The organism is Burkholderia sp. b14 (genome assembly GCF_900156195.1).
In the GTDB taxonomy this organism is placed as follows: Bacteria; Pseudomonadota; Gammaproteobacteria; order Burkholderiales; family Burkholderiaceae; genus Mycetohabitans.
In genome coordinates this window covers 230,687-288,357 of the sequence record NZ_FTPJ01000002.1, presented here as the reverse complement: position 1 = coordinate 288,357, position 57,671 = coordinate 230,687, and the positions used below count along the sequence as shown (strand labels likewise).

45 protein-coding genes and 15 pseudogenes (2 of these 60 running past the window's edge) are annotated in these 57,671 nt (G+C 60.7%); 23 read left to right on the top strand and 37 right to left on the bottom strand.

What is annotated here, in order from left to right; genetic code table 11:
• The 5 genes and pseudogenes from B0B13_RS02430 to B0B13_RS02415 all read left to right on the top strand — a co-directional run.
• Positions 1-339, top strand: partial view of an amino acid permease gene (locus B0B13_RS02430; protein ID WP_076794178.1) — the end only. It extends 1,041 nt beyond the left edge of the window; the window shows 339 of its 1,380 coding nt (coding positions 1,042-1,380); its start codon lies beyond the left edge, outside the window; it ends in the stop codon at positions 337-339.
• Positions 340-370: 31 nt separating this feature from the next.
• The gene (locus tag B0B13_RS02425; protein WP_076788004.1) at positions 371-1,567 is read left to right on the top strand and encodes an amino acid aminotransferase; all 1,197 of its coding nucleotides are present in this window, start codon (positions 371-373) and stop codon (positions 1,565-1,567) included.
• Between the two features lie 6 nt (positions 1,568-1,573).
• Positions 1,574-1,869: pseudogene (locus tag B0B13_RS18950) on the top strand (hypothetical protein); the annotation flags it as partial.
• 291 nt (positions 1,870-2,160) lie between these two features.
• Positions 2,161-2,810, top strand: a pseudogene (locus B0B13_RS02420) (response regulator); the annotation flags it as partial.
• 3 nt (positions 2,811-2,813) lie between these two features.
• Complete coding sequence (locus B0B13_RS02415) at positions 2,814-4,115, top strand: ATP-binding protein (protein ID WP_076794175.1); 1,302 nt, start codon at positions 2,814-2,816, stop codon at positions 4,113-4,115.
• Between the two features lie 132 nt (positions 4,116-4,247).
• On the opposite strand, the gene B0B13_RS02410 is transcribed toward B0B13_RS02415, so the two are convergent.
• The 7 genes and pseudogenes from B0B13_RS02410 to B0B13_RS02370 form a co-directional block, all read right to left on the bottom strand.
• Entirely contained in the window at positions 4,248-4,658 is a 411-nt protein-coding gene (locus B0B13_RS02410) for a DUF4399 domain-containing protein (protein WP_076794173.1), read from the bottom strand.
• 153 nt (positions 4,659-4,811) lie between these two features.
• Positions 4,812-5,273 carry a rubredoxin gene (locus tag B0B13_RS18945; protein WP_076787993.1) on the bottom strand — a complete coding sequence of 154 codons (462 nt, stop codon included), beginning with the start codon at positions 5,271-5,273 and terminating at the stop codon, positions 4,812-4,814.
• Positions 5,274-5,373: 100 nt separating this feature from the next.
• Positions 5,374-5,613, bottom strand: a complete 240-nt coding sequence (locus B0B13_RS02400) for a DUF3597 family protein (RefSeq protein ID WP_083703593.1) — start codon at positions 5,611-5,613, stop codon at positions 5,374-5,376.
• A pseudogene (locus B0B13_RS18940) lies at positions 5,600-5,897 on the bottom strand (hypothetical protein). Before B0B13_RS18940 ends, B0B13_RS02400 begins: the two are co-directional and overlap by 14 nt.
• 172 nt (positions 5,898-6,069) lie before the next feature.
• A pseudogene (locus B0B13_RS02390) lies at positions 6,070-6,436 on the bottom strand (transposase); the annotation flags it as partial.
• 70 nt (positions 6,437-6,506) lie between these two features.
• Positions 6,507-13,449, bottom strand: a pseudogene (locus B0B13_RS19930) (amino acid adenylation domain-containing protein).
• An 807-nt stretch (positions 13,450-14,256) separates the two neighbouring features.
• Positions 14,257-14,478, bottom strand: a pseudogene (locus B0B13_RS02370) (transposase); the annotation flags it as partial.
• Positions 14,479-14,593: 115 nt separating this feature from the next.
• On the opposite strand from B0B13_RS02370, the pseudogene B0B13_RS17575 reads away from it, so the two are divergent.
• Positions 14,594-14,716: pseudogene (locus B0B13_RS17575) on the top strand (integrase core domain-containing protein); the annotation flags it as partial.
• Positions 14,717-14,860: 144 nt separating this feature from the next.
• Positions 14,861-16,699: a non-homologous end-joining DNA ligase gene (gene ligD / locus B0B13_RS02365; protein WP_237573987.1), complete on the top strand. Its 1,839-nt coding sequence runs from the start codon at positions 14,861-14,863 to the stop codon at positions 16,697-16,699.
• A 211-nt stretch (positions 16,700-16,910) separates the two neighbouring features.
• Here ligD and B0B13_RS02360 read toward each other — a convergent pair whose 3' ends face one another.
• Both B0B13_RS02360 and B0B13_RS02355 read right to left on the bottom strand, forming a co-directional pair.
• Positions 16,911-19,370 (bottom strand): hybrid sensor histidine kinase/response regulator, encoded by a 2,460-nt coding sequence (locus tag B0B13_RS02360; RefSeq protein ID WP_139337282.1) that lies wholly within the window; start codon positions 19,368-19,370, stop codon positions 16,911-16,913.
• A gap of 527 nt (positions 19,371-19,897) precedes the next feature.
• The gene (locus B0B13_RS02355; protein WP_076794166.1) at positions 19,898-20,170 is read right to left on the bottom strand and encodes a hypothetical protein; all 273 of its coding nucleotides are present in this window, start codon (positions 20,168-20,170) and stop codon (positions 19,898-19,900) included.
• Positions 20,171-20,320: 150 nt separating this feature from the next.
• Here B0B13_RS02355 and B0B13_RS02350 point away from each other — a divergent pair, with 150 nt between their 5' ends.
• The gene (locus tag B0B13_RS02350; RefSeq protein ID WP_076794165.1) at positions 20,321-20,911 is read left to right on the top strand and encodes an IMPACT family protein; all 591 of its coding nucleotides are present in this window, start codon (positions 20,321-20,323) and stop codon (positions 20,909-20,911) included.
• Positions 20,912-21,055: 144 nt separating this feature from the next.
• On the opposite strand, the gene B0B13_RS02340 is transcribed toward B0B13_RS02350, so the two are convergent.
• From B0B13_RS02340 to B0B13_RS02330, 3 genes are read right to left on the bottom strand one after another with little or no spacing between them, the layout of a single operon-like run.
• Positions 21,056-21,745: an amino acid ABC transporter permease gene (locus B0B13_RS02340; RefSeq protein WP_076787989.1), complete on the bottom strand. Its 690-nt coding sequence runs from the start codon at positions 21,743-21,745 to the stop codon at positions 21,056-21,058.
• 2 nt (positions 21,746-21,747) lie between these two features.
• A complete protein-coding gene (locus B0B13_RS02335) occupies positions 21,748-22,476 on the bottom strand; it encodes an amino acid ABC transporter permease (RefSeq protein ID WP_076794162.1) in 729 nt (242 codons plus the stop codon).
• A 3-nt stretch (positions 22,477-22,479) separates the two neighbouring features.
• Positions 22,480-23,292, bottom strand: coding sequence for an ABC transporter substrate-binding protein (locus B0B13_RS02330; protein WP_076794160.1), 813 nt, complete (start codon positions 23,290-23,292; stop codon positions 22,480-22,482).
• A gap of 689 nt (positions 23,293-23,981) precedes the next feature.
• On the opposite strand from B0B13_RS02330, the gene B0B13_RS02320 reads away from it, so the two are divergent.
• Positions 23,982-24,695, top strand: coding sequence for an MgtC/SapB family protein (locus tag B0B13_RS02320; protein WP_076794551.1), 714 nt, complete (start codon positions 23,982-23,984; stop codon positions 24,693-24,695).
• Positions 24,696-25,005: 310 nt separating this feature from the next.
• Here B0B13_RS02320 and corA read toward each other — a convergent pair whose 3' ends face one another.
• On the bottom strand, positions 25,006-25,983 hold the full coding sequence (gene corA / locus B0B13_RS02310) for a magnesium/cobalt transporter CorA (protein ID WP_076794549.1): 978 nt from the start codon (positions 25,981-25,983) through the stop codon (positions 25,006-25,008).
• A 465-nt stretch (positions 25,984-26,448) separates the two neighbouring features.
• Here corA and B0B13_RS02300 point away from each other — a divergent pair, with 465 nt between their 5' ends.
• The 4 genes and pseudogenes from B0B13_RS02300 (at position 26,449) to B0B13_RS02285 (ending at position 28,286) form a co-directional block, all read left to right on the top strand.
• Complete coding sequence (locus B0B13_RS02300; RefSeq protein ID WP_076794155.1) at positions 26,449-26,658, top strand: hypothetical protein; 210 nt, start codon at positions 26,449-26,451, stop codon at positions 26,656-26,658.
• 580 nt (positions 26,659-27,238) lie between these two features.
• Positions 27,239-27,364, top strand: a pseudogene (locus B0B13_RS02295) (peroxidase-related enzyme); the annotation flags it as partial.
• A 248-nt stretch (positions 27,365-27,612) separates the two neighbouring features.
• On the top strand, positions 27,613-27,888 hold the full coding sequence (locus B0B13_RS02290) for an AbrB/MazE/SpoVT family DNA-binding domain-containing protein (RefSeq protein ID WP_235091139.1): 276 nt from the start codon (positions 27,613-27,615) through the stop codon (positions 27,886-27,888).
• Entirely contained in the window at positions 27,885-28,286 is a 402-nt protein-coding gene (locus B0B13_RS02285) for a type II toxin-antitoxin system VapC family toxin (RefSeq protein WP_076794153.1), read from the top strand. The genes B0B13_RS02290 and B0B13_RS02285 overlap by 4 nt, the downstream gene beginning before the upstream one ends.
• A 77-nt stretch (positions 28,287-28,363) precedes the next feature.
• On the opposite strand, the gene B0B13_RS19700 is transcribed toward B0B13_RS02285, so the two are convergent.
• From B0B13_RS19700 to B0B13_RS02250, 8 genes and pseudogenes are all read right to left on the bottom strand, one after another.
• Positions 28,364-28,615, bottom strand: coding sequence for an AMP-binding enzyme (locus B0B13_RS19700; RefSeq protein WP_338910041.1), 252 nt, complete (start codon positions 28,613-28,615; stop codon positions 28,364-28,366).
• A 237-nt stretch (positions 28,616-28,852) separates the two neighbouring features.
• Positions 28,853-30,000 (bottom strand): annotated as a pseudogene (locus tag B0B13_RS02280) (AMP-binding protein); the annotation flags it as partial.
• 132 nt (positions 30,001-30,132) lie between these two features.
• Positions 30,133-30,528, bottom strand: a pseudogene (locus B0B13_RS02275) (RidA family protein); the annotation flags it as partial.
• A 23-nt stretch (positions 30,529-30,551) separates the two neighbouring features.
• Positions 30,552-31,028, bottom strand: a complete 477-nt coding sequence (locus B0B13_RS02270) for an acyl-CoA thioesterase (protein WP_076794151.1) — start codon at positions 31,026-31,028, stop codon at positions 30,552-30,554.
• Positions 31,025-31,473, bottom strand: a pseudogene (locus tag B0B13_RS02265) (acyl-CoA dehydrogenase family protein); the annotation flags it as partial. The gene B0B13_RS02270 and the pseudogene B0B13_RS02265, both read right to left, overlap by 4 nt.
• 94 nt (positions 31,474-31,567) lie before the next feature.
• The gene (locus B0B13_RS02260; protein WP_076794150.1) at positions 31,568-32,425 is read right to left on the bottom strand and encodes an enoyl-CoA hydratase family protein; all 858 of its coding nucleotides are present in this window, start codon (positions 32,423-32,425) and stop codon (positions 31,568-31,570) included.
• Entirely contained in the window at positions 32,418-32,921 is a 504-nt protein-coding gene (locus B0B13_RS02255; protein ID WP_502686585.1) for a MarR family winged helix-turn-helix transcriptional regulator, read from the bottom strand. Before B0B13_RS02255 ends, B0B13_RS02260 begins: the two co-directional genes overlap by 8 nt.
• Positions 32,918-33,384: pseudogene (locus tag B0B13_RS02250) on the bottom strand (SDR family NAD(P)-dependent oxidoreductase); the annotation flags it as partial. The pseudogene B0B13_RS02250 and the gene B0B13_RS02255, both read right to left, overlap by 4 nt.
• A gap of 598 nt (positions 33,385-33,982) precedes the next feature.
• Between B0B13_RS02250 and B0B13_RS02245 the strand changes: the two are divergent.
• Positions 33,983-35,149, top strand: a complete 1,167-nt coding sequence (locus B0B13_RS02245; protein WP_237573988.1) for a glycosyl hydrolase — start codon at positions 33,983-33,985, stop codon at positions 35,147-35,149.
• A gap of 301 nt (positions 35,150-35,450) precedes the next feature.
• On the opposite strand, the gene B0B13_RS02240 is transcribed toward B0B13_RS02245, so the two are convergent.
• The 3 genes from B0B13_RS02240 to B0B13_RS02225 form a co-directional block, all read right to left on the bottom strand.
• Positions 35,451-35,957, bottom strand: coding sequence for a hypothetical protein (locus B0B13_RS02240; RefSeq protein WP_139337281.1), 507 nt, complete (start codon positions 35,955-35,957; stop codon positions 35,451-35,453).
• A 464-nt stretch (positions 35,958-36,421) separates the two neighbouring features.
• The gene (locus B0B13_RS02230) at positions 36,422-37,246 is read right to left on the bottom strand and encodes an arylamine N-acetyltransferase family protein (RefSeq protein WP_076788585.1); all 825 of its coding nucleotides are present in this window, start codon (positions 37,244-37,246) and stop codon (positions 36,422-36,424) included.
• 87 nt (positions 37,247-37,333) lie between these two features.
• The gene (locus B0B13_RS02225; protein WP_076787978.1) at positions 37,334-37,675 is read right to left on the bottom strand and encodes a hypothetical protein; all 342 of its coding nucleotides are present in this window, start codon (positions 37,673-37,675) and stop codon (positions 37,334-37,336) included.
• Between the two features lie 206 nt (positions 37,676-37,881).
• On the opposite strand from B0B13_RS02225, the pseudogene B0B13_RS18930 reads away from it, so the two are divergent.
• Positions 37,882-37,968: pseudogene (locus tag B0B13_RS18930) on the top strand (ABC transporter permease); the annotation flags it as partial.
• On the opposite strand, the gene B0B13_RS02220 reads toward B0B13_RS18930, so the two are convergent.
• The 3 genes from B0B13_RS02220 to B0B13_RS18925 form a co-directional block, all read right to left on the bottom strand.
• Entirely contained in the window at positions 37,949-38,866 is a 918-nt protein-coding gene (locus B0B13_RS02220; protein WP_083703589.1) for an alpha/beta fold hydrolase, read from the bottom strand. The pseudogene B0B13_RS18930 and the gene B0B13_RS02220 sit on opposite strands and share 20 nt — an antisense overlap.
• Positions 38,863-39,105: an H-NS family nucleoid-associated regulatory protein gene (locus tag B0B13_RS02215; RefSeq protein WP_076787977.1), complete on the bottom strand. Its 243-nt coding sequence runs from the start codon at positions 39,103-39,105 to the stop codon at positions 38,863-38,865. Before B0B13_RS02215 ends, B0B13_RS02220 begins: the two co-directional genes overlap by 4 nt.
• 141 nt (positions 39,106-39,246) lie before the next feature.
• A complete protein-coding gene (locus tag B0B13_RS18925; RefSeq protein WP_076794143.1) occupies positions 39,247-39,579 on the bottom strand; it encodes a polysaccharide deacetylase family protein in 333 nt (110 codons plus the stop codon).
• A 508-nt stretch (positions 39,580-40,087) separates the two neighbouring features.
• On the opposite strand from B0B13_RS18925, the gene B0B13_RS18920 reads away from it, so the two are divergent.
• From B0B13_RS18920 to B0B13_RS02190, 4 genes are all read left to right on the top strand, one after another.
• Positions 40,088-40,237 carry a hypothetical protein gene (locus B0B13_RS18920; RefSeq protein WP_235091147.1) on the top strand — a complete coding sequence of 50 codons (150 nt, stop codon included), beginning with the start codon at positions 40,088-40,090 and terminating at the stop codon, positions 40,235-40,237.
• A gap of 4 nt (positions 40,238-40,241) precedes the next feature.
• Entirely contained in the window at positions 40,242-41,024 is a 783-nt protein-coding gene (locus tag B0B13_RS02200; protein WP_286137208.1) for a glycosyltransferase family 4 protein, read from the top strand.
• 315 nt (positions 41,025-41,339) lie between these two features.
• Complete coding sequence (locus B0B13_RS02195) at positions 41,340-41,702, top strand: hypothetical protein (RefSeq protein WP_076794138.1); 363 nt, start codon at positions 41,340-41,342, stop codon at positions 41,700-41,702.
• Positions 41,703-42,777: 1,075 nt separating this feature from the next.
• Entirely contained in the window at positions 42,778-43,656 is an 879-nt protein-coding gene (locus B0B13_RS02190; protein ID WP_076794137.1) for a hypothetical protein, read from the top strand.
• 2,037 nt (positions 43,657-45,693) lie between these two features.
• Here B0B13_RS02190 and B0B13_RS18915 read toward each other — a convergent pair.
• The 4 genes and pseudogenes from B0B13_RS18915 to B0B13_RS18630 form a co-directional block, all read right to left on the bottom strand.
• Positions 45,694-45,768 carry a hypothetical protein gene (locus tag B0B13_RS18915; RefSeq protein WP_286137234.1) on the bottom strand — a complete coding sequence of 25 codons (75 nt, stop codon included), beginning with the start codon at positions 45,766-45,768 and terminating at the stop codon, positions 45,694-45,696.
• A complete protein-coding gene (locus tag B0B13_RS18910) occupies positions 45,765-45,950 on the bottom strand; it encodes a hypothetical protein (RefSeq protein WP_235091151.1) in 186 nt (61 codons plus the stop codon). Before B0B13_RS18910 ends, B0B13_RS18915 begins: the two co-directional genes overlap by 4 nt.
• A 603-nt stretch (positions 45,951-46,553) precedes the next feature.
• Positions 46,554-46,698, bottom strand: a pseudogene (locus tag B0B13_RS17550) (helix-turn-helix domain-containing protein); the annotation flags it as partial.
• Between the two features lie 115 nt (positions 46,699-46,813).
• Entirely contained in the window at positions 46,814-46,978 is a 165-nt protein-coding gene (locus B0B13_RS18630) for a hypothetical protein (RefSeq protein ID WP_212667352.1), read from the bottom strand.
• 283 nt (positions 46,979-47,261) lie between these two features.
• Between B0B13_RS18630 and B0B13_RS02170 the strand changes: the two genes are divergently transcribed.
• On the top strand, positions 47,262-49,535 hold the full coding sequence (locus tag B0B13_RS02170; RefSeq protein WP_502686584.1) for a patatin-like phospholipase family protein: 2,274 nt from the start codon (positions 47,262-47,264) through the stop codon (positions 49,533-49,535).
• Between the two features lie 113 nt (positions 49,536-49,648).
• Here the strand turns inward: B0B13_RS02170 and B0B13_RS02165 are convergent, their stop codons facing one another.
• The 3 genes from B0B13_RS02165 to B0B13_RS18900 all read right to left on the bottom strand — a co-directional run bounded on the left by B0B13_RS02165 (position 49,649) and on the right by B0B13_RS18900 (position 51,837).
• Positions 49,649-50,356 carry a response regulator gene (locus B0B13_RS02165; protein ID WP_076787967.1) on the bottom strand — a complete coding sequence of 236 codons (708 nt, stop codon included), beginning with the start codon at positions 50,354-50,356 and terminating at the stop codon, positions 49,649-49,651.
• A gap of 121 nt (positions 50,357-50,477) precedes the next feature.
• Positions 50,478-50,600 (bottom strand): hypothetical protein, encoded by a 123-nt coding sequence (locus B0B13_RS18905; protein ID WP_255763142.1) that lies wholly within the window; start codon positions 50,598-50,600, stop codon positions 50,478-50,480.
• 403 nt (positions 50,601-51,003) lie between these two features.
• On the bottom strand, positions 51,004-51,837 hold the full coding sequence (locus B0B13_RS18900; protein WP_237574360.1) for a hypothetical protein: 834 nt from the start codon (positions 51,835-51,837) through the stop codon (positions 51,004-51,006).
• Between the two features lie 133 nt (positions 51,838-51,970).
• On the opposite strand from B0B13_RS18900, the gene B0B13_RS18895 reads away from it, so the two are divergent.
• Positions 51,971-52,108 carry a hypothetical protein gene (locus tag B0B13_RS18895; RefSeq protein ID WP_237573992.1) on the top strand — a complete coding sequence of 46 codons (138 nt, stop codon included), beginning with the start codon at positions 51,971-51,973 and terminating at the stop codon, positions 52,106-52,108.
• A gap of 591 nt (positions 52,109-52,699) precedes the next feature.
• Here the strand turns inward: B0B13_RS18895 and B0B13_RS17540 are convergent.
• A pseudogene (locus B0B13_RS17540) lies at positions 52,700-53,053 on the bottom strand (2-aminoethylphosphonate ABC transporter substrate-binding protein); the annotation flags it as partial.
• A gap of 95 nt (positions 53,054-53,148) precedes the next feature.
• On the opposite strand from B0B13_RS17540, the gene B0B13_RS02145 reads away from it, so the two are divergent.
• Positions 53,149-54,087 (top strand): NAD-dependent protein deacetylase, encoded by a 939-nt coding sequence (locus B0B13_RS02145; protein WP_083703587.1) that lies wholly within the window; start codon positions 53,149-53,151, stop codon positions 54,085-54,087.
• A gap of 287 nt (positions 54,088-54,374) precedes the next feature.
• On the opposite strand, the gene B0B13_RS02140 is transcribed toward B0B13_RS02145, so the two are convergent.
• Entirely contained in the window at positions 54,375-54,851 is a 477-nt protein-coding gene (locus B0B13_RS02140; protein WP_076794131.1) for a GNAT family N-acetyltransferase, read from the bottom strand.
• 214 nt (positions 54,852-55,065) lie between these two features.
• Entirely contained in the window at positions 55,066-56,979 is a 1,914-nt protein-coding gene (gene prpR / locus B0B13_RS02135; protein ID WP_076794129.1) for a propionate catabolism operon regulatory protein PrpR, read from the bottom strand.
• A gap of 223 nt (positions 56,980-57,202) precedes the next feature.
• Between prpR and prpB the strand changes: the two genes are divergently transcribed.
• On the top strand, positions 57,203-57,671 hold the 5' portion of the coding sequence (gene prpB, locus B0B13_RS02130) for a methylisocitrate lyase (protein ID WP_076794127.1). Its footprint extends 428 nt past the window's final position; the window shows 469 of its 897 coding nt (coding positions 1-469); its start codon is at positions 57,203-57,205; the stop codon falls past the right edge of the window.

The window sequence follows — 57,671 nt, the reverse complement described above, 5'->3', positions numbered from 1 at the left end:
GTGGTCATCAATTATGTGATGCCGGCCCGGGCGTTTGAACTGTTGATGGGATTGGTGGTATCAGCGCTGCTGATCAACTGGGCCATGATTAGCATCATCCACCTGCGTTTTCGGCAGCACAAGCGCAGGACTGGCCAAACGAGCCACTTCGCCAGCGTCGGCCATCCGTTCACGAACTATCTGTGCCTGACGTTCCTTGCTGCGATCCTGGTCGTGATGTACTGCACGCCGACGTTGCGCCTGTCAGTCTACCTGATTCCTGCCTGGCTGGCGGTGTTGGCGATAAGCTATCGCTTTCGCCGGCCCGGTGCGCCGTTGGCGATATCCGGGGACCTCTAGGCGATAACGTCTTACCTTTTCAGGCTATTCCATGTTCGAACACGTCGAAGCGTTTCCCGGTGATCCAATCCTGTCGCTCAACGAGGATTTCCAAGTCGATCCTCGAGCCGACAAAGTGAATCTGAGCATCGGCATCTATTTCGACGCGCACGGCAAGCTGCCAGTGATGGCTGCTGTGCGCGATGCGGAGCATGCGCTGGCCGGCGAGATCGGACCCCGTCCCTACCTGCCAATGTCGGGACTGCCTGCCTATCGCGACGCAGTACAGCAGCTGGTGTTCGGCAACGCATGCGGCGCGCGCGCCGATCGGCGCATCGCGACGCTGCAGACGCTGGGCGGCTCGGGTGCGTTGAAGGTCGGCGCAGACTTCCTGCAACGCACCTTCCCCGACGCGCAGGTGTGGATCAGCGACCCCAGTTGGGAAAACCACCGCGTGGTATTCGAACGCGCCGGCTTCACGGTGAACACCTACCCGTACTACGATGGCGCCACCGGCGGCTTGCGCTTTGACGCGATGCTCGATGCGTTGCGCGCGATTCCGAAGCGCCATATCGTGCTACTGCACGCGTGCTGCCATAACCCGACCGGAGTCGACCTGGACCGCGACCAATGGCGCGAGGTCATCTCGCTCATCGAGCAAAACGAGCTGTTGCCGTTCGTCGACATGGCGTACCAGGGTTTCGGCACAGATCTGGACGATGACGCCTTCGCGGTGCGAGAGCTGGCCGCGCGCGGCCTATCGTGCCTGGTCGCGAACTCGTTTTCAAAGAACTTCTCGCTGTATGGCGAACGCTGCGGCGGCCTGAGCGTCGTGTGCCAATCCGCTGACGAGGCAACGCGCGTACTCGGGCAGCTGACCGGCGCAGTACGAGCTAACTACAGTAACCCGCCGACCTACGGCGCTAAGGTGGTCCACAAGGTGCTCTGCACGCCAGCGCTACGCGCGTCGTGGCAGTCCGAGCTAGCGTCGATGTGCAAGCGCATTGCCGCGATGCGTCGTGCAATCCACCAGCGGTTGCAGGGCCGTGTCGTCGACGATACATTGTCACGCTATATCCAACAGCGCGGTATGTTCACCTATACCGGGCTGAGCGCCGCGCAGGTGGACCGGCTGCGCACCGAGCACGGCGTATATCTGGTTCGCTCAGGAAGAATGTGCGTCGCGGGCCTGAACGAGCAGAACGTCGGCATGGTCGCCGACGCCATCGCGAGCGTGCTGCGCGCGTGACGGCTGTTCTTCCTGTCGCCGCAATTGGCGCGCTTCAGCGCGCACCACCCCGACATCTCAATCGACCTGCTGCCAGTGCCGCATCTCGTGATGCCTGTCCAAGCGCGAGGCCGATCTGGCGATCATGCCTGTGCTAGCAGATGAAGTATTCGTCACGCGGCGCTTCTGGCTATGCTGCCGCAAGGATTTGCGCAAGCTACGCCGCATCACGTCCCTGTGGAACTTACCTGCGCGCGGTCGCCGACGCCAACCACGCGTTTCTGATAGGCGACAACGCCCAGATGGTGTACGTGCCGGCGTGAAACGGTGAATAGCCTACACCGCCGCCGGCCATGATCGTATAAGTGTTTCGGCATGAGCCGGTAGCACGACAGGCAGCGTGGCCAGCGGTAACGTCAGGGAAAGCAGACGTTTGTACGCGAGTCAGAAAAAAGGTTGTGGTGGAAACAATAATCTAAAACCGCCGACTTCACCTCTATTCTCAAGTTGTGCAGATTTGTGTCCAAGTTTAACTGGTTGTCCTGGGTTGTCTGCGCACTATCCATGGCACCGCTAGGCCGGATAGAATCGGCTAGTGCGACACAAAAAAGACCATGGAAGACGTACTGCTTAAACATAAGGTCCTGCTAAGTGAGGATGACGACCCGCTCGCGCAGTGGGTGCGCGAGATCCTCGACAGCGACAAATTCTTGGTCCATGAGGTCCGGCGCGGGAACGTCGCGCTAGATGCACTGCGCGAGCACCATCTCGCGCTGATGATCCCGGACCTGATGCTGCCGAATCTGAACGACATGGCCGTGTGCCGCCGCATCCGCAAGCTGCTCAGCTTGCCGGCGCTGGTCCTGACCGCACGCGTGGACCTCGACGCTCAGGTCGCCGGCCTGCAGACCGGCGCAAACGACTACAGGGTCAAGCCCATCGAGCTGCGGCTGCTGATCGCGCGGGCGCGAGCACGAGCGCTGCTGTGCCGGATGCATCCGGCGCCGGCGGCAGTTGGCGCCCCGCCGATCGGCGACGCGCTGAAATCCGACAAACTCGTGATCTCGCCGCCGAACCGCAAGGTCACATGGCGCGGCAACATTCTGAAAGCACTGCGCGGTATCGAATTCGGCGCACTGGACCGTTCCGTCAGTTCCAGCATCTCACCACTCAAGCGACGCTTCGCAGACGCTACGTCAGCGCCGTGCAAGCTCAAGACCATCTGGGACGCGGCTACCTATTCAGCCCGTTTGCGTGGGAGGAGTCAATGCTTCGTTCGCTGATCCGTCTGTACTTGGCCATCATCGTCGTCGCGGGCGCTGCCATCACATTGGTCAACGTGTCGTTCGTTCGTATTTTTCACGAGCGCGCCAGCGAGCAGGCGCGCAATTCGCTGACCACTTACGCGTTCGTGCTGACCGACTTTCTCAAGCGGCACGCCGGCGATCAGCGCACCGCGGCGCTACGCGAGTTGAGCAAGCATGGCAACGAGGGCCTCAGCTTCATGACATGGCATGACGTCGAGCGGTTGCTCGAGGCGCGGCAGTCGAGCGAGCTACGTGCCGGCAAGATCGCGCTGAGCATGGGTACCAAGCATGACGACATGCCAATGCCAGACGGCATGGTCGTGCACGCCAGTCCGGAGGAGCCGCCCCATCTGGACCTCCAGATCTACGCATACGGATTTATCGCGTTCGCCACGCTGCTGGCCGTCTGGACATGGATTCATTACCACTGGCGCGATCTACACAAGCTCGAGGCCGCCGTCCGTGCATTCGGCGCAGGCAAACTGTCCACGCGGGCCCAGGTATCCAGCAAATCCAACATCTATGCGCTGTCGCGGCAATTCAACGAGATGGCCGAGCAGATCGAGGCCTCGATCCTGCAACAGCGTGACATGATGTACGGTATTTCGCACGAACTGAAGACGCCGCTGGCCAGGCTCAAGTTTGGGCTGGCACTGCTTGCATCGCCGGACTCGCCTGAGCGCCAGCGCGAGCGCCACGACGCGCTGCACGCCGACGTGCGGGAACTCGATGATTTAATTACCGAATTGCTAACGCTATGCCGTCTTGAGCAGCTGGCGCCGCATAAGACGCCGACGTGCGTGGCGGTCGACGAACTGCTCTACAGCGTCGCCGGCAGCGTCGCGCATGACGTCGGCGACCGAGGGCTGACGCTATCGGTATCGATACAGGGCTCGCCACAACGATACGTATGTGACCCAAAGCTGGTTGCCCGCGCGTTATTGAACCTAGTCCGCAACGGCCTGCGCTATGCAAACAGCAACATCACGCTGAGCGCGACGACTGACGCGCATGGCGCGCTGCAGCTTGTTGTTGAGGACGACGGCCCGGGCATCCCCGTTGAAGATCGGCAACGGGTATTCGAGCCGTTCTACCAGCCGCATTCCAGCCGCGACCTGCAAACCAGCGGCTTCGGCTTGGGACTGGCGATCGTGCGACGCATCGCGCTGCTGCACGGCGGCCGCGTATGGCTCGAACAGGGTGCGCTCGGCGGCGCGCGCTTTGTCATGACGTTGCCTGCGCTGCCGGGTGAGGAACCCTAACGATCGCTATCGGAGCGAGCACCCGCCGCTGCGTGAAGCGGCCTCTAGGTCGCTTCGACGAAAGCACCGCGAATAAGTCAAACTGTCAGCGGCATGGCGTTCACCAATGCATCCAGCAGGTTCACGTCAAGTCTACTTGACGTGAACTTGGATCGTCTGGCTCATTTCTGGTCCATACGAGCGATGCGCGCCGTCAGCGAACTGCATCGTCAGCGTATGATTGCCGGGCGGCAGCGTGACGTCCGTTTCCGTCTGGCCCTTGCCGTAATGAATCGAATGATCATTGGCCGGCACGACTTCACCGCTGGGCAGCGCTTGATCGTCGATCAGCAGGTGATGGTGGCCGGTTCCCGGGGTCATGTTGCCGGCCGGCACGACCTTCATCCCTTCCACCGCGAACTTCAGATGGACGGGATTGCTAACCTGTGCGCCATCCTTCGGCTCGACAAAGCTCACGCCGGCGGCATGCGCCGCGACACAGCCCGCGAACAGCGCTGACGATAGCGTAGTACGGCACAGTAACTTCACCAAGACACGGATCATGACGAATTGCTCCTTGTGGCAAGAAAACAACGCGGGATGCGACCGTGCCGATCGGCCACGACCGGCTTCAGCCGCGCTGTGCAAAGTATGCCATGCAAGCCTGCCGGGCCTCCCCGACGCATGCCGGTGAACCGTGACACCGATTGATATCGGTCAGAACTCGACCATTGCGAAGTCCGCCTTACCGACGTCGCAAAGCGGGCACCGCCAATCGGCCGGCACGTCGTCCCAACGGGTCCCAGGCGGGATCCCGTCGTCCGGCGCGCCGTGCGCCTCGTCATAGACCCAGCCGCAGATCACGCAGACCCATTGCCGAAACGCGACCTCGTCTGACTCCGCCGAAGCCGGCTGGGCTGCTGCGGCGGTATCGAGCCTTACAGCGGGGCCCACCTGACGTGGTGCGTCACGTGCCGAGTCGTGTCTGGCCGCCGGTGCATCCAGCGATACGATAAGCGGTTGAGCCGGCGGCGTTGCATTAGCCAACCTGGCGTGCAATTGCCGATACAGAGTCATCGCCTCGTCTGGGTCCAGGTCGATCCAGTACGGCTCCCCTGCATGGTCGTTGAGCCGGTTAGCGGTGAATTGAATCTCGACAACAGCGCCTTTCTTATACATATGGAAAATCGTGACAAAGAGGAAAGCGCGACGCTCCGACCGCCAGCGCGAAGCCGATATTCTATCGACAACATCCAGTTGGATTGTGTCATTGGCATTGTCAATCGGTTTCGTTATTCGCAACATCGCGCCGCCAATCCAGCGCACGTCCACTTTCACGCACCCGGACATCCAGCACGGCGGCGACATCGACACCACTCAGCGGTGTCGGCACCGGAATCGGCGCGTCGGTCGACGCGGTAGCCGCTGCCGGGTCCGGCGCGGGTTCCGGCGAAACGATGCATGCATCTGGCCTAGCGCTACGCAGCAACTTGCTCACGATATCATCAAAGATCGTCATCGCTTCCTCCGCAGACTTGAAACACCGAGCGGCAACGGCAGTCCCAACGGCGCTCTTCTATGCTACGAGACGCCGTAACAATGGTTCCGCCATTTATATTGGATATTCTCAATGGCCAGTGGCTACGCGATCGCTTCTTCACGTCGAGCGTGTTGGCCCGTAGCGCGCTCTCCATGCCATGCTTGCCGCCCTCGAACCCAGTGCTCGATCTCCGAAAGCGACAGTCCAAAGGCTCCACTGGCTTCGGCCACCGTCGTCTTGCCCTGGACGATGTTCAGCACCAGCGCGCTCTTGCGCTTGGCCGTCTAACGCTTGATTTCCTCTTCCATCCTTGTACTCGTCATCTTCCTTTTCCCGAAGTATGACGTGTGCAGGCTTCCGGTGGGTCAATACACGCGCCAGTTTTACCAGGTGCACCCTCAGCGCTTCATTCTCATGGTCCGGCTTCGCTTCGTCATGCAACACGCTGCGAGACAGCCCGACAAGCCGGCAGGCGCGGCGCTCTGAGATGTTCATCTTCTCCCGAATCGCCGCCACTGCCTGGCGCTTGGCTTGCGGCTCAAGGCTTTGCCTTGACGACAACCTTCAACGCTTGCATATCGAGCATCGCCTCGGCCAGCAGCTTCTTCAGCCACGCGTTCTCGGTTTCCAGCTCCTTGAGCCGGCGTGCTTCCGACACCTCCATGCCGCCAAACTTCGCGCGCCACGTGTAGAACGACGCGTCGCTGAACCTGTACTGACTGCACAACTCTTTGACCAGCATGCCGGCCTCGGCTTTCTTCAGAAACCCGATGATCTGTTCTTCCGTAAAGCGCTTTTTCATGTTCGTCTTCTTCGGAAACGAACTTTACTAGGTGCTGGCTAGCCCTGTTTGCAAAGGGCGGGTCAGTGCCTCAGCTTTCCCACTCATCTAGCTTACAGGCTAAGATGGGACCAATAATCGCCGTGGGTCCTGGGCTAAGCATTTCTCCGTGGCGACAGTGAACGTCACGAACCTCTATCTCCCCGAACACATACGGTTTCCACGCATCAGGCGTGACAAGCGTTTCACGTCCCGCCTCTGCTACCGTGGCTCGAAACAATAGCGCATCACCGCCATACTGAGGTAAAGAATAATCTCTCACGATACGCCCATTATTCTTTGCAATTTCCTCGGTATTTTCCAATAAACGCTCATCCATCGACGAGACTAACTCATTGCCATAGTGGGCGGCAAACACCTCTCTAATCATCGCTTGGTCAAGTTGATTTTCTTTCTCTGCAAAGGCGTTGCTGCTTACAAGAGGGGCACTATCCAGTAACGCCAGCAACGCCACTTTTTCGCCCTGGTGTTCGAGTCGAACAGCCATGCTATGCGCCACATTGCCGCCGAAGCTCCATCCTAATAAGCAGTAAGGCCCTTTGGGCTGAACCCGGCGCATTTGTTCAAGATAGTCTGACACCATCTCGTCAAGGGTCGATGCAAGCGGGCTTATTCCATCTAACCCACGAGCCTGCAGGCCATAAAGGGGCTGGTTCGGGGGAAGGTAACTGGACAGCTCCATATAGCTCCAGCTCAAACCCAATGCGGGATGAATGCAGAAAAGAGCAGGATGACTGCCTGTGGGCCTAAGAGGAAGCAGAACGGAAAACGAGTTTTTCTGGATCCCGTCACGCTTAAGTAAATGGTGTGCTAAGCCTGCGAGGGTGGGTGCCTCAAACAGCGTACGAATAGCAAGGTCAATCCCTAACGCTGTACGTACACGACTGATCAGGCGCATGGCCAGCAGCGAGTGGCCCCCGAGTGCAAAGAAACTGTCGTGCCGACCGACCTGCTTCACACCCAATAGCTCGGCCCAGATCGACGCGAGTGTCGTCTCGAGCTCGCCTTGTGGCGCTTCATACGCTTGGTGCGCCAGCGCCGCGTCATCCGGTGCGGGCAGCGCGCGCCGATCGAGCTTGCCGTTGGGCGGCAGCGGAAACGCGTCCAGCCGCACAAATGCGCTGGGCACCATATACTCGGGCAATGTTGCGGCCACATGCGCACGCAGCGTGCTCGCCAGTGGCTCATCCGCTTCGGACTGCACATACGCCACCAGCCGCTTAGCCGAGCCCTCACCGGTTGCTACCACCACCGCATCACGCACCTGCGGGTGCACCGTTAAGCACGCTTCGATCTCGCCTGGTTCAATCCGAAAGCCGCGGATCTTCACTTGCTCATCGTTGCGCCCCAAATACTCCAAATTGCCGTCCGGTAAATAACGCGTCAGATCTCCGGTCTTATACAGCCGCGCACCCTCTTCATCAGAGAACGGATCCGGCACAAAGCGCTCGGCGGTCAACTCTGGGCGGTTCAGATAGCCCCGTGCGACCCCGGCACCACCAATATAGATCTCGCCGACCGCGCCCAGTGGCACCGGCTGACCATAGCTATCGAGCAAATAAATGCGCGTGTTCGCAGTCGGCCGGCCAATCGAGACCGCACCGTTAAAGTCACGTGCACCACGCCATGCTGTGGCACAAACGGTTGTCTCCGTGGGGCCGTAGGCATTCAAGACCGTGCCTTGATCGGCCAAGTATCGAACCAACATTGCACTGGGTGCTTCACCTGCCAGAATCAGCGTCAAGGACGGACCAAGTCTGGGCAAATCTGCGCCATGTTGAAGCAGGGCAGGCGGTAAAGTCGCGTGCGTAATCGCATGGCTTGCCAAATAGTCCCACAGAGCCTGCCGATCCTGCCGGGCCGCCTCGGGGGGCAGATATAGCGCTGCACCGCTGCCAAGGGCCATAAAGATTTCGGATACACTCGCATCAAAGCTGAACGACGCAAACTGCACAATGCGGCTGGTTGGCTGTACACCAAAACAGGCGATCTGCGCCAGAGCAAGGTTTACCACGCCCCGATGCTCGACCATCACCCCTTTGGGCGTGCCGGTAGAGCCAGACGTATAAATCACATACGCCAGATGCCGGGCCGTCAGCGCGGCTACTGATGGATTCGTGTCCGGCAACGCCGGCAGGATGGTGGGATCGAGCGGCACATACGCGCCCCCAGCCTTCAAAATCGCCAGCAGCCCCACGACTAGCGCGGGACTGCGCTGCATGCAGATCGCCACGCGTGCATCGGGCTTGACGCCTAACTCGATCAACTGGTGCGCGAGACGATTGGCTTGTGCGTTCAGCTGCGCATAGCTCAACGTTTGGTCTTCAAACACCAGCGCCGTCGCCTCGGGCGTGCGCTCGACCTGCGCTTCGAATAGCTGATGCACGCACCAGTGCAACGGATACGCCTGCTGCGTCGCGTTCCATGTGTTAAGCAGCAACTCGCGCTCGGCCTCAGGCAGCACCTGCAACTGCTGCACTGCGTTGTCGGGCGTCGCCTCGAGCGCGTCGGCCAAGCTGTGCAGCGCCTGCTGCATATACGCGCACACCCGATCCGGGTCCAGTGACAGCACGCTCTGCGCGCTCAGTCCCAGCGCTTGACCGAAATCGTCGACCGACAGTGTTAGCGGATAATTGGTGCGCTCCTGAGCGCTCAACAGTTCAACGCCCGGTAGCCCGCTGCGCGCGCTTGAATCCATCGCATTGTGCCGGTAATTGAGCAGCGCACTAAAGAGCGGCGTGTCCGCCGGCACGCCGCTCTTTAGTGCGCTGTGCGAGCGCCAGCGACGCGTGCTCATGTTCCAACAGCGCCGCTAGGCGCGCGTGCGTCGCATGCACGCTATCCTGCACACTGCCATCCAAGTCCACGCGCAGCGGCAGCGTATTGATAAAGAGCCCCATCGCACTGTCAGCGCCTTCACCGGCTTGCATGCGCCCGAATAGCACCGTGCCAAACACTACACGTTGTTGGCCACTCGCGCGGGCGAGCATCTGTGCCCACGCTAGATGACATAGGCTTGCTAAGCTCACGCTTAGGCGCCGCGCATGCGCGCGCAGTTGATCGTTCAACGCCGGCGGCAGCATCCGGCGTGACTCGCTCACTTCACTGCCGTCGTGCTGTACCTGTGCAAGCCCAAACGGCAGGGTCGGCTCTACATCCGCGAGCAGCTCGTTAAAAAAGTATTCGTGTTCGGCTTGGCTCACGCCAAGCCTTGCTTGCGCGACCAGATGGCGGAACGGCTGCGCCGGCGGCAGCGTGTCGCCTCGCCCCTCGATGAATGCGCGCACCTCCGCGTACATCACTTCCATCGTCGAGTGATCAATGATCAGATGGTGCAGCCGCTGCATGAGCAGCCAGCGCCCCTCACTATCCTGGGCGATCGCACCGTGCAGCAGCGGCGCTTGCGTCAGCTCCAAGCGCGTGTGATGCGAATCAAAGCGCCGCGCCAATTGCTCGGCGATCGGCCCGTCAGCGGCGTCTAACGTCAGCTCGGTGACCGGCAGCCGTGCGTGGCGCCATACCACTTGCGCGGGCATGGACAGCCCTTCCCACACGAACGCGGTGTGCAAAATATCGTGACGATCGATCACCTGCTGCAGCGCATGCAGATACTGGTCAAGCCGCGCTCGCGTGTCAAAGGCCAGCTGCGCCATCAGCAGATACGGATCGCCTGCACTGGCCAGCAAATGGTGAAACAGCAGCCCGTCTTGCAACGGTGACAGCGCATAAATGTCCTGGATATTGGCTACGCCACCGGGCACCTGCTCGACAATCTGTTCAATGTCCGCTTGCGTCAGCTCAATGAGCGGCAGCATCGATGGCGTAATTGCAGTCGTGTCAGATGTGATCGCGTTGGGCGGCACCACCACGTCACGGCACTGACCCAACGTCTGCGCCAACGCACTGAGCGTCGGTGCCTCAAATAGCGCCCGCACCGACACACTCAAGCCCTGACGCCGTAGACGCTCAATGAGCTGCACCGCCAGCAGCGAGTGCCCGCCGAGCGCAAAGAAGCTGTCGTGCCGACCGACCTGCTTCACACCCAATAGCTCGGCCCAGATCGCCGCGAGCGTCGCCTCGAGCTCGCCTTGCGGCGCTTCATACGCTTGATGCGCCAGCGCGGCGTCATCCGGTGCCGGCAATGCACGCCGATCAAGCTTGCCGTTGGGCGTCAGCGGCCACGCATCGAGCCGCACAAACGCACTGGGCACCATATACTCGGGCAGCCTCGCCGCCATCTGTGCGCGCAGTGTGCTCGCCAATTGCTCATCCGCTTCGGCTTGCACATACGCCACGAGCCGCTTATCCGAGCCTTCACCGGTTGCCAGCACCACCGCATCACGCACCTGCGGGTGTTGTATGAGGCACGCCGCAATCTCGCCCGGTTCAATCCGAAAGCCGCGGATCTTCACTTGCTCATCGTTGCGCCCCAAATACTCCAGATTGCCGTCCGGTAAATAACGCGCCACATCCCCAGTCTTATACAGCCGCGCACCCGCTTCATCGGAGAACGGATCCGGCACAAAGCGCTCGGCGGTCAACGCCGGGCGGTTCAGATAACCGCGTGCCACCCCAGCACCACCAATATACAACTCACCGATCGCGCCCAGCGGCACCGGCTGGCCGTGCGCGTCGAGCAGATAAACGCACGTATTCGCTATCGGCCGGCCAATCGGGATGCTGGCGTTTGTTTCCGGCACGGACGTGATCTTGTAAGTCGTCGCAAACGTGGTGCTCTCGGTCGGACCATAACCGTTGATCAGTTGCTCAGGAGGTGACTCGCGCATCACTTGCGCAACCCACCTCGCATCCAACACGTCTCCTCCAACAATCAATGCCTTCAGTTGAGAGAAGGCCGTGTCCACCTGCGCGGCCATCTGATTGAACAAGCCAACGGTGAGCCACAAGATGCTGATGCGCTGTTCGCACAAAGTGTGCGCAAACGCAGCGGGCATCAGCACCGTGTCATGATCGATCACCACAACGGTGGCGCCATTTAACAGCGGTGCCCACACTTCAAACGTGCTCGCATCGAAAGCCGGGTTCGCTGCGAACGCCACACGATCATCGGTGCGAATGTCAACAAAGTCATTGTTGATGACCAACCGCACAATCGCATGATGCGGCACCATCACGCCCTTCGGGGTGCCGGTTGAGCCCGACGTATAAATCACATACGCCAGATGCCGGGCCGTCAGTCCCACCACCGATGGATTGGTGTCTGGCAATGCCGGCAATATGGTCGGATCGAGCACCGTGTACTCGGCCAGCGCCGCCTCGCCCAACGCAGTCTGCCCGACCGCATCTGCGAGCACTATGTTCGGTGCCGCATCGGCGAGGATATGCGTCAAGCGCTCATTCGGATAGTGGGGATCGAGCGGCACATACGCGCCACCCGCTTTTAAAATCGCCAGCAGCCCCACAACCAGTGCGGCACTGCGCTGCACGCAGATCGCCACGCGCGCATCGGGCTTGACGCCCCACTCGATCAGCTGGTGCGCGAGGCGATTGGCCCGGGCATTCAGCTGCGCATAACTGAACGTTTGATCTTCATACACCAGCGCCTGCGCTTCGGGCGTGCGCTCAACCTGTGCTTCGAACAACTGGTGGATGCATAAGTGCGATGGATAGTCTTGTTTTGTCGCATTCCACTCAATCAGTAGCCGATGCCGCTCGTCGGCGTCGAGCAGATCGATCTCGCTAATCGGTTGCATGGCATCGGCAGCGAGCACTTGTATGAACCGGATAAACCGGCGCTGATGCGTGTCGAGCATCTCCGCGGTGTAGCAAGCCGGATTGGCATCAAAGTCGATCCGTAATTGACGGCTATTGGGTGTCCAATAGACATTGAGCATCAGATCCTCAACCGGACCCGCGAGCAGATTATGGCTCGTCGATGAATGCCCGCCAAACGACAGCGCGTAGTCAAACGGCATCACGTTGACCTTGATGCCCAATAGTGACTGCCCCGGCGCCAGCCCAAGTTGACGCTGCAGCGCTTCGCTCGGGTAGCGTTGATATTGCAGTGCGCTTTGGATTTCCTTCGCCGCCTGCCGCATCAACGACATTAAGTTGATCTCCGGCTCGAATCTGAACCGCAATGGAACCGTATTGGCGACCATGCCAGGAATGTGCCCGTCTGCCCCCAAGCGGGCGGTCACTGGAAAACCGAACACCACATCCTGCGCGCCAGTCATGCGATGCAGATACGCGGCCAGTGCAGCGCTCAGAAACTGCGCCAGCCGGCCCGCATCCAGCACATAGTCGTCTACCCATTGAATGGCCAGGTCAGTCGTCTGACGCAGCCGCTGCTGGAAAGCAGGGGCTGCGCGGCTTGCCAGCGTCGCCGGCTCAGGCCGATGGGCGCAGTGCTTAAGCCAATACGCTTCGTCCTTTTCCCTCTGGGCGGAGGTCTGATATTGCGCATCGCTTTCCAATAGCTGTCGGATCGAGCCAAAATCACATGCCGCCGGCGCCGTTCCCGCGCACAGCGCGCTATACACGTGCGCAACGCGTTGTGCGATCAGGTACTGACCATATCCATCCGTCATGATATGGTGATAGCGCTGATACCAAAACCACTGCTCGGGCGCGACTTTCAACAATGCATACTGAAAAAGCGACCCCTGCAGTAGATCCACCGACTGTTCATAATCGGTGCGCATCCACGCCTGGGCTGCTGCCTGAGGATCAGCTTCTGACGTGAGGTCCAGCACCGGCATTGACCATGCGGGTGCACCGATCCTCTGCCGCAGCCCGTCATGGCTATCGACAAATTGCAAGCGCAGGGTGTCGGCCTCATCGATGACTTGGCGCAATGCCGCTTCAAAGACGCTCGCATCAATCACGCCATCGATCACCGTGTACTGCGCAATGTTGTAAACAGGGCTGTCTGGATGTAGTTGCTGCGCGAGCCAAACTTCGGTTTGCGCACTGGATAACGGCTGGGTAACGGGCGTGATGCAAGCATCCATAAAAAAGCTCCGATTCAGGCGACTAAGCAGCCTGTTAATTAATAGTTGTACCAATTAATATAACGACGCAATCAAAACCTATCGTTGCTCGTCGGGAACCAATACGGCTTTTATGACACGTCGCGTGCAATCCTTAACCATTCACTGCGGCGACCAGGGCCACTCGTCGGCACGCGTCAGTGCGCCACTCGTGCTACTTAGCCAGCCAGTGAGTACGCCACGATCAATTTATGTCAAACTTTAGCGAAAATACTGGACATAACGCGCGTGACGCTGCGCGTGGATTGGCATTACAGTCGGCCAAGCAAGACAGTTAAAAAGAACAGGACCAGCACCTGCACCGTACAGGCGCAGCGTCTTGGGGTTCAGTACTGAGGTACTTCTTCCTTTTTCCCTTCGGACATCGTTTTTATTGTATTTAACTATACGGCTACGGCAACGCACCCGTTCCCGGCCCCATCAGCTCGACGCTAACTGCTTCACGTCGCGCAAGCACCGTGCCCAACTGTCAGGAGCCGCTACAACGATTCAGGTCATCGCGACGCTTAGCGCCGGGTTGAAAGACTGTAAAGCGCACATCATGATGCACTCAAGTCCACTATCTTTGCTTAAACGACAAGTCTTGAACAAACGAAACGATAAAGCCGAAACTTGCAACCCACAGCAAAAGGCAAGCCATTGCGATTCGCCACTGTGCCAACCTATCAGCGAGGCTTGGCACGTGCTTAGCTGAGACTGCTTGAGCAGTAAAACACATCAGATGCGGATGTCTCAGGAATCTTGTATGCCGAGGTCGGCTAAAAGATTTCAGTTCATGGCGTTCGTGAACCGGTCGCCGAATAGAATGTCGAATTGATTGACCGCCTGCCGCCAAGTGATAGGTAGCATCTTCCAATCCTTTTTGATATTGCGCAAATCCAGATACAGCAGTTTGCTGGCGGCTTCGTCGCTCAGGAAGTGGCCGCGGTTCTTCACGATCTTGCGCAACTGCATGTGTATGCTTTCAATGGCGTTGGTAACTGGCGTGATATGAACCGATGCCCTGCGTGTTCCCGCCGCGAAGTTTTAGGCGTATGGTACGACCATCCGGGACAGGAGCACCGGGAAGCACTTCGGGTGGGCAGGCCGTTCGTCTGCGACGAATCGCGATTACGTTGCGTTTATGCTGAAGCCTGACGCCGCAACCGCCGTGTACAACCTGGCTGTCGCCTTTGAACACTACAACGAAAAGCACCCGCATAGCGCGCTGAAATACCGCTCGTCGCGGGGGTGGACACCTGGGTGCGCGACCGGCCGCAGGCGAGTGACCATGCACCAACCTGGATTGAATTGCGATGGGATAGAGACGCGGACGGCGGGCCGGCACACCCCAAGCGCGGCACACAGGCCCGACACACGAACGGAGACCATGATGCGCAAGGCACTGGATGAATACACACGTAAGCGCGACTTCGACACCACCCCAGAGCCGCCGGGGAAAACGGGCAAGCCGTCGGCACGACGGGAGCGCACCAACCATGCATTGCAGTTCTGCGTGCAGAAGCACGACGCGACGCGGTTGCACTACGACTTTCGCCTCGAGTTGGATGGCACATTGAAAAGCTGGGCGGTCCCAAAGGGGCCAAGCCTGGACCCACATGTCAAGCGCATCGCGATCCATGTGGAGGATCACCCGCTTGAGTACGCGGCATTCGAAGGTCATATCCCGAAAGGTCACTACGGCGCCGGCGACGTGATCGTATGGGACCGAGGCGTCTGGATGCCGGACGGCGATCCCGCCGAGGCCTACCGAAAAGGCCGACTGACCTTCCGCCTTGACGGTGAAAAGCTCGCCGGCCGCTGGCATCTCGTACGCACCCGGCTGAAAGGCAAGCAAGAGCAATGGCTGCTGATCAAATCGGACGACAACGATGCGCGCCCGGAATCCGAGTACGATATCGTGCAAGCGCTACCGGACAGCGTGCTCAGTGACCGTACTCTTCGGCCCGCGACATCGGCCCGACACCCCGCGACGCGTCAGGCGGCGCGCAAGCGCCAACCTGGGACGGCAAGCGACGCGTCGGCGCAAACGCTCCTGCGCAAGCCCGCCTCGCCACAGAACCGGCGTGAGTCCCGCAAGCCCGCGCTGGACGGCGCCCGCGCCGCACCGCTACTCGAATCGCTTAAACCGGCGCTCGCGACGCTGGTGGATGCCGTCCCAGCCGGCCACTGGCGGTATGAAATCAAGTTCGATGGCTATCGAACCCTGGCGCGGATCGACGGCGATGAGGTCAAATTGTTCACCCGTAACGGTAACGACTGGACCTCGAAGATGCCGCGCCAGGCCGAGGCGCTGAGCCGCCTGGGACTAGACTCAGCATGGCTAGACGGCGAAGTAGTAGTTTTCAACGAAGCGGGACTGCCCAACTTCCAGTCATTGCAAAACGCGTTCGATGCGCGGCGCGGCAACGCGATTGTCTATTACTTGTTCGACGTGCCTTACCTGAATGGCCTAGACCTGCGCAATGTGCCGCTGGAGCCGCGCCGCGCCGCGCTGACTGCGCTGCTCGAGCACCACGAAGGCGATGTGCTGCGGCTGTCGCGCGATTTCGATGAGTCACTGGAGTCGATGCTCGACAGCGCGTGCGAGATCCAACTCGAAGGCGTGATCGGCAAGCGGGCTGGCAGCCTGTACGCGTCGCGCCGCACCACCGACTGGATCAAGCTCAAATGCAAGCACCGGCAGGAGTTCGTCGTGGTCGGCTACACCGAGCCGAAAGGTAGCCGGCAGGCATTCGGCGCATTGCTGCTCGGCCTACACGATCCCGATACCGGCGCACTACGATACGCGGGCAAAGTCGGCGCCGGATTCAGCGAAGCCACGCTGCGATCCGTGCGCGGGCAGCTGGACCCGCTGCGCACGAGACGTGCCGCGCTGGACAACCGGCCGAGCGCACGCGAGGCAACGGGCGTGCACTGGACCCGGCCTGAATTGCTTGCCGAAGTGGCCTACGCAGAAATGACGCGTGAGGGCATCATCCGTCATGCCGTCTTTCGCGGATTACGCACCGATAAGCCAGCTAGCGACATCGGGCCAGAACATGCGGTATCGGCCGACTCTGTTGCAGCCGCTGCGCCCGCAAGAGTGCCAATCAATGGACGATCGCCAACCTTCACCACCGTCTCGCCGAACAGGATACCGATCCGTGGCACGGCTATGCCCGCGTACGGCAGACGATCACCGCGCAGATGCGCGAGCGGATCGGCATGAAGCGATCCGCCTGATCCGCGTCGCCGCTTAATGACCGAAATAGACCGAGTTCACTGAGTTCGCTGGCCTCGCTATCTTGTCGCAGCCTGCGCTAGATTGCACGATACCGTTCATCGACGAGCCAACGCTGGTGTGCGCCACACTCTGTTGAGCATTGGCGCGCGCCTGCGCAGCCTGAATGCTGGTATCGTCCGCGCATGGCTCGCGGCGGTCACGGCCGCCTCAGTACGGCGCCTAACTGCTCCGCGGTGTACGGTTTGCGTAACGCTTCCCAGGCGAAACCCAAGTCATAATCGCACGGCACATCGTTGCCAGAGGCAAAGACCACGCGCAGACTGCGCTGTACGTTCACCGAGCGTTGCGCCAATTCGATCCCCGACATGCCAGGCAGCGTGACATCAGTGAGCAATACGTCGAAACGGTCGCGCCGGATCACGTCCAGCGCATCCTCCGCCGTGCCCGCCGCGATCGTCACGTGCCCTTGCATTGACAAGATTTCCCGTACCGCCTCGGTCGCCGCTGCGTCGTCGTCGACCAGCAGGATGCGCAAGCACTGCTCACGCGCGGCCGAATCGTCTGGCGTCGAAGGCTGACACGCACTAGCCGCCCCCTGCGACGGCGGATCGGCGCGTTCCGCAGACTGCAGGGCGCGGCAGGACGCGGCAGCCGCATCGCCCGAAGCCGGCACCGGAGAGCGTGCCCGGCCTGCGGCAACGGACACGTCGTGGCCGCTGAGCACGGCGCGCAAACGTGCCGCCAACTGCTCACGGCTATATGGCTTGCGCAGCAATTCGACACTATCGTCCAGCCGCGCGTTGTCCTCGATCGCATCCTTGGTATAGCCAGACGTAAACACGATCTTCAACCGTGGTCGCAGGCGCAACGCAACGCGCGCAAGCTCGGGACTGCGGATCGAGCCCGGTATCACCACATCCGACAACAGCACGTCGGCATGCACGCCGCTGCGGATCAATGCCAGTGCCTGATCTGCGTCGTCCGCGCACAGCACCCGGTAGCCGAGTCCCATCAACGTCTCGGCCACGGTAGCCTGCACCGCCTGGTCGTCCTCGACCACCAGGATCGTCTCGTTGCCGCCCTGCGGCGCTACACTCGGCGGCGCCAGCACTGTATCGGCCGTCGCCGTGGAGCGCGGCAGGTAGATGCACACGGTCGTGCCCTGTCCCGGCTCGCTACGGATCAGGATATGCCCACCGCTTTGCTTCACGAAGCCGTACGCCATGCTCAAGCCTAGCCCCGTTCCCTGCCCTTCCGGCTTAGTCGTGAAAAATGGATCAAACGCCCGCTCGATCACGCTGGACGGCATGCCGGTGCCGGTATCCGTGACCGCCAACATCACATACTCACCCGGACGCAAATCCGGAATGCCAGCCACCGGTTGCAGGCCGAGCGCCGCATTGGTCAGCGCCAGCATCAGCCGGCCGCCTTCGGGCATCGCATCGCGGGCGTTGATGGCCAGATTCAGGATCACATTCTCGAGCTGGTGGCTATCTACGAGGGTGTTCCAGAGCCCGTCGGCCACCGTCGTCTCGATATGGATCGTCTCTCCGAGCACGCGTCGCAACAAGTCGTCCATGCCGTGCAGCACACCGCTGAGGTTGACGACCCGGGGCTTGAGTGGCTGCTGACGAGCCAGCGCCAGCAATTGCGCGGCCAGCTTGGCTCCGCGGCTCACCGCGTCAATGGCTTTGGCGAGCCGCTCACGGCTCCACGCATCGCCGCCATGGCGATTCTCGAGCAGTTCGAGGTTGCCACGCAGCACCTGCAGCACATTGTTAAAGTCATGCGCGACACCGCCGGTCAATTTGCCGATCGCCTCCATTTTCTGCGACTGGAACAGCGCGGTACGGGTTTCCTCCAGCGCCTGGGCCGCCTCGCGCCGCTCGGTGATGTCGCGCGTGATCTTGGCAAAGCCGATCAACTCGCCGTCATCGTCGCGAATGGCATCGAGCACCACGTGCGCCCAAAAACGTGAGCCGTCGCGCCGAACGCGCCAACCTTCCGACTCCCAGCGCCCGTCGCGCGCCGCCACGTCGAGGCCGCGTTGCGGCACCCCGGCGGCAGCCTCCTGTGGCGTGTAAAAGCGGGAGAAATGCGAGCCGATAATCTCCTCAGCCTGGTAGCCCTTAATGCGTCGCGCACCCTGGTTCCAGTTCGTGACAATGCCCTGTGGCGACAGCATGAAGATCGCATAGTCAGTCACGCCCTGAACGAGCAGCCGGAAACGCCGCTCGCTCTCCATCGCCACATCGTGCACTTTTTTCTTGTCGCTCATGTCGCGCACAATCTTGCCGAAGCCGAGTAGCTGGCCGTGCGCACCATGCAGTGGCGTCATCACGACGCTGCCCCAGAACGTCGTACCGTCGCGGCGCATGCGCCATCCCTCGCTCTCGTAACGGCCCTCGCGCGCCGCCGTGCGCAGCGCGGCCGCGGGCGCGCCGGCCCGGCGGTCCTGGTCCGGATACAGGTCGCCAAGCATGCGCTGCAGGGCTTGCTCTCGGGTGTACCCGTAGATACGCTCGCCGCCGGCATTCCAGCTCAGTATGCGGCCATCCGGTGACAACGCGAATATCGCGTAATCAGCAATTGTTTTAACCCACAACATCGGCCAGACGGACGTCAGGTTGTCGAGGGCAGGTCCGCGGTTCGTCATCGGCACATGGCTCTTTGCAATAGGCTCGATTACAGCGTGACAAATCGTACATCGAAACCGCGCAACATGGCATCGCGCGCACTGCCCTGCGCGCGGCCGGCGCGTGGCCCATCGCGCGACGGCCAGCAGCCGATGTGGCTCATTCTATCCCAGCGTGACGCCCTTGCATCCGCTCGCGGCGCGTTAGCAGGCCAGCACTTTAAAATCCACCGCTTTACTTATTAAAATCCGCCGCATTAATTGCCTTATTGGAAGCGGTAGATATAAATATCAAACAATGCGCCCCTACAGGGATTGAACGTGTCAGGCGTCGAACTTGTACTGCGCGCGTGCATTGGTGCCGACCCGTCCACGCGCGTCATCGCGGTATGCACGACTGATGTGCAGGCGCGCTATGTGACGCCCGAAGTCGCCGCGCTGACCGGCAAGCCGGTTTCGGTGCTCACCGGCCGCACAGCAGCATGGATCGACGCAGGTCTTGCCACCGAGATCGACAAGGTGCGCACCACCCGGCGCGACGGCGGGCGCTATGTGCCGAACGGGTCGTCCGGACGCGCCACTTCGCCCGCCAGATTGTACTCCGCCCGCATCGCCGCCAGCACCGCGGCAATATCTTTCTCGTAGCCAACCGCATGGCTGAAGTGCCCGAGCGTCCAGTTGCATCCGGATGCGTCGGGCGGTTGCATATGCGGCCGCGGCACGCGGATCTTCACGCCGTCGTCGGCAATATGATAAAGCCGGTGGAGTCGGCGCTCGAACTCCTGCTGCAGCCCCGTCGCATTCAACGTCTTTCGAATCATGAGCCATTCGGCAGCCGCCGGCGCAAGCCAGTGCGCCAGCGGCTACCGCCTTCGTGGAACTCATCGAGTATGATAGCCGAACGGCAGCCGGCCACGATGTCGCCGGCACGGCTGCTGGCAAACCCTGCCTATCCCTGAAAGTCCTGTCAATTGCCGACCTACACGCTCGCCGCTGCCGTCCACGCGGAACTGGATATTCGCAAGAGTCGCTTTATCAGCGCCGTCGTGCCAGTCGAAAACCGCGATACCGCGATGACCGAAGTCCATCGCCTGCGCACCGTCCATCCGGATGCGACGCACGTTTGCTGGGCGCTGCTCGCCGGCGGCCAGTCTGGCATGTCCGACGACGGCGAGCCGTCCGGCACCGCCGGCCGCCCAATGCTGGAGGTGCTGCGCCATCACAACCTGGACGGCGTGCTCGCGACGGTGGTGCGCTACTACGGCGGCATCAAGCTCGGCGCAGGCGGACTCGTGCGTGCGTACACGGACGCGGTTGCGACGGCGCTGCAGCACGCGCAGCGCATTGAGCGCATCGCCCAGAGGCACTTGACCATTGACGCCGACTATGCGGATGAGGCACGTATCCGACACTGGATCGCGCAACAGGGCCATGTGCTCGCCGACAGCCAGCATGGCATGCGTGTCACACTGACCATCGTACTGCCGCAGGATGCGCTGGACGCCGCCCAGCAAGCATTGCGCGACCTGACCCACGGGCGTGCCGCGCTCGCGCCGCACTAAAGCGCGCTACGGCATTCGCTCATCGCATTTTGTGCCGTTGTGCCGTTGTGCCGTTGTGCCGTTGTGCCGTTGTGCCGTTGTGCCGTTGCGCCGTTGTGCCGTTGCGCCGTTGCGCCGTTGCGCCGTTGCGCCGTTGCGCCGTAATCAGCGTAACGGCCGCGGCGTCGCCACGGCGACCAGCCGCGACGCAATCGCATCGAATGCGGTACAGATTAGTACATAGATGAAGGCGACCAGCGCGAAAATCTGGGCCGGATAGACCATCAACCGGTTGTTGACCTGCGTGGCGAGCAACGACAATTCCGGCACGCCGACGATGTACGCCAGCGACGTGTCCTTGATCAGCGACACCCATTGGTTGATAAACGACGGCGCCATGATCCGCAACGCCTGCGGCAGCACCACGAAGCGCAGTGTCTGCATCTGCGTGAAACCCAGCGACAACCCGGCCTGCAGTTGAGCAGCGCCCACCGCGCGGATACCCGCATGCACCGCATGCGACAGGTATGCGCCGCCGATCAGCGACAGCGCGCAGACGACGGTTAGCTGACCGGGTGCATCGATATGCAGCACGACGGGCAGCAGAAAATATGTCCAGAACATCAGCATCAGCACGGGAATCGCGCGGAAGAACCCGAGCACGGCGAGCAGCGCCATATGAACGGCGCCGTGCGTCACCGCCAATGCAATGCCAGCGGCGAGCCCGAGCACGCCGGAGGCGAAGGCCGACGTCAGCGCGAGCACCAACGTCAACGCCACGCCGCCAAGCGGCCCGTTCGGGAACGTGCCGACCAGCAAGTATGGCAGATTATCCAACAGGATCGAGATGTCCATCGTCACCCCGCGCGGGCAGCCGGGTGACGCCGCTGAACCACGTGCGCGAGCGCCTCGATCACCGCGATCGTGCCGATATACAGCGCCGTCGCCACGCCGAATGCGGCAAACGTCTTGAACGTCTCGGTCTCGACTTGGCGAGACGCATACGAGAGCTCGGCTAAGCCGATCGCCATCGTCAACGACGAGTTCTTCACGATGTTCATGTATTGGCCGAATAATGGCGGCATCGCGTTGCGGGCCGCCTGCGGCAGCACGACATGGCAGAACGCCTGCCAACGCGTGAGCCCGAGCGCGGCGGCAGCCTGACGTTGTCCGCCGGACACGCCCCGCAGGCCGGCGCGAAATTCCTCGCTGACGAATGCGCACGAGTAGAACGTCAACCCGAGCCAACCGGCGACGAATTCAAATGGCGGCCAGCGCAGCGACAATGCGCCGGCTTGAATCGTATGTGGCGTGTTCAGCCACTGCATCAGCCCATCGGGCAGCAATGTCGCCGCGCCGAAATACCAAAACATCAATTGCACCAGTAACGGCGAATTGCGAAACACCAGCACGTAGGCCGCGGCAGCGCGACGCACCGGCCACGTATCGGCGCTATGCGCCATCGCCAGCGCGAAGCCGCTCGCAGTGGCGGCGACGATCACCGTCGCGGCCAGCGCTAACGTGACACCGAAACCCTGCAGCAGCCAGCCGACGTACTTCGGCGCCAGGATCCACTCCTGCGGCACAGCTCAGACCTTGTCGCCGATCTTGAACAGGCGCGGCAGCGGCGTGCTCGTGTGCGGGCCAAACCAGCGATTGTAGATTTGTTCGGCCGCGCCACTCTTCTCCAGCCCGCGCAGCGTATCGTTGACGAACGCGATCAGCCGCGTCTCGCCTTTCGGAATACCCACGCCCATATAGTCGTTGGAAATCGTAAAGGCCGGGATTTCGTAGTGCTGCTTGTCGGGCACGTTGGCGAGCAGGCCGACCAACTTTGGACCGTCCTGCGTGATCGCCTGCACGTTGCCGGCCCGAAGCGCGGCGAACGCAAACGGCGTGTCGTCGTACGCGACAATGGTGGCCTGCGGGAATTTCTCGCGCAGCGTGATTTCGTTGATGGTACCCTTGTCCGCGCCGACCCGCAGACCGTTGAGCTGCTCGGCCGACTTGAGCACGCCCTTCTTGGCGAGGAACTGCTGGCCGGATGCAAAATACGGAATACTAAAGTCCACTTGCTTGGCACGCTCCTCGGTAATCGTGAAGTTGGCCAGCACGAGATCGACCTTCCTGGACGTGAGGAACGGAATCCGATTCGCCGGATTAGTCGGCTGCAACTTGAGCTTCACGCCGAGCTTATCGGCTAGCGCTTTAGCGTAATCGACGTCCAAGCCGACGATGTGATGCGTCTTCGCATCGACGAAGCCGAATGGCGGATTGCTGTCGAACGTCGCCACCCGCAACACGCCCGCCTTCTTGATGTCGTCGAGCCGGTCAGCGTGAGCAACGCCGGCCGCGACGATCAGCAAGCCGGCCAGCAGCGTGGAAAACACTGTCAATTTCATATCTTGTGAACTTTTTGATTGAGCGGCGCGTGTACCAGATCAGTGACGCGAGGTCGCTTAACATAGCATTGGTAGGACGATTTTCAAACCAATAAATGTTGCACAGCATAGAACGCCCCGGAATAATGCCTGCATGGGTTTTCAGCCATGCCATGCGGCAATGCAGCACACCGGCCTCGTGCCACACTTTGGCGTATGGCTGTTCTGTGCCGATCAAGTCGCTGCGCCGGAGCCGACCCGGATGTCTACCTTACGGCCGCACACTCGCTTAACGTTGCCCCGACGCAATGCATCGTGGTCGAGGACAGTGCCACGGGCGTCGTCGCGGCATCGTCCGACGGGTTCAACGGGAGACAGACATGACAAGCGTCACGCTGAAGAACACCGCCAAGCACTACGATGATGTACCGGTGCTGCGCAATGTGAAGCGTGGATCGCGGGCATCGCGCCCGTGCTGCTGCGCCGGCAAGCATTACCGGACGCGAACCGGCATCATCGGACACGAATGCGCAGCCGTATCACGGCACCGCCCGGACCGCGACGGGGCGCGTCACGTGAGTCACGTGAATAGCGGCGGTCAACCTATGCATCGCCGGCCAGCACCGCCCCGACTGATTTTCCAGTAATCTTGCGTTTTGGCTGCTGCGTCGGCGACCTACGCCGGCGCGGCCCAACACCGGAAGCATGCAATGAACTGGAATCTGATTGGAATAGCTGGCCCGGTCAGCAACCTAGAGCTGGTCGGGCGGCTGCTGATGGCAGCGGCACTCGGCAGCGTGATCGGCATCGAACGGGAACGGCTACAGTGGGCAGCCGGACTGCGCACCCACATGCTGGTGTGCGTCGGCTCTGCCCTGATCATGATCGTGTCGACCTACGGCTTCACACAGGTGCAAGGTAAGGAAGGCGTGGTGCTGGATCCGTCGCGGGTCGCCGCCCAGGTGGTGTCCGGCATCGGGTTTCTTGGTGCCGGCTCGATCCTGCTGCGCGGGGAAGTCATCCGGGGGCTAACGACCGCGGCGAGCCTGTGGACCGTGGCTGGCGTCGGGCTGGCCGTAGGCGGCGGACTGTACGTTGCGTCCAGCGCCGCAACGGCGATCATCTTGGTGATCTTAGTCGGCGTGAAGCCGCTTGAGCGACGCTTCATCGCGGCCAAGCTCCGCCGCGAAGTGCGGCTCGTCGCCAGCCGCGGTGCGTTGTCGATCGATACCTTGTCCGAGGTGCTTGGCCCGGGCAGCGAACGCATCAAGCGCTTCATCGTACAGCAACAGGAAGACGGCGGCGACATCGATGAGGTGACGATCGCGTTCTCGCGGGTCACCGATCCGGAATTCGCAACCATTGTGCGCCGACTCAAGCAGATACAGGGCGTGCACCACGTGCGTGAGGTCGTTCCGTCATAGCCCCCGCGCCGATAGTTGCCGCAGCCGGCGCCTTACCTTACGGAGGAAGCGCGACAAAGCTCGGCCTGGACGGTGCATCACCGTGCCGCCGGCAAGCAACGCCGGGCCCTGCATGGCTCGTATCCGGCAATGGGACCGCAAAAGAGGAAAGCGCCGCACGGGACATCACGCCGCCGAAGCGAACCAGGCTTATCCTCGCGAACGCGCGAAACAGCACGCCAGGCCGCAGCCGCAGCCGCAGCCGCAGCCGCAGCCGCAGCGACGCGAGCCGCCCCAAGGTCGGGATGTTCCATCGACCCACGCTGCAGGGTCAAAGCCAGCCTGCCTTCCTAAACCGCCACCACAATACCGCATCGATCGCCAACATGACCGCCAGGCAAGCCGGATAGCCATACTGCCAGTGCAGCTCCGGTATGCTCTGGAAATTCATCCCGTAGATTCCCGCAATCATCGTCGGACTGGCGAACAGCGCGGCGAACGCGCCAAGCCGCTTAGTCGTCTCACTTTCAGCCAGCGAGATCATGCCTAGGTTCACCTGAATCGCGGTCGAGATCATCTCTCGGCGACCTTCGATTAGCTTGTCGATGCGCACCAGATGATCATAGACATCACGGAAATACGCCTCCATGCCGGCGCACAGCGCCGGGACGCGGCCACCCTGCAACTTCCCCACCGCCTCCAGCAAAGGCGCGACATGGTGATGCAGCCGCACAAAGCGGCGCTTGAGCGAATACAGGTCTTCTACCACGTCACGCGAGGCCGCGGTGCCCTTCTTCTCGAAGATCCGGTCCTCGACGATCTCCGACTCATCGATCAACGCCTCGACGACGGGAAAATAGCGGTCCACCACGCTGTCGATCAGTGCGTACAGCACGAAAGCCGAGCCGTGCCGCAGCAAATGCACGTCGCGCTCGCAACGGGCACGCACGTCCTGGAAGCCCTGCTGACTGCCGGCGCGAATGGTCAACACATAGTTCGCGCCGACAAAAACCGCCACCTCGCCAACTTCCAATTCTTTGTCTGACGTTTGCTCGACCGTGTGCAGCACAGCGAACAGCGACGCGCCATACTCTTCGATTTTCGGCCGTTGATGGCCATGGCGTGCGTCCTCGACCGCCAGCTCGTGCAAACCGAACTCGTGTGCCATCTGCGCCAATTCTTCGGGATCCGGGTCTTTCAGCGCCACCCAAACAAAACAGTCCGGTTTCGCGACGTATTCGCTAATGTCACCCACCGGGATGTCGCCCATCTTGCGACCATCGTGGTATGCAGCGCAGTTGATCAGCATCGGTGCCTCCGCTTTTTGCAACCGCCGAAGGATAAGCCAGCTGGCGCAAAACGGCGAGTCCCTCTCCGGTAATCCCTGCGGCGTTACGGCCAGTACGCTATGCATCATGAAGCCGCGCAGATTACGCGCCGCTGCCATAGTTCAGGCCTTCAGTTGCCGGCAAATGACTGAGGTTAAATTCAGGGACTGCGGAAACGAGCTTTGCGCAGCGTGCCACAGCCGTCGCGCGCGTGTGGCAACGACGGTTCACCGTTGCGTGGGACATTCCAGGGTTTCGGCGAGCGGTTTTTGCGCAACCCATGGCGGTCGGTGTTTGACGCCAATGCCTGCGCGACGACGCGAGCCTGAGTTCGTGTCGTAACGTGTTGCTTCGTGAACGCCGGACTCCACGCAGTTCAGCATGGCATCGTTGTGCTGCTCGGCGGCTGAAAGCCAGCCCAGCACATCTACTTAAAGGAGAGCGTTATGATGCCTACCATTGGCGGCGGTTTTTTAGATCCGTCTAACCTGCAGTCGCTAGACCCCAAAACTATGTCGGCGGATCAAGGAAAACAGCTTGAGGCACTCAACCAGATTTTCAATGGGCCCCTCGGCGGCGGCGGACCGCTTGGCGCCAAGCTCAAGGAAATGATCGACGCCTACCACTCGGCTCACCCCGACACACAGCAAGCATAACCCCGAGGGCACCGGCCGACCGTGTGATCGACATGGGCGTTGCTTACACGAGCATGGGCGGCTTGACCGCTCAGTCGTGCCGGTTTTATGCTAGTAAGCAGTCTACCGCCCAATTGCGATTCGCCGGCATCCAAATTTGCCCATAGCACCGTGATGCCGCTTCCAGATAATAGCCGACACGCTACAAGCTTTTGAGTCGCAGGTCTGCATAGTACCCCTATCGGCATGGACTTAGTTTAAGCTAGCTAATGTGAACATGAAATCGAAGCCCTACCCTTGAGCGTTATCGGTTTTCTTCTCGTTCAGCTTAAGCTCTACTCGCCGAGGTCAAGAGCAGCTATCGCCTCACGCACGTCTTGCGAAGATGTGTCGAGGTAGGGAGCCACATGGTACAGGGGCCACTCCACGCACCCGTTGCCCCAATATCCGGATCAAGACAGCCCGCTCACGATACAGTTTGCGCAGCGAGCGGACCGCCAAAATACGCGTCGCGAATAACGCGGCGGCACGCGCCTGTCGCGGGCGCCTCGCCGCGCTCAGTTCCAGCGGCGCCGAAACCGCCGCGCTGCTCAACAAGCTGATCGACGCGCTTCACGAGGTGGGCCTAACAAAAGCCGAGATACTTGATCTAAGCCACGCGATCGCCATCTTCGCATGGGCCAATCGCCTCATGCTCACTCTCGGAGAGCCCGTGTTTCCCGCCTGATGAGAAACGAATATCGATAGCTGAATCGATTCATTATGCTAGCGGTGTGCACGCATCGCCCCTGGTTACCATAATCGTGGATTGAGCGATTCGGTTAGCAACCTGCACTGGGCTCCACGTGGAGAATTGATTCAGGGTTACGAGTGAGCTGCCCCGAAAGTTGTCATTGATGTTTCGTTTAATTTTTGGCAAAGTGCATCGCTCGCCTTGCTTGTAAGGCATTTTTGCCTTACAATGTAGTTGTAACCATGAACAAGGTAGAGGCCATGATTACTCTCACCGTCACCGCAAAAGGGCAGGTGACATTCAAACAAGAACTTTTGCGCCATCTGGGACTTCGTCCAGGTCAAAAGCTTAACGTCGATACGCTCCCGGATGGCCGGGCTGTCATCCAGGCAGTGCGGGAAGGACGGAGCATTGATGATGCGTTTGGCATTCTCAAGGCAAAAAATAAAGACAATTTCGTTTTATCCATCGAAGAGATGAACGAAATTTCCCGCAAAGGTTGGGCGGGTGAAGAATGAAATTGGCTGTTGATACCAATGTTGTACTGCGCTACTTATTGGCTGATGATATTGAACAGGCAACAATAGCTCACCAAGTGATACGGGAAGCAACACTGGTCGCTATTGCCTTGCCGGTGTTATGCGAGGTTGCATGGAATCTATCGCGAGGCTATAAATTGGCGGCAGAGGATATAGCCAACGCTATAGCCGTTCTCGTAGAAGCCGACAACGTCGAAGTTGACCGTGGCAGAGTCGATGCTGGTCTGGCGATGTTACGGGCGGGGGGTGATTTTGCCGATGGTGTCATAGCCTATGAAGGCTTGGCCCTCGGCGCAGAGGTTTTTACTACCTTTGATAAAAAAGCAGTCGCCATACTCAAAAAGCATAGCTCTATCAGAACCCAGCTACTATCCTGAATGTATCGTTGGTATCAGCAACCGTTCAATTGAATTTACAACTACATCCCGCCCTATACGGGCCGGCCACTGCGCCGTCATCCTGCCTGGCGTAACGCAACCCGCATCAGCTTGCCGCTCTCGGTACGCGGCAAGTCATCGGTAAACACGATGCTGCGCGGATATTTGTATGGCGCGATCGTCTGTTTTACATGTTCCTGCAATTGCGAAACCAACGCGTCGCTGGGCTCGTACCCCGCTGCCAGAATGACAAACGCCTTGACAATCTGCCCTCGCTCCCCGTCGGACGCGCCGATCACCGCGCACTCGGCCACGGCCGGATGCTTCATCAGTGCCCCCTCGACTTCCGGCCCCGCGATGTTGTAACCGGCCGAGATGATCATGTCGTCGGCCCTTCCCAGATAGAACACGTAGCCGTCCTCATCGATCACCACAGTATCACCCGATAGGTTCCAGCCGTTGCGCACGGCTTTCGCCTGCCGTTCGTCGGCGAGGTACTTGCAGCCGGTGGGGCCCTTCACGGCGAGCTTGCCCGGCGTACCTGGAGGCACCGGCCGCATCTCGCCGTCCAACGCTTGCACCACGTAGCCGGGTACCGCCTTGCCAATGGCGTTGCGCCGCACTTGCGCGCCGGCGCTGCCGATGAAGATATGGATCATTTTGGTGCTGCCGATACCGTCGATCATCTCCAGCCCGCTCGCCTGTTTCCACGCCTGGCGCGTCGCATCCGGCAGCGCTTCGCCGGCCGACACGCTGCTACGCAGCGATCCGATATCGTACCGGGCAGTCAGCGCTGTCATCTGCCGATAGAAGGTCGGCACGGTGAAGACCATCGTCGCGCGGAAGCGCTCGATCGTGGCAACCCGTCCGGCGTCAGCTTCTCGATCAGCACAGTCGATGCGCCAACGCGCAGCGGAAAGCACAGCAGTCCGCCCAAGCCATACGTAAAGGCCAGCGGCGGCGTGCCGCAGAATATGTCGTCGGCTCGCGGCTTGAGCACATGACGGGAGAATAGATCGCACATCACGAGCACGTCGCGGTGAAAATGCATGCATCCTTTTGGCGCCCCGGTCGTGCCGCTGGTGAAGATAATCAGGCAAACGTCGTCGCTCGCGGTATCGCACGCGTCGAACTCGGGAGCCTTGCAGCGCGCCAGCACGTCAATCGAATCCGGTGCTTCATGATTGAAAAAGCGTACATCCTTCAGCGTCGTGCAGAAGTGCTCATGTCCGGGTGTGCGGCAATACTCGATTTCCTCAGCCAGTCGCACGTCACACAACGCGGCGGCGATCTGCGCCTTGTCGATGATCTGCTTGAGTTCTTTCGCGCGCAGCAGCGGCATCGTTGGCACCGTCACGAGGCCCGCCTTCACTGCGGCGAGCCACATCACCGCCATGTTCAGCGTGTTCGGGCCGCGCAGCAGCACCCGATTACCGGGCACCAACCCCATGTCCTGGACCAATACTCTAGCGGTACGGTTCACCAGCGCCTGCAATTCTCGATAGCTCGTCGCGTGCCGCTCGCCCGCGCGATCCGACCAGATCGCGCAGCGTTCGCCATGGCCCGCCTCAACTGCGCGATCGACCAATTCGACCGCGCAATTAAAACGCGCCGGATAGGCAACATCGGGATTGTCGAGCAGCAATTCGGGCCATTGCTCCGGCGGCGGCAAGTGGTCGCGGGCGAAGGTATCGAGATGAGCAGATTGTTCCATCAATACGGTTTCCTAAAATTCAGGCAGCACGACTGCCCGGCGCAACATTGACATAAGACGCAAGCCGATGGTTCCAACCGACCACGCTGACTTGCACACGCCTCCCACGAGTCGGCGCCGACAGTTCCCCCGCTAGCGGCACGCGGCTTCGCCCTCGGGGATAACCGCGGTCGCCTCGATCTCGACCTTTGCGTCGTCCTCGATCAATGCCACCACCTGGATCGCGCTCATCGCGATGTTGTAGTGGCCGACAATTTCGCGGAACGCCGCCCCCACTTCCTTGGCGGCTGCTAAATACTCGCGCTTGTCGGTTACGTACCAGGTCATGCACACCAAGTGCTCGCCGCGACCGCCGGCCTGTTCGAGCACGGCCATCAGGTTGGCCAGCGCCTATCGCGCCTGCCCGGCAAAATCATGTGCGCAGAATACGCACTCCGCGTCCCAGCCGATCTGTCCGGCAATGTAGACTTGCGTGCCACTTGCCGCGACGCCGTTTGCATAGCCGCGCGGCTTGGCCCAGCCCGTGGGCTAAAGTACTCGTTTCATCTGTATCAGTTCCTATGTTGCGCCGCTTTCGGCAGATAACGTTGCAGCTTTGCGAGTACGTCGGGCGGTAGCGGAATTGGGCGATGCGTATCGAGTGATGTAAAGACTAATATCTGCTCGGCCCGGAAGCGCAGCTGCTGCTGCACCGAGCCGCTGATCGACAGCCGCAGCGAACTGCGACCGACGGCCAGCACCGACAGGGACAGCGTCAACGTATCGCCAATGCGGCTCGGCGCAACGAATTCGCAATCGAGTTTGACGATCGGCAGGCCGAGGCGTCGCGTCGTCACGAAGGCGCCGTAATCGACCCGCAAGCCTTCGTTGAACCAGTCCTCGACCAGGCCATTAGTCATCACCAGGTATTGAGGGAAAAACACGATGCCGGCCGAGTCGCAATGCGCGAAGCGAACCTGCCACGACCGTTCGAAGACGATGCCACCCGCTTGTACCGCTGCTCGCGACGGCGGCGTTGAAGTCGTCATTTCACCCCTCCCGTGGTAGCAGCGTCGCGTGCCTGCTTCAACAGGTCACGACCGATGATCAACTGTTGCACTTCAGTGGCACCTCGTAGATACGCAGCGCGCGAATCTCGCGGTACCACTGCTCGACAGGCGTGCCGAGCGCGACACCCTGGCCGCCCCACAGCTGCACCGCTGCGTCGATCACCTGCTGTGCGCCCTCGGTCGCGCTCATCTTCGCCATCGCGGCCTCGCGCGTCACGTTGCGGCCCTGGTCGCGCAGCCATGCGGCGCGATACACGAGCAATGCAGCGCTGTCGATTGTCGTGGCCCTCTGCGCCAGCTTGGCCTGCGTCAACTGGAAGTCGCCGAGCGTCTGGCCGAACATGTGCCGCATTGCCGCGCGCTGCAACCCTTCGCGCAACGCGTGGCGCGCGAAACCGAGCGCGGCAGCCGCCACCGAGGTGCGGAGATGGTTCCGCGCCCATGCATCGATGCGCGGCGCGAGTTTGCGATGACGATCGTCAAAAAATGGCCATTCGACGTGGTTCAGGTAGTCCACGTCAGTTACCCTCGAACACCGGTCGTTGCTTGGCGGCAAACGCGTCATAAGCCCGCCCGAAGTCTCGCGTGGCCATGCAGAGCGCTTGCGCCTGCGCCTCGGCCTCGATCGCCTCGTCGATGCCCATGTTCCACTCCTGGTGCAGCATCGTCTTCGTGATGCCATGCGCGAAGGTCGGACCGCTTGCCAGCTCCTTGGCGAGCGCAGCTGCATCCGCGAGCAGGGCCTGCGGTTCGCTGACCCGGTTGTAGAAGCCCCATGCGTGCGCCTCTTCGCCGCTCATCGCACGACCCGTGAGCAGCAGCTCGGACGCGCGACCCTGCCCGATGATGCGCGGCAGCAGCGCACAAGCGCCCATGTCGCATCCGGCTAACCCGACTCGCGTGAACAAGAACGCCACCTTGCTGCGCTGAGTGCCTAGCCGCAGGTCCGATGCCATTGCGACGACCGCGCCGGCGCCCGCGCATACACCATCGACCGCGGCGACGATCGGCTGCGGGCAGTGACGCATCGCCTTGACGAGGTCACCGGTCATCCGCGTAAACATCAACAAGTCCGGCATCGGCAGGTCAATCAGCGGTCCAATGATGTCGTGCACGTCGCCGCCGGAACAGAAATTGTCGCCCGCTCCATGCACCACGACCGCCTTGACGTCCGTCGCATACGTTAGCGCACGAAATAGATCACGCAGTTCAGCATAGGATGCGAAGATCAACGGGTTCTTGCGCTCGGGCCGGTTCAGCACGATCGTCGCGACCTTGCCCTCGACCTGCCACAGGAAATGCTGCGCACGGTAGTCCGCGAGCGTTGTCCGGTTGCCGGAGACGAGCGATGCGTCAGCGGTTTTGTCATCATGCATCTCGTTTCAGTGTGTCCAACAGGTGGCTTTTGAGCTTGCCCAGCTTCTGGTGCAATCTCGCCTTTTCGTCTAGTTCCAGTCCGCCGAACAGTTCGGCGATCCATTGCTCGTGCACAGCCGCCATCCGGTCGAACAGCGCGCGCCCTGCCGGCGTCAGCCGGACTGTATACGCGCGGCGATCACTCGGATCCTCCGCACGCGTGACTAGCCCTTCTTTTTCGAGCTGGTCCGTGATGCCCGTGACGTTACCGCCGGTCACCATTAGCCGGCGCGACAACTCGCTCATCTTCAGTCCGTCCGGATGGCGCTCGAGCTGCGCCATCAGGTCAAAACGCGGCAGCGTCATATCGAACTCGGCGCGCAGCCGCTTGCGCAGCGCCGTCTGCACTAGGTTGGTCGTGGTCAACCACCGTAGCCACAGACGCAGGCCCATATGGCTGCTGGCGCCACCGCTCAGTTCCAGGTCGACGACATTGTCCAGCCTGCTCAGGTTCACATCACCTCCCCGCCGCTGACAGATAGCATGACCATTGATCGAGCGCGCCCCTGGTGGGCACAGCCACAGCACAGTGTCCGCCACTTCTTCGGGCTCGATGAAACGACGTTGCGGATTAGCGCACATCAGTTCGCGTCGTGCATCCGCCTCGTCACGACCAGTCTTCGACACAATCTGCGCAATCGACTCGCGCAGCAGTGGCGTGTCCGTGTAACCAGGGCAGAGCGCATTTACCGTGACGCCGCGGGTTGCATATTCGAGCGCCAGCGCGTGTGCACCAGTACACGCCGCCCAAGTTTACGTCGAGCATGCGTTGCCACAACGCCGAATCGGTCCGGCTGAATGGCGCGGCTTGCGCGTGCCCGGCGTTGTCCACGAGGATGTCCACTGGACCGAACGCAGCATTGACTGCTGCGAATGCGGCGTTGACCGAATCGGCTTGCGTGACGTCCACTGCGACAGCTTGCGCGCACGGCACCGGCCGTGCATCGGCATCGGGTGTCGACAGCAGCCATTTCTAAATATTTTATTGTCGAGCAAATGTCTGACGCAGCGACTAGGTTGGGTAACGGCGATGCGGTTAAGGCACTTGTCGATCATCCAACAACGCCTGCACGTAGGCACCGCCACGTTTGACATAGATTAACAAGGTTGCATTGGCACGTTGCTAAGTTGCGTTCTAACCGCTCGTTGCCTCACATCCGATGTAATCATCTGACATTACCTCGGATGTGTTCGGATGTGACCGGTCCAATTCTTGGACGACCGATCGCATCCGGCTGGGTCAAGCTTTTCACAACGCAAAAACACCGTCACCTCATTGGCAAGCGCGGCAAGCCAGCCTACGTCGCCGAACACGGCCTCTTGCAGTTACCCTGTACCACACCGCAGAGTTCCGCCTTCGCCCTTTCCGCTGACTGCTAACCACGCAAAATGTGCCGACCCGCTTGTCCGTTGCTGCGTCAGCGGCTCACTATTGGTAATTTGTGGTTTCGCGTACATCGGATCGTTGTCGGCGCACAGTAGCATGTACGATGCGCGTACCGTACAAAGGGCATCGAATGAGACGTTATTCTTACTGGTTTGTGGGGATCGCGATTGTGACGTTGGCCGGCGCGGCGCTACAAACGGCCTTCGGCAGCGATCGGACCGGCGGGGACGTCGCATCGCACTTACCTGTCTCGAATGGGGGCGCCACGAAAGTAGCGGCCATCCCGCCGAACCTAGCCGGCGCCGCCACGAAATCCAGCAGACCGGCGAACACGCCGGCCCCGGCTGCGCCGCCAACGATTCCGTGCAGCAATAGCATCAAAGGGGTGTTCTACGGCATTGGCGGCCACGTCGGGCAAGGAGGCGTGTATGACAAGATCAGTTATGAAGCGCAACTTGATCATGTCAAGGAACTCGGTATGACGATGTACGGACATGATGTTTTCAATTATGCCAGTACGCAAAAGGTCCTTCGGATCGCTAAACTGGCAAAAAAACAATGCATCGACGTGTTCGCAGTACTAACGGCTGACCTAAACGCCTATGTCAACGAGGATGCAGCCTATCGCGACGGGTTAAAACTGGGGACGATGGTCGCCATGACGCTCAAGGGCGTCGTCCAATATTACCAGGTGGGGAACGAGTACGAGAATGTCAGCATTCGCCGCGGGCATGGCAGTCATCCGGATGACTATGACAACGCCTCTTTTCAGAAGGCTCGTGGTTCGATTCTCGGGATGATTGATGGGATAAAGGCTGCAAACCCCTCCGCCACGATCGTGATGTGCCCGCCAGGATGGCTGCACTTTGGTTTCCTGGACATGCTGTACACCGGCACACAACCCGACGGCTCCCGAGGGCACCGGATCCCGCAGTGGGACATCACCGCATGGCATTGGTATTCAGACATGGGGGACATCACCGCCGCGCGAGGCGTCAACGTGCTCAGGCACTTGCATGAGACGTACCGCAAGCCGATCTGGATCACCGAACTGGGCGTCCGACCGGGCGCGAGCGAACAAGCATCGGCAGCCTACCTGGTGGGGCCGAACGCGCTCGGCGGCCTAGTGGAGAATGCCAAAAAGTACAATATTCAAAACGTTACACTGTATGAATTGTTCGACGACGAGGCGTACGGTGGCGATGGAAACTACGGCTTGCTAGCTGACGATGGTGTCACCCGCAAGCATCGCTATAACGTAGTCAAGCGGTTCATCGCGGCGCACGCGATGCCGTAGGGCGCGCATACGCACTAGGGCGTGTTCACACTACGAGGACCTTCGACGATCAGCGCGAAATGGATTAAGGTAGTGGACACCGCATGACAATGTCGGCTTTGCCCAGTTTACAAAGGCCGGTTAATGTATCGTGCCAGTGTGAGTCTTCCGCCAACAGCTCGCGCGGTCTTGCCATGTTTAGCCAGAGTGAAGCTCAACGGGGTACCGGGCTCCTTGCATCTTGATGGTCGAACGCCATGGGCGTGGATTCAGCCCATGACGGGGCAGCACCATTCTCACGGTAGCCCTGAACTTGGACAGATTATGGCAAAGGCTTGCCGCTCCATAAAGGTGACGAAGCGAACAGTGGGTTGAACTGCTCCAGGGTCAATGCAGGTTGCTCTTCATACCCACCATGCCAAGCCTCGACACTCGGCAGAGGTGACGATGCGAGCAGCGAATTGAGTTGCTCCAGGGTTAATGCAGGTTGCCCATTATGCGACCCTTGCGCGTCTGTTTTCGACAGCTGCAGACACTCTGTGCTATTGGACACACTCTCCAGCACGCTCTGGCAGGGAGAGAAAGGAGCGGTCAGCAACAGGCGCTTCGGGGCGGGAGGCGTACTGCCATACGCCTGGGCTTTGCGCTTCGCGACGTGGACTGCACTGTTTGGGTGGTTCGCGATTAATGCAGGTTGCCCCTTATGTAGCCCTTGCGCGTCTGTTTTCGACAGCTGCGGACGCTCTGTGCTACTGGGAACGCTCTCCAACACGCTCTCGCTGGGGGTGAAAGGAGCGGTCAGCAACAGGCGCTTCGGGACGGGAGGCATACTGCCATACGCCTGGGCGTTGCGCTTCGCGACGTGGACTGCGCTGTCTGGTTGGTTCGCGATGACGCCACTCGATGTTCGTGCAAACCGCGCTGCCTTAAGCGCACGGGAATGCTCCCGCAAGACCGACAGCTGGCCTTGCACAGGAGCCTGCCTGGCGTCGATAGACGCCGGTGTTGGCTCCTGTCCTGGTTGCGTCGAAGTAGTACCGATTTTTCCTATACCGCCCCAAAGAGCGGAAGATATATAAATATTATCCATAGTGCCGTCTCTTCTTCATTGATACAGTTTATAAATCATGCACTCCGCTTGCCTATCAAGTAGCGAGGGACTCACTTCATAAACGAAATGAACAACGCGCACGCATAGTGCATGTACGGCAGCGCTCGATTGTAGCGGCACGCGTTTGAAGTAGCGGTCGCACGGCGATGGCGAGCGCGTAACCAGCATCGTGACCGCGCCGATCACGGCTCACGTATTTTTTCGAACAACGCGTCGATATCCATGCCGTCAACATTGATACCGAACGTACCGACCAGGCACTCCGCCAACTCGGCGGCGCTGACCAGTCGCCGCCGTTGATCGCTGCCGTCGCGCAGGTGCAACGTGAGCCGATCGTTGCGCAGAGCAGCACGCGCGTCGCCGACGACGCGGCACACGATCAGCTCGCGAATAAAATGCGAATCGGGATGGGCGCAAGTGTACCAATTGGCCATCTCATGATCGATTCGATACGTGGGCCGTAGCTCGAACCGATAGACCTTCTGCCAGCGCGAACCCAGCGCTACTTCGAGATCGTAGCCCTGTTGCAACGCAGGCTGCCCGATGAGCCGAGCCGGCTCAAACGGCGTCGGCTGAACGGCGCCCGCGTCCAGCCGCAATGGCGCCGTCAGTGTGATGGCACCAAAGCCAACATCGGCAACGAACGGCCCTTCGGGTAGCGCGATATGCAACAACATGTGGGACTTGGCCGTCACGTCGGTACCGTCGCGCGTCCATAAGACGCGCGCAAGCATCGGCGTCACATCGAAGCCTAGCTCGATGAGCACTGCGGCAAACAGTGTGTTGTGCTCGAAGCAATAACCGCCTCGGCCGCCGGTCACGAGTTTTTGCTGGATCCGGTCCAGGTCCAACAGTACGCGCTCGCCGCGTAAAGGATCGAGATTCTCGAATGGAATCGCGCGCGGATGCAGCGCATGCAGCACACTCAGCACCTGGAGCGTCGGCTGCGCCGCCCCGGCATAGCCGATACGCTCGAAATAGGCGGCAAGGTCGACGCGTTCAGCCATCGCAGTACGCCGTCGCGCGACGCGCGCGCGAACCTGCCCTCGCACGGCAATGCCAACCGCTCCCCGGCGCCGCGTTGCAACGGATCATCATGGCGTACCCGCGCACTGACGCGCTGCGCCCTCGATCCACAGGTTGCCAGGATGGCGCTTGCCTGGGTAGAACCGGAAGCTCGTGCTGCCATCGTCGTCGGTACGGATCTTCACGATGTTGGAGTCGCCGAAATCCAACATTTGGCCCTGGGGAATCGGCGACGCGCGAAATGACGCATGATGCCGACTCGCTGCCTCGGTCATGCACGCGATCACGTCCTCCGTACTGCGCCCAGTCGAGGCAACCTTCTCGGGTTCGCCGGCGTCGGGGTTATGCTGCATCAGCATACAGCCGCTCAAAGCGAGCGCAAAAAACATCGAAACAAAAAGCTTGGTCATCCCATCTCCCGGTTGGGCTCGCTCCTCCCAACAGTAGCACGACCGGTGCCCACAGCACGTCACGCAGCGGACTGCTGCGTCAACGCGAACGAATCGCTGCGCGCAGCCGTCCACCCGTTTTCGTGCAGCGGGTACAGGTAGCGGCCGGCCCTCAAACCTGCCATTATCGTCATGGCAACCGCAGTAGCCCGGCGCAATCTCCCAGAGGATGTCGCAAAGCCAACCGCTACAGGATCGCCAATGCGCTCATCCTTGGCGCGTCGCGCCGGCAGGTCACCACGTCCGTCGTGATGACACCCCATTTCCGGACAACCGCGCCCGGCCATGCGCATTAATAAAGTCTAGTACCGCTCGATTGAATGCGCGCGGGTGCGCCAGGTTCATCCCGTGCGAGGCGCCGGTAATCATCACTTGGCAGGCACCGTCGATGCGCTGGTGCAGCCATTCGATGTTCCGATGAAACATTGAAGGGCTTTTCTCCCCGCCGACCAGCAGAACCGGCACCGTGATTGCGCCGGCCTCGTGCGCGGCGAAGACCGGCATCCGCTCCGCAATTTGCGGCCGCAGCGTATGGGCGTTGTCGCGCGCCATTGTCTTAAACCCGTCCGGGCTTTGCGCCCATGACCCTGGACGGCTGACCGAGTCGACAAACAACGCCAGACCAGCGTCCACCTCGCCTTGCTCGATCAGCGTTACGGCACGGGTACGCAGCGTGTTGACCTGATCCGCGGCCGCCGGCGCGTTTGGCGCATCATTGCCTTGAATGGCGCCGCCCGGGTCGGCCAGCGTCACGCTGCGCAACCGGTCGGGAAAGCGGCGGGCAAGATGAAACGCAAGGTAGGCGCCACGGGAATGCGCGACTACGTGCGCCGGCTCGCGCACCACCTCGTCGATGAACACGGCGATCTGCTGTACATGTGCGTTCCAGCTGAACGGCAGCGCACAATTGAGCTCGCGCGTCGGAAAGTAGTGCCCGAGGCTGAGCGACAGCACGCGATGCGTCGACGCCAGCGGCACGAACTGCGGCTCCCAATACCGGTAGTCGCACAGCGAACCGTGAACCAGCACGATCGGCTCGCCACTGCCCGCCTGCGCGAAAGCAACACTTGCGCCGTCAGCCAGTGTCATGGACTGAGCGTGCAGCATCGCGCGCGTCGGCGTCGCGCGCGGCATCGGGAAGGCGCCGGTCATTGCTTCGGCTCGACCATGAAGTGCTCGGTCGATTGTCCGGCATGCACCGCTCGCTTGAGCCAATCGGGCATGTCTCCCTCACCATCCCATACGTTGCCATACGCATCACGAAACAATATCGGCTTTATTTTCTTTTCCTCTTCAGCGAGTGCTTCGGCCAAGCGCTCAATGGAAATACCGTATTCGTCCATCCGGTGGTGAATATACGCAATGATTCGCTGTCTCTTCTGTTCGTCCATAGGGGGAAGTCATTGTGTCGCGCAAGCTGCACGGCGAACCAGCGAGAGCTCGCCGGCGGCACAGAGGAGGCGTTTACCCCGCTATTTTAACGCTCTTTGCGAAATCCCGATCAGACCGCCGGCTGGCGCCGGCTGCACGGGTCAGAATTGCGGCTTGCGGCCACGCCAGCCGCCGCCGTGCCGCGCATAGCGCAGGAACAATGGAATCCCCGTCAGTTGCGCGATAAACCATGCCAGCGATGAGTCATCGTGGATATCGATGGCACGCAACCTGAACGGATCGGTCGCGTCATCGTTCCAGCCGACGTCGCACGTTCTGGCGGTGCGGTAGCCGGCCGCGCGCAACAGCCGGATCTCCCTTTCCCCATAGTTGCCGTTCGGATATGCAAAATGCTCACAGGACCGGCCGGTCAACCGTTCGATGTCCCGCCGGGAGCCGGTGATCTCCTGCTCGCATTCGGCGTCGCGCAGCAAGTCAGGATCGGATGAAAACGCGTATGGGACTGAAAGTCGACCCGCGCGCGCATTTGCTTGACCTGCCACACGCTAAGCCCGGTCGGCGCGGGGCCATCGCGACCCTCGTCTCCGATCGTCGGCTCCTCCGGCTGCCCGTCGCCCGCCAGCACGGGCAAGATTTGCCCCAGCTCCGCACCTTGGTAGCCGCGCTCGCGCAATTGCGCGAGGCGTTCACAGTTTGGCAGCCGCTTTAATCTTTCGATATCTGTACCAGCGGCAGCCGAATGCATCCACCAATGTGCAGCGCGATGCTTGATGACGCCGCTACACAAAAAAATGGTCGGACGCACCCGATACTTGTCGAACACGGGCAGCAGAGCGGCGTTACCAGCATGCCCATCATCCAACGTAATGACCGCGCGCGGTCAGCCGCGGCCCGGCTGACTTAACGCATCCAACGGCACGATGTCGCAGATCCGCAACGCACGTGTTAGATCGCAAGCCGCGGGGTTTGGAAGAGAATGACATGGACAAACGCTGCAATGTGCTGATCATTAATGATTTCGCCTCTAAAGGTGGCGCCGAGGAAGTGTACCGGACGTCTGCACAGCTGTTGCGCGCCATGCCGGGCGTGAAAGCTGATCACCTGCACAAGTCCGAAAGGCGCGGTGCATGATGCATTGAAAAAGCTTTACTGGCATTCGACCAGGCTGCTGTGTCATCCCGCCCGAGTGTTCGATCTGCTGTTGTGCCCGAGCCGGTACATGGAGCAAGCACTGCACCGCGCCGGCATCATGAACACGTCGCTGCTGCCCAACCCAATTGACGCGGACATGCCCATATGCGCGCCCAAACCGATCCAAGCGCGCCGCATCAACCTCGCATTCGCCGGCCGCATCGCGGCGGAAAAAGGGCTAAACGAGTTCATCGCGCTGGCACGCGCCATGCAATTCGCCTATTTTAATAAGCTGACGATTTTCGGCGACGGGCCGGAACGGGCCGCGCTCGAGCACCGCAACGCCGATTTGATTTGTGCTGGGCAGCTCGAATTTCGCGGCAGGCGTCCCCATCGCGTACTCCTGGCCGAATTGCGCGAGACCGCGCATGCCGTGGTGTTGCCGTCGATCTGCGCAGAAAATGCGCCGCTGTCGATCGTCGAGGCGGCCATGCTCGGATTGCCGGCGCTCGTGCACGACATCGGCAGCCTGTCGACGTTCGGCGACGAAATCGGCAATAAGTTCAAGTATCGCTGCGATACGGCGAACTACCGCACGGCGCTTGACGCGCTGATACGGCATCTCAGCCAGCCGAATCGCCGCTATGACGTCGGTGAATATCATCCGCAGCGGTACGCGCAGCGACTCGCCACCGTGCTGCGCCTGGAGCAGAGCAATGAACAACCGGAAGTCACGCACGCGGACAGCGTGGTCGCAGCGGACGGCGGCGCATTCCCTATCGGGTAGGACGACCCGTTTCACAGCCTGTTCAACGGTTGCACATACTGGCCGTCGCTTGCATTTTTGCGATCGCCGCTTGCATGGCAACTGCTGCAATGCAACACCAATCCCACGTCCCGGCGCACCTTAACGCAAGGCGCACCACGCGCCGCGCCATCGTCTTGCTCAACGCTGCATGGGTACATCCGCTGCCGTGCCACGCAGTATAATGCTGCATTGCATCATTGAAACCTTGCCACAAGCCGCCTAAAGTCAATTCAGGCGCACACATGCCGTGTGCCACCCATAACGTGACAAGTTGGATACTTAGAGGAGCAGATCATGCGGCTCACGACTCACCTCTTGCGACACGAGAACCACTTCGAGTTGCGACATGCAACGATGCCCACCTATATCGTAAGCTACCTATTCCCCGCGGTGCTGTTGCTCTATGAAATATGGCGGGTCGGCTCATGGGTATCCGGGCACGGCATGAACTTTGCCAACTTCAGTTCAATGGGGTACGAATACACTGTGATGCTCGCCTGGTTCGGACTACAGGTGACAATTGAGATCGTGTTTCTGATCGGTGCGGCGCTCAGCCGCCATCACGACTTCGGGCATCGCATCGCCAATTTGCTGTGTGGCATGTTTTGCTCTGCCGTCGTCCTGTTGTTTGATTTCGGCCTACAGCACTGGATGTGACCGACGCGGCCGCCCGTCGTCGCTGCTGCGCTAAAAATGCCTGTGTCTTGCGCGCAAGGCATTTAAGCGCTTTAGCAGGGGGAAAGCGGTGCGAGAACTTGAGACCTATAGGCCGAACCTTGAAAGTCAACAACAAGAATAGTTCGTTGATTCGAGCACCGTTTGCCGATTTATCCATCGATTTATTTACGAAGGCATAGTCGCTCACTGTCCAATTTCTTGGGTTCGATTCAAATTTAGTGGACGTAGCCGCCACGCTCAGATCGGTCAGTGCTAGACGCTTATTTCCGCGCGCTGACGTTGAATCGGTGCTGACCGTGGAAGACCATGAGGGAAGGCAGAGCAGAACCGGAATGGGACCGGTAGGAGGAAAGCGCGGGTTGACCACGTGAGAGCATGCCTCACCTTATCGTTTGCCGCCAGAATGGCTCGCATGGCATGCCCTGGCTCCGGTTACTTCTCAGCGCCGTGCGGTGCGTGCCGCAACAATAGCCTCACCTTTCTTGCCATCACAGGCAGCCGCCGCGCGGCTGACAAGCCCATAATGGATACTCGTTATTTGTTTGCTTCCCACACGTCGGATCCGACCTCGCTTCGAACCGAGATGGACAACAAGGCCGAAGCGCCAACACCGCAACCCGTTCAGCGACCAGCTCCGCGCTCGATGAGCGGGCATGCAATACCGATGCTGAGTTGGTCCTCCAGCGATCGGCGTGGACCGCATACGCGGCCGGAGAGCCGCCACGCGTATGGCATGACGTGGCACCAGACGGTCCAGGTGGGATCGGCCCACCGCCCCACATCGCCTATGGCGTCAACGTCGGCGCGGCGAGCCGAATGGCCATCCGACGCCTCGCCGCCAGGCGTGGCGACCCGAACCGCGCCGGCCGGCCTGGGCAACGCCACCCGTGCCTGGGGTTACACGTTTCGTCCCAATCCCCAGGACGCTGCGCTTCTCCAAGATCTGTCCGCGCGCCTGGCTGCCTATTGCGACTCGCAGCAGGAGGGTGAACCTTTGAAAAAAAGATTATAGAGCGGCACGTGCGTGACCTAAAAAGGGCTATCGGAATGGCTGATGGAACAGCCTGAGCAAAGCCTGGCCAATGTGCTGACATGGCTTGAAGCCGGTCATCTGTCCGATCTCGGCCAAAAGCAATTATTCACTCGGTATCAGGCCAACCCGGTAGGCGGACGCAACGCCCAAGATGACGCTTCGTCCATCGGCGCCTCAGTCCGGTGGCTACGAAAGTTGCGAGCATGGGAGTGCGAGCAGGCGTTGGACAGCATCGTTTTGCCGGGGGTTGCTAGAAACCCTATTCCTGCAGAGATAGATACTCAGGTCAAACAAGAACTGATTGCGTCTTGGTTGGCGACGCAATCTTCGACGCAAACCGATAAAAAAGTGCTTCAACAGGCTTCGCATTTGTCGACGAGAGATAAAGTCGTCTTAAGATCATTGGCACGGTGGTTTTCCAAAGCATACGATCAAACGGACAAACTGGATTGCATTGCTAAAAATGCAAAGCCGGATATGATAAATTTGATCATTGAGCATTACAAATCAAGTACCATTGATCATTATAACAGCAACGTCAATGCTTCAATAAAACGCTTTCTGTCAGGAGAAAAAATTTCATTCAAAAGAAACCTGGATGCACAATTGCATACGGACGATAAGCTGGCAATCAATATTATTAAAAAACATCAATTTGATAAGCCAATTATTGCGGCATTTAAGCAGTTTGCCATTTGGGAAAGAGATCAGCCGCAGCCGGCGGGCTTGGCACAAATTATCGCAAACCCGGCCTATCAAGCTCACTCTGAGAGGTTATTGAAAGCATTCAACAATGACAATAATGTAAAACTTATTTATAAAATATGCTTAAAACGGGAAATCCCCAAGGCCCAAAGAAGCGACGAGTTGAAGCAAGCGTTAAGTAAGCTACTGCCTTAATGCGTGAAACGGTCCGCCATCGGTCATCGAGCGATTGACATTGAATTTTAACATCCCGAGTGTCACGCCATTGACAAAGCTTGGCCCTGCAATATCCGATATCCCCTCCTATCTCGTTATTGAGAGCGAAGTTGGCGATCGGGCAAGCCTTAAACAGCGACAACTATGCCGAAACCAAAAACAAACCCGCCGCTGGTATTGCCAAGGGACTAAAGCGCTTGCCCTATCCGCTGCACGGGGGTGCTGTGAATCGCACATGTGAGAGGAGTTGGCCCCTGCTAAGTTTGCACATACTTGACCACTAAATGTGTCGCCACCCCGTGCCGTTGCCATTGTCAACAGCAACTTAGAAGTGGCTCTTCCATACTTTGTGTAAAGTTTCACGTCACAAGTTAGTAGCGGTCTCCAGCACTTCTGCATCACCAGCGTGTGTCCAGATCATCCATCTTACTCTCGGTGTTACCTGTTCGGGCCTTCGTTCGCGGTGATCCTCGGCTCGCCGCTTTCGCCTCGACCTACTACGCCCTCTGCTCGCCATCCTGCCGCCTCTTGATGTCAGTAGCTGGCACCTTCGCCAGCACGCGAGCGGCTCTCCCCGAGTATGACACCCCCACCTTCACGCTCATGCCTGTCGGATATACGTAACGACGTCGGTGCAAGTTTCGGGCTTCAGTGATTATGGATATCTTACCCAGTCGCCATGCCTCGTACCCGCTTCCTGTTCGTCAAGCCAGCGCTTTGTCTCGGGCTTCCTCTAGATTCGCAGTCGCCCGCGACACCCTTGCCTCTGGCTAACACTTCCCCTTGCCGGGCGTGTAGAGGACTTTCGCTTCCTAGTGAGTGCGCCCTGCCGGGCGCACCGCAAAAAAACGCACGGCTCGCAGCCGTGCGTCTATTCGCGGCCCGGAATCGTCTGGCGCGCTCCGTAACCCGCGTCTCTCAGGTTCCAACTCCACCCTCTCTATCGGGATAATTATTTGCCACCAATAATTTAATCTATCAGTGGTTTGACGCACTGTAAAGGGCTAATTTCGGTGTTCCAACCTCACGGCCATCTTGCGAAAAGCGATAATCGAGGCCTCTAGCGTTCACCCTAAAAGCGATTGTCCCCCCTTTTGACCGATCTATCGGTAACCTACTGCGACGGCAGTGTCCTGCAAACCGTGCGCCTTAAGAAATGCCCTCCCCCGTCGTCCTAAAAGCAAGATTGATGCTTGTGGTACCGGGACGCCAGATACTCGACTGACCGCTAAATAGCATGGCGACAAAAGATCTGTCGTCATGCGGCCCGTATGCCGACGCTTACCTAAAGACCGAACAAGAACGAATCTAGCTTGGTGTTATTGACCTATACGACCATCAGTACGGCGCGCATCCCAGTTTCCACAACAAAATTCGGGAAAACGATTCGCTCCACCGATTGTGGCACTGTGTAGCATCCCATGGAACACCGGCGGCGGCGCGCCCACACAGGCGGCCTGGCCGTCCAATACCTACCACAGCACATGCATCGGCTGTGTAAAGCACGACAAGTCGTTCTAGCTCCCAACGGTCTGACCCTGCCAACTCAAGCATGCACGAGCGCGCAGCGCAGTGAGCAACCATGACCAAGCAGCGCGATTGGCGCTGAGCCGCAACGCGAATTTTCCATAGACAGACGCCCCGCTCGTTGTATGCAGATCGAAATGCCAGCGGACACCGGTATGAGCCTCGGCAAAAACGCTTGCTGCACGTTTGAGCGGCGCCACGCGCCGCGCACATACGTCAGCGACCCGTTGCTACACTAGCTCGATCGGTGCAGTCTCGTCGCTATGGATGCCGTACAACACCAACACGGCGGGAACCACTCCGTCGCTGAGGGAACCGCCCGCAGCGGACGCCGTCGTCAGCACTCCATGATCGATCCAGTATCAGCAAATATGAATGGCCAGTCTTTCTTCGCGCTCAACGGGCACTTCTCCCTGCAGCGTCAGCGCAAGCGGATCGGACAGCCACGCCGGCTCAGCGCTGGAAGTCATGGACGGACCCGAGATTGAGTCACTGCGTAAGTTCATTGAGCGCGGTGCAGCATTGCGCCAGCAGTTGCGGATCGCCGAGATCGCCAGCGTTCAGACGATCGCGATAGTGCCTCTCGACTCCGCGTTCAGTTGCGCAGACAACTTGTCGTTCCTCCACAGCGATGGCTTCACTTCATCGATCTCTCGCACGGTCAACATGAGCAGGTAAGGCGCTAGCGCGAAAATGGGGACCCTCGCTTGATCGACGGTATCGCGGGTCACTTGGATGCTGGTCATGGCGACTCCTCGATTGCAGTCGAATAAAAACATCTTGGATGGTAGCTAATACAACACCTTTCGCCTACGCGAGCCGTTTTATCGGTTCCCGTAGACGGTCCGGCGCGCCACTTCGCCGGCAGCCCGCCGGATTCGTGGTTAGCGTGTCGCGCCCGTGGCGTCGGCGTCAGAATCACGGATATCGACATTGCACACCAGCGAGGATCGGGAATGTCTGACAGATTTTCAGTCCGCCATTGCGGAGCAAAGCCACCAATCGTGGCCGACTCCGCCGACGCGAAACCGCGAACGGATCAACGCAAGGCGACTGACACTGCTAAGCGTGCACCCAGCAATGGCCGATTGTCCGGGCTAGGCGCGAAGCCTGCCTACCGATCCGATGCAGCCCGCCGCCCCGAGGCAACCAACCGCGACCGCACCGCGCCCCGGGCGACGGCACCGCGCGTACCTGTCAACGGTACGCGAACGCCAGGCGAGCCACGCTTCAGTTTCGACATCCAAGACAATCCTTTCTGGCAGGCCAGCGAGAAGGGTCCAAAATGACGGCATAGGGTCCGCCCGCTCTGTCACGCTGTTTTCAGTCGATACTCGGGCCGTTACATTGACGAATGCACGCCGCTGCTCACGCAGCGTCACGCCGAACTTCTCGCGATACGCGTTGGCAAAATGAGCAGCCGAAGAGAATCCGCACACCAGTGCTGATCTGCCGGACTGATTTGCTGGTGCGCTGCAACGGGATCTTTGCCTCGCCAGCCGCTGCAAGCAGTCTAACACTGGTCTGATGTCCGTCAATAAACAGGGCGTCAAAATCAACATTGCCACATGCATCGTGCGGGGCGTGTTGACAGGCATGAGCCCCAAGGTTACTTCAGGCTGCCGGATAGAAATTGTCGCAGCCTTTCGCTTTGCGGTCTAACCAGCACATCCTGCGACGCAGCGAGCAACCACGCGATCACCGCGCGGCCGAACCACTGATGCCCGTCGCTATGCAGGTAGGCGGGCGGATACTGAGCCAGGATCTCGATCATCGCTGGGCCCGTCGCACGCCAATCGAATATCGGCGCTCAAGCCGATGCAGCATCACCAGGTATCGTGACCAGCTTGCCAACAGTGCCAACGACCAGCGCGGCGTCAACACGCAAAGTCCTGTGCATGTCTGTGCGGGCGGGCGAAATCGCGCCTTGCCCTGCACGCGCGACAACCGTGCAGCGATAATAGCTAGTTTTTAAGAACGCAAACAACAGGATGACCCTATCACTGCGGGCCCGCCTCCGCGCATTGGTCATGCGCGCCATGATCAGGCAGAAGGACATGTCACGGCGTGGCCGCCCTGGCCGCCAAGCACTCGCCGTGGCGCTCGCGGCAGCGCTGGTGTTGCACGCGTCGGCTTCATGCGCAGGGACGCTCGCGTGCGCGGCGCACGACCGTGCGCACGGCCGCGCGGCGGTCGGTCTGGTGCTCTCTGGCGGTGGCGCGCGTGGCTATGCACACCTGGGCGTGCTCAAGGTGTTGGAGGAAAACCGCATCCCCGTGGATTGCATCGCCGGCACCAGCATGGGCGCCGTGGTGGGCGGCTTGTACGCGAGCGGCATGAGTGCAACAGACATGCAGAGCCGGCTGGCGGGCGTGAACCTGACGGACATCGCATTCGACGTGCACCAACGCGCCGAGCTGCCGCAGTCGCAACGCGAAGACGAACAATCGTATGCCAGCAACCTAACACTGGGCGTCAGCAGCGACGGACTGAAATTGCCACGTGGCCTAGTTCAGGGCAACCGGCTGCAAGCGCTGTTGTCGGATTGGACCTCGACGGTGCCTGGTGACCTGTCGTTCGATAAGCTGCCGATCCCGTATCGAGCGATCGCGACCGAGTTGCGCAGTGGCCAGATGATTGTGCTGGATCATGGCTCGCTGCCGCAGGCAATCCGCGCCAGCATGGCAATGCCCGGGCTGTTCGCGCCGACCGACGTCGACGGGCGTACACTGGTGGACGGGGGCTTGGTCAGCAACCTGCCGGTGGACACCGTACGGGCTATGGGCGCGGACGTCGTGATCGCCGTAGACGTCGGCTCGCCGCTGCGCTCGCTCGATGCACTCGCGACGCCCGCAGACGTGATGCAGCAGATGATCGGCATCCTGATCCGGCAAAACGTTACGCAACAACGCTCGCGGCTGGTCGCCGGCGACGTGCTAATCCAACCCGATCTCGGTTCCCTAACCTTCACCGATTTCGCGAACGCGGCACAGGCGATTGAGGCCGGCGAGGCGGCGGCCCGCGCGGCTCTGCCGCAACTGCGGCATCTGGCGCTGGCGCCCGCCGACTACGCCGTTTACCGCCGCACACACGCCGCTCCACCACCGCGCCCGATACGCCTGACGCAGATTGATATCGAGTCGGTCGGCACAGTACCAGCCGCGCGGATCCGCAACTATCTGCATGTGCGCCCGGGCGACCTTTACGATCCACACCAGCTGAACAAGGACCTGTTGACCTTATCAAACTCCGGTGACTTCGAGGACGTCACGCAGAAGCTAGTCGAACACGGCGACGAACACCGGCTCGTGATCACGGCGCGGCAGAAGTCATGGGGGCCAAACTTTCTGCTGTTTGGCCTGGGCCTGTCAAGCAGTTCAACCGATGAAGGCGGATTTCGGCTGCATCTGGGCTATCGCCGACCGTGGCTGAGCCCGTCGGGACTCGAAGGACGCGTGGACACCACGCTCGGCAGCGACCTGATCAGTGTGCATGGCGAACTGCGCCAGCCGCTGTCCAGTGCATTCGGCTATTACGTGGCGCCCTATGTCGAGTACGTGGGCCGCTACGCGAACCTCTATAGTGATAACGTCCGCATTACCCGCTTTCATTTGCAAACCAAACGCGCCGGCATCGATTTCGGGCTGCCGCTCGCGCGGCTCGGTGACTTGCGCCTCGGGCTCGCGTATGCACACGGCTTCGCATCGCCGCTATACAACCTGCCACTGGGTGAAAGTGGCACACAGTTGGCGTTCCCGGACGCCTATAGCCGACAGTTGAGCATGCGCGCACGGTTGGTTATCGACCAGCTCGACGATTCGCAATTCCCCCGCAGCGGTTACTTTACGGAGATCAGGGCCGAGCGTTCGCTCGCCAGCAGCGAAGACCGCGTCACCAAACTGTACGGCAAGGCAATGGCCGCGGCCTCGTTCGGACGACACAGCATTAACGTCGGCATCGAGGGCGGCAAGGACATCGGCGGCACTAACGCGATCAACCCGCTCGGGTTCACGCTGGGCGGTTTCCGACACTTATCCGCGTATGCAGCCGATCAATTGGCCGGCACGTCGATGGCCTATGCCCATTTCACGTATATGAACCAGTTGACTTCGTTCAATGCTGGTCCGTTCCGCGGCTTGTTCGCAGGCGTCACGACGGAAATAGGTAACGTCTGGAATGGCTTCAACGACGCGCTGGGCAGCGGGCCGATGAAGCGCAGCGTGTCGCTGTTCACTGGGCTGACCAGCTCATTCGGGCCGGTCTATTTCGGTGTCGCACTCGCGCCAGAGGGACGTCGCAATGTGTATTTCCAGTTCGGACACGTCTATTGAGCCGCGGGCGGTGGCAGTTAGCTATTGGCTATTGGCTATTGGCTATTGGCTGTTGGCGCCTGGCACAGGCTATCCGGCGATGGAGGCGCTCAGACCACCGATCAGCTGACAACTTACTCCCATGCCACCTTGCTGAATTGATATCCTCTGCCACGCACGGTCTTGATCCGTTGCGGGTTGGCCGCATCGTCGTGCAGCTTGCGCCGCAGCTTGGAAATACAGCCGTCGACCGTGCGATCCACGCCGTCAAAACCGATGCCGCGCAGCTGCCGCATTAAGTCGTCGCGGCTCACGACCTCGCCGGCACAGCGCACCAGCGCCCATAGCAAGTCAAACTCGGCTGAGGTGAGATCGGGCACGCTACCATCAGGCAGGCGAATGCTGCGCGTGGCACGGTTAATCTCGAATTTGCCTAAGATGAGGCACTCCGGCTCAACACTCGTCTCGCCGCCGAGCTGCAGCCCGCGGCGCAGCAGCGCCTTGATCCGCGCAAGCAGCACGCGTGGCTCCACCGGCTTGTGCACATAGTCATCGGCACCGAGCTCTAGTCCCAGTACCTCGTCAAGATCCTCATCCCGGGCTGTCACCATGATGATTAGACCATCGAACTGTTTGCGCGCCTCGCGGCATATCTGGAAGCCGTCCTTGCCGGGCAGGTTCACATCAAGGATTACCAGGTCGGGCCGACGCGCGAGAATCGCGTCCAATGCGTCGTTGCCGTGGAGTACGATATGCACGTCATACTCGTGCTTGCGCAGGTAGCTGGCCACCAGCGCAGCCAGGCGACTGTCGTCTTCGATCAGCAGGATGCGTGAAACCATGATAGAGCCGCTCAATGGCATGGATGTTTCGCGCGCATTCTACGATACGACTCGACATTTCTCTGCGCATTTCGAAAGGAATGCCGGTCGTCCAGCCGCCGACAATGCGTCGTTCGCGCGCTCAGTGGCCCTGTGCGAGCGCCTTCAACCTGGCCTCGCCGGCAACCTTAGCGGCGCTTTGCGTGGCAAACGCCTTGTTTGACACCCGCAAGCGCCGCACTTCACGCGCTGCGAAGTCCACCAACGTGTTTATCCAAACTCCTATCGCACCGGGTTGCCAACGCAGACCGCATGCTCAATGGGGCGCCGAACTCAGCGCATGCCGCGCCTGCAACGTCCGCACGCGTACCAGCGCAGGCACAGCCCGCGACCGTGCATCGTACAGTTCGCCAGACCGGCCATGAACGCCGTCAGTGCCTATCCATTGCTGCGCGCATCGCTTGAACCGATCCAGTTGGGCCAGCTCTATGTGCGCCACGCAAGACGCTATTGTTGCACAGCATGCTGGTTGCTCATCGATCTGCCCGCCGTTGTTGTGTTTGCTATGGCCATCACCAGAGAGCCGCTGAGACGGCACACATGGACAGCCATGCGCCCACATTGTAGGAGCCGACCGATCCGCTATTCAGCCGTGGAACGGTGAACATCTATATCGTTCCGGACAATAATTGATTGAAACGATCCGCGTAATCCGTGTCGTCCGAACCTTGCTGTACCGACGTAGGCACCACTTCGGCAGCCAGTCGCTCGAGTGCCTCGACCACGCGAAAGGTGGTCTTCGCCACCTCATGCAACTGCGCGCTCGTGGGCTCCAGAATACTACGCATCCTCGGGACAATTTCGTAGACGGCCAGTGCGTGCAGCGCCTGCTCCAGCTGCTCGAGGCGGTCTTGCCGATCGACGTCACGGGCCGCTGCCCGGACAAATGCATCGAGCTCGCCCGGCCGGGCGCCTCGCTCGCCCAAAGCGACCAGGTCCAGGCGCAAATCGAACATCCGGAGCATCCATGGCACAACCATGCGATGCTGGCGCTCGTGCAGCACTTCGGGTGGAAACAGGGCCGCCGCCCCGGACCACGCCAAAATATCACTGTTGTCCGCGACCTCGGCATCGGCGATGCGCAGCGCGACCCACAGTTTATCGCGTTGATCGAGCTGATCGAACACATCGGGCAGCACAGGCACCGCCTGCTGTTCAAGTATCCGACGTTCGAGCACCTTGCGCACAGATTTTTGCTTCTCGTACTGTCTCATCCGTGCGTCGACATCGAACAGCGTTTTCCACGGCTGCGGCGATCCGTGATGAGGACAGGGCAGGGTACGACAGTCAGCAAGATCGGCATGGGCCTCCCGCATCCACATCCTGAGCCGGGCACTCAACGGCGCCGTCGGCCGTTCCTCCAAAATGGCCATTGTATCGCCCTGCGTGGAGTGGAACGCCTCAAGCGGATTGAAATTCGTGTCGTGAAAGAAATGAGGCAAAACACTGAATATGTCGGCACTTTGCTCGCTAGACGATCGCATAGTCGGGCTAATAGTCAAACTGGTCCGGGAGCGGCGGGGTGCGTGTCCCAGGATGTCTATTGACGGCACACCGCGAAGGATGATATCTCCGTTGGGATGGGCATTCCCATTCGTGTTGTCGGGGCGGGGCCCATGGAGGGTAGACAGCGACGACGCCCTGCTTAGCGACCTGCGCTTGTATTCATCGGATGGACGCTTCACCGGTGTGGACGGACATGTTCTCGAATGAGCAGCGTCTGTCCAACCATGCGATGTCTCCGTATCATCCCGCCCCTGCAAGGTTGGGGTGTCCGTGTGCGACAACTTGCGCGGCTTGCCGTCGCCAGGCGCAGCCGGCATGGCGCCGCCATCAAGCTCGGGTCCATCTGGCCTGCCGCGCTCGTCAATCCCGTCGTGTTCTCCGCGCGCATACCGCAGGGAAGCGTCAACGCGCGGTGCGGTAAATGGCGCCTCCCCTGTACGATGCTCGGCCGACGCACTCATGTCGCTGCTCGTCGTGTCGCCGCACCCCGCGGTTATGGCCAACACCATGCCGGCGCCTAACTTTGAAAGCAATCGACTTGTCTGTCGTGTCATTGTGTCCTCGCCATAAAAAATGCAGCTTCTGCATCGGGCTGCGAGCCTGGCATAATCGGAGGGAAGTAGACCGTATAGCGTCGGATAAGCGATCTAAAAAGACCGATGCTCCAGTGCGGCGAGTGCGCGCGGTAGCACTACAGCGCATAAGCGCGCTATGATCGCCCGGTAGTGTTAGATCAGATGTAGGCAGACTACCTTGGCCCGGTCTTCCCAGCGCCGCAATTGCAGTGCATCGGCGGCGAACGGGTTCAGTTGTGCAAAGCCCGCGCTCCCAATCCTTGTGTAACTCGCCGTCGGCCACCACGATCTCGTTACGCGACAGCAGCACGTCGAGGTAGCCAATGCCCTTGGTATGGAACTTCACGTGCTGCTCGAGCTTTCAGGTGTCGAACGCGGCAACCTCGCCCATCAGGGCCGACGTAAGGACGATCACCGCCATCCCGTCAGCCGGCCGTGTCGGGTTCGAGTAGGCCACCTCGCCCGCGTGGGACAGCGCCAGCAAGTCGGCGAAAGTCTTCGGCTCGGTCTTGGCTGTGTCGGGGTTGATCGCGAACGAAATACGGTTTCGTGCCCCATCGCACGCGACGCCGACAGCCGTGCCCAAACCTCGTAGAATCGGTGAGGGAGCGTATCGGCCCGTCGCCGATGCCGTGCTCGGTTGCCGTTATACCACACTGCTTTGTCAGCGAGATGAAAACGTTCATACCCGAAGTTCCGGCCGAACGCCGCAACGGTGCCGATACGGCCGAGCCGCCGCACACGCCGACCGAGCTGGGTGACGTGCAGACGAGCCTGCGCTCACTGGCCGGCTTCGTGCTGGCACATCCTCGCCTATTCGTGCTGACAGGCGCCGGCATCAGTACCGCCTCGGGCATTCCCGACTATCGCGATGCGAACGGCGAGCGCAAAGGCCGTGCGCCCATTTTGCTGCAAGAGTTCCTTTGCTCGCCGACGGCACGCCGCCGCTACTGGGCTCGCAGCGCACTCGGCTGGAAGGTGCTGGCCCAGGCCGAGCCAAACGCCGCGCACCATGCGCTGGCGCGGCTTGAGGCGTTGGGTCGCGTCGAGCGGCTCGTCACACAGAATGTCGACGGCCTGCATCGTCGCGCCGGGCAAACCAGCACGATCGAGCTTCACGGCAACATTAGCCGTGCCGTCTGCATGAGCTGCGGCCGCGTGCATGCGCGTGAGGCTATCCAGCAGCGGCTCGAAGCGGACAATCCGGTGCTGCAAACGCTGTCGGCCAACGCAGCGCCCGATGGCGACGCCGATCTCGAGTCGATCGACTTCGATACGATCCGGGTGCCGGTGTGTGACTATTGTCAGGGCATGCTAAAACCGGACGTGGTGTTCTTCGGCGAGGGCGTGCCGCGCGAGCGTGTCGAGGCAGCACAGGCCGCACTCGCGCACGCCGATGCCTTGCTCGTCGTCGGCTCGTCGCTGGCAGTTTACTCTGGCTATCGTTTCTGCGTGCAAGCGGCGCGAGCCGGCAAGCCGATTGCCGCGATCAACCTCGGGCGCACGCGTGCCGATCCGCTGCTCGCGCTGAAGGTCACGCTGCCATGCGACCAGGCGCTGCTGTCAGTGCTTGTCGCCCTGCCGTCTGTCAACCTGCGCGAACCCACGTAATCTGCCAGCCCTCTCGCCGCGTTCGCGACATCTCATCCATCCGATGCCTGCACACGTCCGCTCGATAGGAATTCCAGTTTACCTGGCCCGTGCGCACAGGCCCCTCTTCAAAACTCGCCGAGGCCTCGTCACGCACGTGCGTGCTGCACTGGCACAGCTTGGCGCGTGAATCCGGGCTCCTTGGCGCATGCGTGGCAACGCCGGGACAGGCCGGGACGCCCGATGCTGCGCCACCGCGGGACGACAAAAGCGCGTAACGGTCACGGATACATCGATCCACGCAACGGTCAGTCGCTCAGCGGCTTGGCCATCGCGACGCGCAGATCCATCGGGAACCCCAGCGCCCGTTCATGTGCGAGCACCGCGCGCATCTGCTCGCCCTGCAGCGCGCTCGGCAACTCGGCGAAACCCTCGCTGCGATAGAACGGCGCATTCCAGCGCACGTCCCGCAACGTCGTCAGCAGCGCTTGCCGGTAGCCCTCGGCACGCCCAGCGGCGCACGCATGCCGCAGCAATGCACGGCCATGGCCCCGACGGCCGTAGGCAGGCTCGACGTCCATCTGCCGAATATGGAACCCACCGTCGAGTTCACTGCCGAGCAAATATCCGATCACGGTCCGATCATCGTGCTCCACCACCCATAGCTTGCGTTGCCGCACCCCGCCGGCAAGCTCATCCTGAGTCAATCCATGCGCGGTAAACACTGGGAACGCGACATGCCCGCGCAGCCGCTCGCCGGCGCGGCACTCTATCGACAACAGCATGGGAAAATCCGCTGGGACAGCAAGACGAATCATCGGCAAGCGCCTAAAAAACTCCCACAGCAGCATTCTATAAAGCGTGTCGGTCCGCCACCGCTCCGCGGCCGAAGTCCGAAGACCAATGACCGACAACCGGCGATCGACGAACAAGCGTGTTCAAACGCGCGAACGGCGCACGCCGATCCGGAGCCGGGCTCACGCCCGCACAGGCAGCACCTTATCGCGCGGCATTGAGCTTACGCCACAGTGTCGTCTTGCTAATGCCCAGCGCCTGGCATGCTGCATTGCGATCGCCATCATGAGCCTCCAACGCGGCACGGATCTCGTCCGCCTCGACGTGGCGGCTACGTTCGCGCAGTGTCAAAACGGGCATGTCGGGGTTAGCCGGCGTGTCGAATAACTCAGGCGCGATCATGCGCAGCACGGCTACGGTCAGCGCGACGTCGTCATCAACCTCGGTATCGGCCAATTCGACCGCAATCCGCTCGATGACGTTCTGCAACTCACGCACGTTGCCGGGCCACCGGTACGCGCACAGCGGCGCGGCCACCGGCGCCAGTATCCGGGTCGCCACGCTGGTATCCGGCACGCGCGCGGCCAGGCGGGACTCGCGTCGCGCCGCCTGCAGCAGCAACTCCGCCGCGAGCAGCATCACATCATCAGGACGCTCACGCAACGATGGCAGCGCAATGCTCAAGATATTCAGCCGATAATACAGATCAGCGCGGAATGTGCCCGACTCGATGCCGTCGGTCAATGCACGATGCGTAGCGGCGATCACGCGGATATCGACGCGCACCGGCTCAGTCGAGCCCAGACGCACCACTTCGCGTTCCTGGAGCACCCGCAACAAACGGCTTTGCAACGGCAGCGGCATCTCGCCAATCTCATCCAGGAATAAAGTGCCACGATGCGCAGCTTCGATCAGACCCACCTTGCCCCCCTTGCGCGCGCCGGTGAAGGCGCCCTCTTCGTAGCCGAACAGTTCGCTTTCGAGTAGTGCCTCCGGAAAGGCACCGCAGTTGATAGCCACGAACGCGAAATCGCGCCGCGCACTCAGGCGGTGGATGCTCTGGGCAACCATTTCCTTGCCGGTGCCGCTTTCACCGAGCACGAGCACGGTCGCGTCCGAGCGTGCATAACGACGCACCAGCGCGCGCACGCTCTCGATCGGCGCGCATTCGCCGATCAGGTCGTCCAGATGATAACGGGCGGTAAATTGCTGCGCACGCGGCCGTGACCGCAACGTGCGATCCAGCCGCTCGACCGCGCGCGACTCTTGGAACGTCAGCACGGTGCCGCTCTGCTCGCCGCCGGGGCCGTCGAGCGGGCCGCGATGCACGACGTAGCTCACGCCGCGGATCACGCTGAGCGTATCGCCCTCGGCGTCGGGCAGCGAGTCGGCCAGGTACGGCGCCAGATCCAGCAGCGGGCGCCCCGCTGTCTGCGTGGCGCCGATACCGAGGGCATCGGACAGCCGTTGGTTCATCGCCTCGACGCGCCCTTCGGCATCGAGCGCCACCACCCCGTCGCGCAGGTGCTGCAGCAGGTTGTCCAACCGGGCGCGGCGCAGTGCCTCGGCACGCGTGGCCTGCGCAACTTCCAGCGCGGTATCAAAAGCGGCACGCACGCAGGCGCGAGAGTACAGAAATACCGCCTGCATGCCGGCGCGGGTGGCAAGATCCGCGACCAGGCCGGGCCCGACCACCGCGCCGACGCCACGCTCACGCAAGTCTTGCACGCAGGTCTGCGCATCCTGCACCGATCGATACGAGCCGAGGACCACATCGACGCCGTAGGCGTGCGTGAACTGCCGGACCTCCTCAGGAATATCGCCGTGCGTGACCAGCGCGACCCATGCCGCGTCGCGCCGTGCTTGTGCCAGCGCATGCATCACATCGAAACCGGTGGGATGGATCAGTACGACCGGCACGTTCACACGCCCTTTCAGATACGCGCCGTTTGATCCGCCGGCCACCACCACGTCTGGACGCATCGCGCCGGCCACATTGATTTCATGCACCGCATCTTCGAAACCGCGCGAGACCACGCGCAGTTGCGCACGCCCGTCATACTCGCGAGCGATGTCCAGGAACAAGTCTCGCAATCGGCTTATTCCCATGGCCCACATCCGCGGGCGGGCGGCCGCGTCGGGTTGTACGATGCTCAAGGCCCATTACTCCGTTAGTAATACCGCATTATGCGCCACATTTCAGAAATGAAATGATGGATTTCAATAGTGAAAAGAAAGCTGCGATCGCCGAGCCGGCACCGCCCGAAAAATCAAGTCATTGGCGCTTTTATCGACCGTGGCTCGGAACTTGCTTAAACGTCGCGGTTTTCCTGGAGCGACAATGAATCCACCCCCCTCTCAGCCCGCCAACGCGGGTGCCAAGTTTCGCGCTGCCGTTGCCCAAGCCCAGCCGCTGCAAGTGGCCGGCGCGATCACTGCCTACGCGGCGAAGATGGCCGAAGCCGTTGGCTTTAAGGCCGTCTACCTGTCCGGCGGCGGCGTCGCGGCGAATTCACTCGGCTTACCAGACCTGGGCATCAGCACAATGGAAGACGTGCTAATCGATGCGCGCCGCATCACCGATGCAACCTCGCTACCGCTGCTGGTTGACATCGATACCGGCTGGGGCGGCGCGTTCAACATTGCGCGCACCATCCGCTCGTTCATCAAGGCGGGGGTGGCGGCCGTGCACATCGAGGATCAGGTCGGTCAGAAACGCTGCGGTCACCGGCCAGGCAAGGAATGTGTGCCGACCAACGAAATGGTCGACCGCGTGAAGGCGGCAGTTGACGCGCGTAGCGACGAGCAGT

Bases quoted from the DNA above. Each gene is read 5' to 3' on its own strand.
- prpR (WP_076794129.1), bottom strand. From the start codon at position 56,979: ATGTGGGCCATGGGAATAAGCCGATTGCGAGACTTGTTCCTGGACATC.
- B0B13_RS02360 (WP_139337282.1), bottom strand. From the start codon at position 19,370: ATGACGAACCGCGGACCTGCCCTCGACAACCTGACGTCCGTCTGGCCG.
- B0B13_RS02400 (WP_083703593.1), bottom strand. From the start codon at position 5,613: ATGACGATCTTTGATGATATCGTGAGCAAGTTGCTGCGTAGCGCTAGG.
- B0B13_RS02190 (WP_076794137.1), top strand. From the start codon at position 42,778: ATGGAACAGCCTGAGCAAAGCCTGGCCAATGTGCTGACATGGCTTGAA.
- B0B13_RS02230 (WP_076788585.1), bottom strand. From the start codon at position 37,246: ATGGCTGAACGCGTCGACCTTGCCGCCTATTTCGAGCGTATCGGCTAT.
- B0B13_RS02290 (WP_235091139.1), top strand. From the start codon at position 27,613: ATGAACAAGGTAGAGGCCATGATTACTCTCACCGTCACCGCAAAAGGG.
- B0B13_RS02195 (WP_076794138.1), top strand. From the start codon at position 41,340: ATGCGGCTCACGACTCACCTCTTGCGACACGAGAACCACTTCGAGTTG.
- B0B13_RS02215 (WP_076787977.1), bottom strand. From the start codon at position 39,105: ATGGACGAACAGAAGAGACAGCGAATCATTGCGTATATTCACCACCGG.
- B0B13_RS02270 (WP_076794151.1), bottom strand. From the start codon at position 31,028: ATGACGACTTCAACGCCGCCGTCGCGAGCAGCGGTACAAGCGGGTGGC.
- B0B13_RS02285 (WP_076794153.1), top strand. From the start codon at position 27,885: ATGAAATTGGCTGTTGATACCAATGTTGTACTGCGCTACTTATTGGCT.
- B0B13_RS02240 (WP_139337281.1), bottom strand. From the start codon at position 35,957: ATGCCTCCCGTCCCGAAGCGCCTGTTGCTGACCGCTCCTTTCACCCCC.
- B0B13_RS18920 (WP_235091147.1), top strand. From the start codon at position 40,088: ATGGACAAACGCTGCAATGTGCTGATCATTAATGATTTCGCCTCTAAA.
- B0B13_RS02225 (WP_076787978.1), bottom strand. From the start codon at position 37,675: ATGACCAAGCTTTTTGTTTCGATGTTTTTTGCGCTCGCTTTGAGCGGC.
- B0B13_RS02145 (WP_083703587.1), top strand. From the start codon at position 53,149: ATGAAAACGTTCATACCCGAAGTTCCGGCCGAACGCCGCAACGGTGCC.
- B0B13_RS19700 (WP_338910041.1), bottom strand. From the start codon at position 28,615: ATGAAGCATCCGGCCGTGGCCGAGTGCGCGGTGATCGGCGCGTCCGAC.
- B0B13_RS02170 (WP_502686584.1), top strand. From the start codon at position 47,262: ATGTCACGGCGTGGCCGCCCTGGCCGCCAAGCACTCGCCGTGGCGCTC.
- B0B13_RS02165 (WP_076787967.1), bottom strand. From the start codon at position 50,356: ATGGTTTCACGCATCCTGCTGATCGAAGACGACAGTCGCCTGGCTGCG.
- B0B13_RS02140 (WP_076794131.1), bottom strand. From the start codon at position 54,851: ATGCTGTTGTCGATAGAGTGCCGCGCCGGCGAGCGGCTGCGCGGGCAT.
- B0B13_RS18910 (WP_235091151.1), bottom strand. From the start codon at position 45,950: ATGACCAGCATCCAAGTGACCCGCGATACCGTCGATCAAGCGAGGGTC.
- B0B13_RS02220 (WP_083703589.1), bottom strand. From the start codon at position 38,866: ATGACCGGCGCCTTCCCGATGCCGCGCGCGACGCCGACGCGCGCGATG.
- B0B13_RS02410 (WP_076794173.1), bottom strand. From the start codon at position 4,658: ATGATCCGTGTCTTGGTGAAGTTACTGTGCCGTACTACGCTATCGTCA.
- B0B13_RS02320 (WP_076794551.1), top strand. From the start codon at position 23,982: ATGAACTGGAATCTGATTGGAATAGCTGGCCCGGTCAGCAACCTAGAG.
- B0B13_RS02300 (WP_076794155.1), top strand. From the start codon at position 26,449: ATGATGCCTACCATTGGCGGCGGTTTTTTAGATCCGTCTAACCTGCAG.
- ligD (WP_237573987.1), top strand. From the start codon at position 14,861: ATGCGCAAGGCACTGGATGAATACACACGTAAGCGCGACTTCGACACC.
- B0B13_RS02260 (WP_076794150.1), bottom strand. From the start codon at position 32,425: ATGCATGATGACAAAACCGCTGACGCATCGCTCGTCTCCGGCAACCGG.
- corA (WP_076794549.1), bottom strand. From the start codon at position 25,983: ATGCTGATCAACTGCGCTGCATACCACGATGGTCGCAAGATGGGCGAC.
- B0B13_RS02425 (WP_076788004.1), top strand. From the start codon at position 371: ATGTTCGAACACGTCGAAGCGTTTCCCGGTGATCCAATCCTGTCGCTC.
- B0B13_RS02355 (WP_076794166.1), bottom strand. From the start codon at position 20,170: ATGATTCGAAAGACGTTGAATGCGACGGGGCTGCAGCAGGAGTTCGAG.
- B0B13_RS02340 (WP_076787989.1), bottom strand. From the start codon at position 21,745: ATGGACATCTCGATCCTGTTGGATAATCTGCCATACTTGCTGGTCGGC.
- B0B13_RS02415 (WP_076794175.1), top strand. From the start codon at position 2,814: ATGCTTCGTTCGCTGATCCGTCTGTACTTGGCCATCATCGTCGTCGCG.
- B0B13_RS02245 (WP_237573988.1), top strand. From the start codon at position 33,983: ATGAGACGTTATTCTTACTGGTTTGTGGGGATCGCGATTGTGACGTTG.
- B0B13_RS18630 (WP_212667352.1), bottom strand. From the start codon at position 46,978: ATGATCGAGATCCTGGCTCAGTATCCGCCCGCCTACCTGCATAGCGAC.
- B0B13_RS18945 (WP_076787993.1), bottom strand. From the start codon at position 5,273: ATGTATAAGAAAGGCGCTGTTGTCGAGATTCAATTCACCGCTAACCGG.
- B0B13_RS02330 (WP_076794160.1), bottom strand. From the start codon at position 23,292: ATGAAATTGACAGTGTTTTCCACGCTGCTGGCCGGCTTGCTGATCGTC.